55 protein-coding genes, 1 tRNA gene and 2 pseudogenes (2 of these 58 running past the window's edge) are annotated in these 56594 nt (G+C 68.5%); 21 read left to right on the top strand and 37 right to left on the bottom strand.

The genetic code is table 11. The annotated features are described in order from the left end of the window. The 4 genes in view from BMW85_RS06010 to BMW85_RS05995 are tightly spaced (at most 59 nt apart) and all read right to left on the bottom strand, a layout consistent with a single transcriptional unit that may run on beyond the window. Positions 1-1417: the 5' portion of a Tex family protein gene (locus BMW85_RS06010; protein WP_091077922.1), read on the bottom strand. 1070 nt of this gene lie to the left of the window's left edge; only the first 1417 of its 2487 coding nucleotides appear in the window; it begins with the start codon at positions 1415-1417; the stop codon falls past the left edge of the window. 27 nt (positions 1418-1444) lie between these two features. Next, complete coding sequence (locus BMW85_RS06005; RefSeq protein ID WP_091077921.1) at positions 1445-2608, bottom strand: amidohydrolase; 1164 nt, start codon at positions 2606-2608, stop codon at positions 1445-1447. 59 nt (positions 2609-2667) lie between these two features. Next, complete coding sequence (locus BMW85_RS06000; RefSeq protein ID WP_091077918.1) at positions 2668-2913, bottom strand: hypothetical protein; 246 nt, start codon at positions 2911-2913, stop codon at positions 2668-2670. After that, the gene (locus BMW85_RS05995) at positions 2910-3344 is read right to left on the bottom strand and encodes an RpiB/LacA/LacB family sugar-phosphate isomerase (protein ID WP_091077916.1); all 435 of its coding nucleotides are present in this window, start codon (positions 3342-3344) and stop codon (positions 2910-2912) included. Before BMW85_RS05995 ends, BMW85_RS06000 begins: the two co-directional genes overlap by 4 nt. Before the next feature lie 124 nt (positions 3345-3468). On the opposite strand from BMW85_RS05995, the gene BMW85_RS05990 reads away from it, so the two are divergent. From BMW85_RS05990 to BMW85_RS05955, 8 genes are all read left to right on the top strand, one after another. Then, positions 3469-4527, top strand: coding sequence for an S-methyl thiohydantoin desulfurase family protein (locus tag BMW85_RS05990; RefSeq protein ID WP_091077913.1), 1059 nt, complete (start codon positions 3469-3471; stop codon positions 4525-4527). Next, positions 4520-6058: a hydantoinase/oxoprolinase N-terminal domain-containing protein gene (locus BMW85_RS05985; protein ID WP_091077910.1), complete on the top strand. Its 1539-nt coding sequence runs from the start codon at positions 4520-4522 to the stop codon at positions 6056-6058. The genes BMW85_RS05990 and BMW85_RS05985 overlap by 8 nt, the downstream gene beginning before the upstream one ends. Positions 6059-6080: 22 nt before the next feature. Then, entirely contained in the window at positions 6081-7703 is a 1623-nt protein-coding gene (locus tag BMW85_RS05980) for an ABC transporter substrate-binding protein (protein WP_091077909.1), read from the top strand. A gap of 3 nt (positions 7704-7706) precedes the next feature. After that, the gene (locus tag BMW85_RS05975; RefSeq protein WP_091077906.1) at positions 7707-8723 is read left to right on the top strand and encodes an ABC transporter permease; all 1017 of its coding nucleotides are present in this window, start codon (positions 7707-7709) and stop codon (positions 8721-8723) included. Continuing rightward, positions 8720-9562, top strand: coding sequence for an ABC transporter permease (locus BMW85_RS05970; RefSeq protein ID WP_091077904.1), 843 nt, complete (start codon positions 8720-8722; stop codon positions 9560-9562). The genes BMW85_RS05975 and BMW85_RS05970 overlap by 4 nt, the downstream gene beginning before the upstream one ends. After that, a complete protein-coding gene (locus BMW85_RS05965) occupies positions 9559-10296 on the top strand; it encodes an ATP-binding cassette domain-containing protein (protein WP_091077902.1) in 738 nt (245 codons plus the stop codon). The genes BMW85_RS05970 and BMW85_RS05965 overlap by 4 nt, the downstream gene beginning before the upstream one ends. Then, positions 10293-11165 (top strand): ABC transporter ATP-binding protein, encoded by an 873-nt coding sequence (locus BMW85_RS05960; RefSeq protein ID WP_091077899.1) that lies wholly within the window; start codon positions 10293-10295, stop codon positions 11163-11165. Before BMW85_RS05965 ends, BMW85_RS05960 begins: the two co-directional genes overlap by 4 nt. Positions 11166-11532: 367 nt before the next feature. Continuing rightward, on the top strand, positions 11533-11880 hold the full coding sequence (locus tag BMW85_RS05955; protein ID WP_091077898.1) for a hypothetical protein: 348 nt from the start codon (positions 11533-11535) through the stop codon (positions 11878-11880). A gap of 60 nt (positions 11881-11940) precedes the next feature. Here BMW85_RS05955 and BMW85_RS05950 read toward each other — a convergent pair whose 3' ends face one another. Together BMW85_RS05950 and BMW85_RS05945 are read right to left on the bottom strand one after the other, a co-directional pair. Beyond that, entirely contained in the window at positions 11941-12297 is a 357-nt protein-coding gene (locus BMW85_RS05950) for a DUF742 domain-containing protein (RefSeq protein ID WP_091077895.1), read from the bottom strand. Further along, positions 12290-14146: a sensor histidine kinase gene (locus BMW85_RS05945; protein WP_091077893.1), complete on the bottom strand. Its 1857-nt coding sequence runs from the start codon at positions 14144-14146 to the stop codon at positions 12290-12292. The genes BMW85_RS05950 and BMW85_RS05945 overlap by 8 nt, the downstream gene beginning before the upstream one ends. A gap of 208 nt (positions 14147-14354) precedes the next feature. Here BMW85_RS05945 and BMW85_RS05940 point away from each other — a divergent pair, with 208 nt between their 5' ends. Beyond that, entirely contained in the window at positions 14355-15914 is a 1560-nt protein-coding gene (locus BMW85_RS05940; protein WP_091077890.1) for an ABC transporter substrate-binding protein, read from the top strand. Here the strand turns inward: BMW85_RS05940 and BMW85_RS05935 are convergent. Next, positions 15890-16069 carry a hypothetical protein gene (locus BMW85_RS05935; protein ID WP_091078907.1) on the bottom strand — a complete coding sequence of 60 codons (180 nt, stop codon included), beginning with the start codon at positions 16067-16069 and terminating at the stop codon, positions 15890-15892. The genes BMW85_RS05940 and BMW85_RS05935 overlap by 25 nt on opposite strands. An 18-nt stretch (positions 16070-16087) precedes the next feature. On the opposite strand from BMW85_RS05935, the gene BMW85_RS05930 reads away from it, so the two are divergent. The 4 genes from BMW85_RS05930 (at position 16088) to BMW85_RS05915 (ending at position 18857) form a co-directional block, all read left to right on the top strand. Next, on the top strand, positions 16088-16708 hold the full coding sequence (locus BMW85_RS05930) for a hypothetical protein (protein ID WP_091077888.1): 621 nt from the start codon (positions 16088-16090) through the stop codon (positions 16706-16708). Between the two features lie 8 nt (positions 16709-16716). After that, the gene (locus BMW85_RS05925; protein WP_143082114.1) at positions 16717-17691 is read left to right on the top strand and encodes an inositol-3-phosphate synthase; all 975 of its coding nucleotides are present in this window, start codon (positions 16717-16719) and stop codon (positions 17689-17691) included. Between the two features lie 45 nt (positions 17692-17736). After that, on the top strand, positions 17737-18540 hold the full coding sequence (locus BMW85_RS05920) for an exodeoxyribonuclease III (protein WP_091077884.1): 804 nt from the start codon (positions 17737-17739) through the stop codon (positions 18538-18540). A gap of 83 nt (positions 18541-18623) precedes the next feature. Further along, a complete protein-coding gene (locus tag BMW85_RS05915; protein WP_091077882.1) occupies positions 18624-18857 on the top strand; it encodes a hypothetical protein in 234 nt (77 codons plus the stop codon). 182 nt (positions 18858-19039) lie between these two features. Here the strand turns inward: BMW85_RS05915 and BMW85_RS05910 are convergent, their stop codons facing one another. Then, positions 19040-20047 (bottom strand): cobalamin biosynthesis protein, encoded by a 1008-nt coding sequence (locus BMW85_RS05910; RefSeq protein WP_245774647.1) that lies wholly within the window; start codon positions 20045-20047, stop codon positions 19040-19042. Continuing rightward, positions 20031-20819 (bottom strand): phosphotransferase, encoded by a 789-nt coding sequence (locus tag BMW85_RS05905; RefSeq protein WP_091077879.1) that lies wholly within the window; start codon positions 20817-20819, stop codon positions 20031-20033. The genes BMW85_RS05910 and BMW85_RS05905 overlap by 17 nt, the downstream gene beginning before the upstream one ends. A 162-nt stretch (positions 20820-20981) precedes the next feature. On the opposite strand from BMW85_RS05905, the gene BMW85_RS05900 reads away from it, so the two are divergent. Further along, positions 20982-21055 (top strand) — tRNA-Arg (locus tag BMW85_RS05900). Positions 21056-21276: 221 nt separating this feature from the next. Here the strand turns inward: BMW85_RS05900 and BMW85_RS05895 are convergent. From BMW85_RS05895 to BMW85_RS05885, 3 genes are read right to left on the bottom strand one after another with little or no spacing between them, the layout of a single operon-like run. Further along, positions 21277-22659 (bottom strand): tyrosine-type recombinase/integrase, encoded by a 1383-nt coding sequence (locus BMW85_RS05895; protein ID WP_177240510.1) that lies wholly within the window; start codon positions 22657-22659, stop codon positions 21277-21279. Beyond that, a complete protein-coding gene (locus tag BMW85_RS05890; RefSeq protein WP_091077878.1) occupies positions 22656-22847 on the bottom strand; it encodes a helix-turn-helix transcriptional regulator in 192 nt (63 codons plus the stop codon). Before BMW85_RS05890 ends, BMW85_RS05895 begins: the two co-directional genes overlap by 4 nt. After that, on the bottom strand, positions 22844-24457 hold the full coding sequence (locus BMW85_RS05885) for a replication initiator (protein WP_091077876.1): 1614 nt from the start codon (positions 24455-24457) through the stop codon (positions 22844-22846). The genes BMW85_RS05890 and BMW85_RS05885 overlap by 4 nt, the downstream gene beginning before the upstream one ends. Positions 24458-24648: 191 nt before the next feature. Between BMW85_RS05885 and BMW85_RS05880 the strand changes: the two genes are divergently transcribed. After that, on the top strand, positions 24649-25215 hold the full coding sequence (locus BMW85_RS05880) for an Imm21 family immunity protein (protein WP_091077874.1): 567 nt from the start codon (positions 24649-24651) through the stop codon (positions 25213-25215). Here the strand turns inward: BMW85_RS05880 and BMW85_RS05875 are convergent. The 4 genes from BMW85_RS05875 to BMW85_RS05860 form a co-directional block, all read right to left on the bottom strand. Further along, positions 25200-26627 (bottom strand): FtsK/SpoIIIE domain-containing protein, encoded by a 1428-nt coding sequence (locus tag BMW85_RS05875; protein WP_091077871.1) that lies wholly within the window; start codon positions 26625-26627, stop codon positions 25200-25202. The two genes, BMW85_RS05880 and BMW85_RS05875, sit on opposite strands and share 16 nt — an antisense overlap. Before the next feature lie 86 nt (positions 26628-26713). Further along, positions 26714-27043 carry a hypothetical protein gene (locus BMW85_RS05870; RefSeq protein ID WP_091077869.1) on the bottom strand — a complete coding sequence of 110 codons (330 nt, stop codon included), beginning with the start codon at positions 27041-27043 and terminating at the stop codon, positions 26714-26716. Next, a complete protein-coding gene (locus BMW85_RS05865) occupies positions 27040-27306 on the bottom strand; it encodes a hypothetical protein (protein WP_091077866.1) in 267 nt (88 codons plus the stop codon). The genes BMW85_RS05870 and BMW85_RS05865 overlap by 4 nt, the downstream gene beginning before the upstream one ends. Further along, positions 27307-27732 carry a plasmid replication, integration and excision activator gene (locus BMW85_RS05860; RefSeq protein WP_091077863.1) on the bottom strand — a complete coding sequence of 142 codons (426 nt, stop codon included), beginning with the start codon at positions 27730-27732 and terminating at the stop codon, positions 27307-27309. A 148-nt stretch (positions 27733-27880) separates the two neighbouring features. Here BMW85_RS05860 and BMW85_RS05855 point away from each other — a divergent pair, with 148 nt between their 5' ends. Then, positions 27881-28273 (top strand): hypothetical protein, encoded by a 393-nt coding sequence (locus tag BMW85_RS05855; protein WP_091077861.1) that lies wholly within the window; start codon positions 27881-27883, stop codon positions 28271-28273. Here the strand turns inward: BMW85_RS05855 and BMW85_RS05850 are convergent. Both BMW85_RS05850 and BMW85_RS05845 read right to left on the bottom strand, forming a co-directional pair. Next, entirely contained in the window at positions 28258-28989 is a 732-nt protein-coding gene (locus BMW85_RS05850) for a GntR family transcriptional regulator (protein WP_091077859.1), read from the bottom strand. The two genes, BMW85_RS05855 and BMW85_RS05850, sit on opposite strands and share 16 nt — an antisense overlap. 245 nt (positions 28990-29234) lie before the next feature. Continuing rightward, a complete protein-coding gene (locus tag BMW85_RS05845) occupies positions 29235-29504 on the bottom strand; it encodes a hypothetical protein (RefSeq protein ID WP_143082113.1) in 270 nt (89 codons plus the stop codon). 361 nt (positions 29505-29865) lie between these two features. Here BMW85_RS05845 and BMW85_RS05840 point away from each other — a divergent pair, with 361 nt between their 5' ends. Together BMW85_RS05840 and BMW85_RS05835 are read left to right on the top strand one after the other, a co-directional pair. Continuing rightward, complete coding sequence (locus tag BMW85_RS05840) at positions 29866-31245, top strand: helix-turn-helix domain-containing protein (protein ID WP_143082112.1); 1380 nt, start codon at positions 29866-29868, stop codon at positions 31243-31245. Then, positions 31242-31775, top strand: a complete 534-nt coding sequence (locus BMW85_RS05835) for a flavoprotein (protein WP_091077854.1) — start codon at positions 31242-31244, stop codon at positions 31773-31775. The genes BMW85_RS05840 and BMW85_RS05835 overlap by 4 nt, the downstream gene beginning before the upstream one ends. 386 nt (positions 31776-32161) lie before the next feature. Here BMW85_RS05835 and BMW85_RS48125 read toward each other — a convergent pair whose 3' ends face one another. From BMW85_RS48125 to BMW85_RS05805, 8 genes are all read right to left on the bottom strand, one after another. Continuing rightward, the gene (locus BMW85_RS48125; protein WP_143082111.1) at positions 32162-32557 is read right to left on the bottom strand and encodes a hypothetical protein; all 396 of its coding nucleotides are present in this window, start codon (positions 32555-32557) and stop codon (positions 32162-32164) included. Between the two features lie 447 nt (positions 32558-33004). Further along, a complete protein-coding gene (locus tag BMW85_RS48120) occupies positions 33005-35431 on the bottom strand; it encodes a P-loop NTPase family protein (protein ID WP_143082110.1) in 2427 nt (808 codons plus the stop codon). A gap of 1014 nt (positions 35432-36445) precedes the next feature. Beyond that, positions 36446-36958: a hypothetical protein gene (locus tag BMW85_RS05830; RefSeq protein WP_091077851.1), complete on the bottom strand. Its 513-nt coding sequence runs from the start codon at positions 36956-36958 to the stop codon at positions 36446-36448. Positions 36959-37231: 273 nt separating this feature from the next. Then, positions 37232-37915, bottom strand: a complete 684-nt coding sequence (locus BMW85_RS05825) for a hypothetical protein (protein ID WP_143082109.1) — start codon at positions 37913-37915, stop codon at positions 37232-37234. Between the two features lie 112 nt (positions 37916-38027). Continuing rightward, positions 38028-38468, bottom strand: a complete 441-nt coding sequence (locus BMW85_RS05820) for a NucA/NucB deoxyribonuclease domain-containing protein (protein WP_177240509.1) — start codon at positions 38466-38468, stop codon at positions 38028-38030. A 26-nt stretch (positions 38469-38494) separates the two neighbouring features. Then, positions 38495-39367: a hypothetical protein gene (locus BMW85_RS05815; RefSeq protein WP_143082108.1), complete on the bottom strand. Its 873-nt coding sequence runs from the start codon at positions 39365-39367 to the stop codon at positions 38495-38497. A 126-nt stretch (positions 39368-39493) separates the two neighbouring features. After that, positions 39494-41398, bottom strand: coding sequence for a DNRLRE domain-containing protein (locus BMW85_RS05810; RefSeq protein WP_091077841.1), 1905 nt, complete (start codon positions 41396-41398; stop codon positions 39494-39496). Between the two features lie 169 nt (positions 41399-41567). Next, positions 41568-42776: a plasmid pRiA4b ORF-3 family protein gene (locus BMW85_RS05805; protein WP_143082106.1), complete on the bottom strand. Its 1209-nt coding sequence runs from the start codon at positions 42774-42776 to the stop codon at positions 41568-41570. Positions 42777-42869: 93 nt separating this feature from the next. Between BMW85_RS05805 and BMW85_RS05800 the strand changes: the two genes are divergently transcribed. Beyond that, complete coding sequence (locus BMW85_RS05800; protein WP_143082105.1) at positions 42870-44168, top strand: hypothetical protein; 1299 nt, start codon at positions 42870-42872, stop codon at positions 44166-44168. Positions 44169-44603: 435 nt separating this feature from the next. On the opposite strand, the pseudogene BMW85_RS05790 reads toward BMW85_RS05800, so the two are convergent. The 8 genes and pseudogenes from BMW85_RS05790 to BMW85_RS05755 all read right to left on the bottom strand — a co-directional run. Further along, a pseudogene (locus tag BMW85_RS05790) lies at positions 44604-44948 on the bottom strand (transposase family protein); the annotation flags it as partial. A 444-nt stretch (positions 44949-45392) separates the two neighbouring features. Next, positions 45393-45983 carry a TetR/AcrR family transcriptional regulator gene (locus BMW85_RS05785; RefSeq protein WP_091077833.1) on the bottom strand — a complete coding sequence of 197 codons (591 nt, stop codon included), beginning with the start codon at positions 45981-45983 and terminating at the stop codon, positions 45393-45395. A 56-nt stretch (positions 45984-46039) separates the two neighbouring features. Continuing rightward, on the bottom strand, positions 46040-47374 hold the full coding sequence (locus tag BMW85_RS05780) for a hypothetical protein (protein WP_091077830.1): 1335 nt from the start codon (positions 47372-47374) through the stop codon (positions 46040-46042). Next, positions 47371-48207, bottom strand: a complete 837-nt coding sequence (locus BMW85_RS05775; RefSeq protein ID WP_245774646.1) for a hypothetical protein — start codon at positions 48205-48207, stop codon at positions 47371-47373. The genes BMW85_RS05780 and BMW85_RS05775 overlap by 4 nt, the downstream gene beginning before the upstream one ends. After that, positions 48204-50294: a right-handed parallel beta-helix repeat-containing protein gene (locus BMW85_RS05770; RefSeq protein ID WP_091077825.1), complete on the bottom strand. Its 2091-nt coding sequence runs from the start codon at positions 50292-50294 to the stop codon at positions 48204-48206. The genes BMW85_RS05775 and BMW85_RS05770 overlap by 4 nt, the downstream gene beginning before the upstream one ends. A 368-nt stretch (positions 50295-50662) precedes the next feature. Further along, complete coding sequence (locus BMW85_RS05765) at positions 50663-51064, bottom strand: hypothetical protein (RefSeq protein ID WP_091077823.1); 402 nt, start codon at positions 51062-51064, stop codon at positions 50663-50665. A gap of 138 nt (positions 51065-51202) precedes the next feature. Next, positions 51203-51403: a hypothetical protein gene (locus tag BMW85_RS05760; protein WP_091077820.1), complete on the bottom strand. Its 201-nt coding sequence runs from the start codon at positions 51401-51403 to the stop codon at positions 51203-51205. Positions 51404-51496: 93 nt separating this feature from the next. After that, on the bottom strand, positions 51497-52519 hold the full coding sequence (locus tag BMW85_RS05755; protein ID WP_218155682.1) for an ROK family transcriptional regulator: 1023 nt from the start codon (positions 52517-52519) through the stop codon (positions 51497-51499). Positions 52520-52591: 72 nt separating this feature from the next. On the opposite strand from BMW85_RS05755, the gene BMW85_RS05750 reads away from it, so the two are divergent. Next, the gene (locus tag BMW85_RS05750; RefSeq protein ID WP_091077817.1) at positions 52592-53764 is read left to right on the top strand and encodes an MFS transporter; all 1173 of its coding nucleotides are present in this window, start codon (positions 52592-52594) and stop codon (positions 53762-53764) included. 299 nt (positions 53765-54063) lie between these two features. On the opposite strand, the gene BMW85_RS05745 is transcribed toward BMW85_RS05750, so the two are convergent. The 3 genes from BMW85_RS05745 to BMW85_RS05735 form a co-directional block, all read right to left on the bottom strand. Next, a complete protein-coding gene (locus BMW85_RS05745) occupies positions 54064-54267 on the bottom strand; it encodes a transposase (RefSeq protein WP_091077814.1) in 204 nt (67 codons plus the stop codon). Positions 54268-54538: 271 nt separating this feature from the next. Beyond that, complete coding sequence (locus tag BMW85_RS05740) at positions 54539-55555, bottom strand: NADPH:quinone oxidoreductase family protein (RefSeq protein WP_091077811.1); 1017 nt, start codon at positions 55553-55555, stop codon at positions 54539-54541. Positions 55556-55601: 46 nt separating this feature from the next. Then, positions 55602-55967 carry a MerR family transcriptional regulator gene (locus BMW85_RS05735; protein ID WP_091077808.1) on the bottom strand — a complete coding sequence of 122 codons (366 nt, stop codon included), beginning with the start codon at positions 55965-55967 and terminating at the stop codon, positions 55602-55604. Positions 55968-56291: 324 nt separating this feature from the next. Between BMW85_RS05735 and BMW85_RS05730 the strand changes: the two are divergent. Continuing rightward, positions 56292-56594, top strand: a pseudogene (locus BMW85_RS05730) (ATP-binding protein); its annotated part runs 231 nt beyond the window's last position; the annotation flags it as partial.

Genomic DNA, 56594 nt, shown 5'->3' with positions numbered 1-56594 from the left:
CGAGCGAGCGCGACAGCTTGGTCTCGGCCAGGTCGTGCTGGTATTGGCCGACGCCGATCGACTTGGGGTCGATCTTGACCAGCTCGGCCAGCGGGTCCTGGAGGCGGCGGGCGATGGAGACCGCGCCGCGCAGCGACACGTCGAGCTCGGGCAGCTCCTGCGAGGCGTACGCCGACGCGGAGTAGACCGACGCCCCCGCCTCCGACACCACGATCTTGGTGAGCCCCGGCATGTGCTTGCACAGCTCGCCGGCCAGCTTGTCGGTCTCGCGGGAGGCGGTGCCGTTGCCGATGGCGATGAGCTCGACCCCGTGCCGCTGGGCGAGCGCGCCGAGCACGGCGAGCGACTGGTCCCACTGACGCTTGGGCTCGTGCGGGTAGATGGTGGCGGTGTCGACGACCTTGCCGGTGGCGTCGACAACGGCGACCTTGACGCCGGTGCGCAGACCGGGGTCGAGCCCCATCGTCGTACGGGTGCCGGCCGGCGCGGCGAGCAGCAGGTCGCGCAGGTTGGCGGCGAAGACCCGCACCGCCTCGTCCTCGGCCGCCTGCCAGAGCCGCATCCGCAGGTCGATGCCCAGGTGGACGAGGATGCGGGTGCGCCAGGCCCAGCGCACGGTCTCGTTGAGCCACTTGTCGGCAGGGCGGCCCTGGTCGGAGACGCCGAACCGGGAGGCGATGCGCAGCTCGTAGTCGGGGCTGTCGTCGGGCTCCAGGGCGACGCTGAGGATCTCTTCCTTCTCGCCGCGGAACATCGCGAGGATGCGGTGGGAGGGCAGTTTGGTGAACGGCTCGCCGAACTCGAAGTAGTCGGAGAACTTGGCCCCCGCCTCCTCCTTGCCCTCGCGCACCTTGGACACCAGCCGCCCGCGCGTCCACAGCTGCTCGCGCAGGCCGCCGATGAGGTCGGCGTCCTCGGCGAAGCGCTCGATGAGGATGGCCCGCGCGCCCTCCAGCGCCGCGCCCGCGTCGGCCACGCCCTCGGTGACGAAGCCCGCGGCCTCGGCGGCCGGGTCGAGGGTCGGGTCGGCGAGCAGCCGGTCGGCCAGCGGCTCCAGCCCGAGCTCGCGGGCGATCTGCGCCTTGGTGCGCCGCTTGGGCTTGTAGGGCAGGTAGATGTCCTCCAGGCGGGCCTTGGTCTCGGCCGCCATGATCTGCTCGCGCAGCGCGTCGTCGAGCTTGCCCTGGGACTCGATGGACTCCAGGATCGCGGTGCGGCGCTCCTCCAGCTCGCGCAGGTAGCGCAGCCGCTCCTCCAGCGTGCGCAGTTGCGCGTCGTCGAGCGCGCCGGTGACCTCCTTGCGGTATCGCGCGATGAACGGCACGGTCGCGCCGCCGTCGAGCAGTTCGACGGCCGCCTGCACCTGGCCGTCGCGTACGCCGAGCTCCGCGGCGATCCGCTGGTGAATAGAGAGCACTTGCCTGCCTTTCGATGGTCCCGCCGGTCAATTGTGCAGGACTGTGCCGTCCTTCATGACCAGAGTGCGCGCAGGGTGAACGACCACGGCCTCCGCCGCGCCGCCGCACGGCAGCACGACGAGGTCGGCCCGGTCGCCCGGCGCCAGCCCGTAGCCCCGCAGCCCGAGCAGGCGGGCGCCGCCCGTGGTGGCCGCCTCCAGCGCCAGCTCGATGTCCTCGTCCCTGCGGAAGGTGCTGCGGTAGGCGAGGTGCATGGCCCGCTCCAGCAGGTCGCCGCTGCCGTAGGGCCCCCAGAGGTCGCGGATGCCGTCGTGCCCGCAGGCGAGCGTGACGCCCGCCGCCCGCAGCTTCTTGACCGGCGGCACCGGGAAGTTGTAGACCGCCGCCGTGACCAGGGCCACTCCCGCCTCGGCCAGCCCTTGCGCCAGCCGGTCCTGGGCGGCCTCGTCGAGCTGGCCCAGCGCGTAGGCGTGGCTCACCGCCACCCGCCCGCCCAGCCCGAGCGCCCTGGTGCGCTCGATGATCAGCTCCAGCTCCCAGCCGCCGAGCGTGCCGCCGTCGTGCAGGTGGATGTCGACGTGGGCGCCGTAGCGCTCGGCCAGGCCGAAGATCACGTCGAGGTGGCGCACCGGGTCGCGGTCGATGCCCGCCGGGTCGAGCCCGCCGACCGCCTCCACGCCGCTCTTGAGCGCCTCCTCCAGCAGCTCGGCCGTGCCCGGGTTGGTCAGCACGCCGTGCTGCGGGAAGGCGACCTGGCGCACCTCGACCGGCACGCGGGCGGCGGCCTCGCGCACGGCCTCCACGCCGCGCAGCCCGACCTGCGGGTCGATGTCGGTGTGCGTGCGCACGTGGGTGGTGCCGGCCGCGCTCATGCGCTCCAGCAGCGCCGTGATGCGCCCGGTGTCGGGCACGCCGAGCTCGGCCCGGCGGCCGAGGTCGTTGCCGATGTGGCCGGCGAGGGTGTCGTCGGCGGAGTGGGGCACCCACGGGCCGCCGTAGAGGGTCTTGTCGAGGTGGCAGTGCGCCTCGACCAGGCCGGGCAGCACGAGCTGCCCGGTGATGTCGATCACCCGCGCGCCGGGCGCGTCGAGGCCGGGGCCGACCTCGTGGATCAGGCCGTCGCGGACGAGAAGGTCGGCGGGCGACCCCAGCCCCCAGGGGAGCCCGCCGCGCAGGAGCACGTCGCTCATGCCAGCACCCTAGACGCCGCCGGTGACGTTTTCCGGACGCCGCGGTGACGTCCGAGGTCTCAGGCGCGTTGTTCGGCGAAGAGCTCCAGGTGGTTGCAGGTGCGGCAGCGATAGGCGTCGATCTGCCACTTGGGCCGGCCGAGCAGGCGGGCGCCGCCGAAGAGGCCGCGTTCGAGCGCGCCCTCGACCCAGCGGATGAAGCCCTTGCTGTTGTCGCCCGAGTCCATGACGAAGCCGGGCTCCAGGTCGTACTCGCCGCAGTGGGTGCAGTGAGCCCCGGGCGGGACGTACGGGTCGGCGGTCAAATCTGCTCCAGGTGGGAGATGTTGGCCAGGTCGGCGGGGTCGTCGCTGGGCCGGCCGGCGAACCAGGCGTCGAGGATCTCGTCGAGCACCACGTCGGAGGTGAGGCGCAGGCTCAGGGCGAGCACGTTGGCGTCGTTCCACTTGCGGGCCCCGCCGGCGGTGTAGGCGTCCGCGCAGAGGGCGGCGCGCACGCCGGGGACCTTGTTGGCGGCGATCGAGGCGCCGGTGCCGGTCCAGCAGCACACGACGGCCTGTTCGGCGCGGCCCTCGGCGACGTCTCGGGCGGCGAGTTCGCAGGCCCACGCCCAGTCGTCGCGCTCGCCGTCGTCGAGCGCGCCGTGCGTGATCACCTCGTGGCCGCGCCTGCGCAGCTCCGTCACCACCCGCTCGGCCACGCCGTCCCTGCTGTCGGCGGCCACAGAAATCCGCATTCACGCCTCCGTCCGTCGTCCCCACACTTACCAGGGGAGTACGGCCGGACGATATCGCCGGAACCTGCCGGACTGGCGAAAGGAGCGGCGGTGTGGTTGGTTGTGTCGCCAAATGAGCATTGATGTGAGCGATATCCCGGCCCTCGCCCGGGGCTGCGCCGTTCTCGGCACCGGTGGCGGGGGAGACGTCCGCACCGGGTCGCTGGCCGCGGTCCGGGCCATCCGCGAGTACGGCCCCGTCCCCCTGGTCAACCTGGCCGATCTGCCGGACGACGCCCTGGTGGTGCCGCTGTCCGGCATCGGCGCGCCGACCGTCAGCCACGAGATGATCCACAGCGAGGACGAGCCACGGCGGGTCGCCGAGGAGGTCGAGCGGATCTTCGGCCGTCCGCCGAGCGCCGTCATGTCCTCCGAGATCGGCGGCTCCAACGGCGTCATCCCGGTCGCCTGGGCCGCCCAGCTCGGCCTGCCGCTGCTCGACGCGGACGGCATGGGCCGGGCCTTCCCCGAGGTCCAGATGGTCTCCATGTACGTCGCCGGCCTACCGGCCGACCTGGTGATCATGTCCGACGTCCAGGGCAACGTGGTCACCATCCGCCCGGTGGACGGCCTGTGGTCCGAGCGGCTGGCGCGGGCGGTGTGCGTGGCGGCCGGTTCGTCCGCGCTGATGGCCGACTACGTGCTCACCGCCGCCGGCGCGCGGGGCGCGGTGATCGAGGGGACGGTGACGTACGCGCTGGAGGTCGGCAGGGCCACCGAGGGCGTCCCGGACCCGCTGGGCGCGCTCCAGGGCCGGCTCGGCGCCGCCCGCCTGGTCACCGGCAAGCTGACCGACGTGGAGCGGCGCACGACGGGCGGGTTCGTCCGCGGCACGGCCACGGTCGAGGGCACCGGCGACGACCGGGGCCGCACGCTCACGCTGGAGCTGCAGAACGAGAACCTGGTCGCGATCGAGGACGGCCGGCCGCTCGCGATGGTGCCCGACCTGATCACGGTCGTGGACACCGAGACCGCCGCCGCGATCCAGACCGAGGGCCTGCGCTACGGCCAGCGCGTGACGGTGCTCGCCTGGCCGTGCGACCCCCTCTGGCGCACCCCCAAGGGGCTGGAGACGGCCGGGCCGCGCGCCTTCGGCTACGAGCTCGACTACGTCCCGGTGGAGGAGCTGACCGCTCATGTCTGACCTGCGTGTGGGGATCGACGTCGGCGGCACCAACACCGACGCGGTGGTGCTCGACGCCGACGGCCGGGTGATCGCCAAGGCCAAGCGCCCGACCAGCCCGGACGTGACGGAGGGCCTGCGGGCCGCGCTCGACGCGGTGCTGGCCTCCCTGGGCGAGTCGAGGGAGCGCATCGGCCGGGTCATGCTCGGCACCACGCATGCCACCAACGCCATCCTGGAGCGGCGCAACCTCGGCCGGGTCGCGGTGCTGCGGCTCGGCGCGCCCGCCACGACCGGCGTCCCTCCGCTGTCCGGCTGGCCGGACGACCTGCGCAAGGCCGTCTCGGCGGGCGAGGCGGTGCTGCCCGGCGGCCACTACGTGGACGGCCGCGAGCTGGCCCGCCCCGGCCTCGACGCCGTACGCCGCTTCCTCGACGAGGTCGAGGCGGAGGCCGTGGCGATCACCGGCGTGTTCAGCCCGGCGAGCGGCGACCACGAGCGGCTGGTGGGGGAGCTGGTCAGGGACGAGTACGGCCTGCCGGTCTCGCTCAGCCACGAGATCGGCTCGCTCGGCCTGCTCGAACGCGAGAACGCGACCGTGCTCAACGCCGCGCTGTACGGTGTCGCCGCCGACGTGACCGGCGCGCTGGTCGCCGCGCTGGCCGAGCGCGGTCTCGGCGCCCGGCCCTACCTGGCGCAGAACGACGGCACGCTCATGACGCTGGAGCACGCCGCCCGCCTGCCGGTCGCCACGATCGGCTCAGGTCCGGCGAACTCGCTGCGCGGGGCGGCGTACCTGTCGGGCGCGGCGGACGCGGTGGTCGTGGACGTCGGCGGCACCTCCACCGACCTCGGCGTGCTGGCCGGCGGCTTCCCCCGGGAGTCGGCGGCGGCGGTCGAGATCGGCGGCGTGCTCACCAACTTCCGCATGCCGGACATCCTGGCCGTCGCGCTCGGCGGCGGCACGGTCGTGCGGGAGCGGGGCCTCGGCCCCGACTCGGTGGGCTACCGCATCGCGGAGGAGGCCCTGGTCTTCGGCGGGGCCACGCCGACCATGACCGACGCCGCCGTGGCCGCCGGCCGTACCCCGCCGGACGACCCCGGCTGGCGGCTCGACGTCCCGCAGGCGGTCGCCGGCATGCTGCGCGGGGCGGTGACGGCGGCCGACGAGCTGGTCGCCGACGCCGTGGACCGCATGACGCTCGGCCGGACCGACCGGCCGCTGGTCGCGGTGGGCGGCGGGGCGTTCGTGCTGCCGGCCAGGGTGCCCGGCGCGGGCGAGCTGATCCGGCCGGAGCACGCCGAGGTGGCCAACGCCGTGGGGGCCGCGATCGCGCTGGCGAGCGGGAGAGTGGATACGATCTTGCCTGCGGGAGATAGCCGGTCAAAGGCCATCGAAAGGGCCAAGGAGGAGGCGGCGGCCCGAGCCGTGGCGGCGGGGGCGGACCCTTCCCTCGTGGAGATCGTCGATCTCCTGGAGGTGCCGCTGAGCTACCTCTCCGAGCCCGCCGTACGGGTACACGTCAAAGCAGCCGGACCCCTCGCCCGGTGACAGAACGGAAGGATCCCCCCACATGCGCTGGCACAAGCGTCTGCTCGTCGCCGGTGTGACCGGTGTCCTCGCCCTGACCGCGTCCGCGTGCGCGGGCGGTCAGGTGCGCGGCGCCGGCGGCACACCCGCGCCCCAGCAGAGCGGCACCGGCCAGAGCCGGAGTGCCCCGTCCGAGGGCGTGGCGAACGACAGCACGTTCGTCTACGTCCCCAACCTCGACGTCGTCACCGACTGGGACCCGGCGACGTCCTACTCCAACGAGATCGTCGCGCTGTCGAACATCTACGAGGGCCTGACCCGCTACGACGCGCAGACCCAGAAGGCCGAGCCGCGCCTCGCGCAGAAGTGGACCTCGGGGGAGGGCGGCAAGGAGTGGACGTTCGAGCTCCGCCCCGGCGTCACCTTCCACTCCGGCGCCCCGCTGACCGCCGAGGCCGCGAAGAAGGCCATCGAGCGGACGATCGACAAGAAGGGCGGCGCGGCCTACATCTGGGACGCCGTGGACAAGATCGACGCCCTCGACGACAAGACGCTCAAGTTCACCCTGAAGTACCCGGCCCCGCTCGACCTCATCGCCTCCTCCGGCTACGCCGCCTACATCTACGACGTCGGCGCCGTGGACCCCGACGGCAAGAAGGACGGCGGCACCGGCCCGTACACCGTCGACACCTGGCAGAAGGGCAAGGAGACCGAGCTCACGCTGAAGGCGTACGAGGGCTATTGGGGCGGCTGGAAGCCCGAGCAGTACAAGAAGGTCGCCTTCCGCGTCACCCCGGAGATCACCACCGCCTGGCAGCTCCTGCAGAAGGGCGAGGTCAACTTCGTCCAGCGGCTCAACCCGCAGCTCTTCCAGCAGGCCGGCGGGACGGACGGCGTACGCACCTCGCAGTCGCCGTCCTTCCAGAACCTGCTCGTGCTGTTCAACACCTCCTCGGGCCCGGCCAAGGACGAGCGGGTGCGCAAGGCGCTGCAGGCGGCCATCGACTACGACGGCCTGGCGGCGGCGCTCAAGGGCTCCGGCCAGAAGGCCAGCGGCCTGGTGCCGGAGGGCCTGCTCGGCCACGTCGCCGGCATGCAGCCCAAGCAGGACCTGGACAAGGCCAGGCAGCTCCTTGAGGAGGCCGGTTACGGCCCCGACAACCCCGAGCTCAAGCTGAGCCTCACCTACGCCCAGGGCGACGACGACCAGAAGCTGCTGGTCACGCTGCTCAGCGCGGCGCTGAAGAAGCTCAACGTCACGCTCCAGGCCCGGCCCATGACCTGGAACGCGCAGTGGGACCTCGGCAAGAAGCGCGGCCAGGACGTCTTCGTCATGTACTGGTATCCGGACTACCCGGACGCCTACTCCTGGTTCCTCAACGTGTTCAGGAGCGCCGACGAGCCGCAGTTCAACCTGTCGTACCTGAAGGACGCGCAGATCGACGCGGGCATCGACGCGCTGCCCGAGCTGACGGCCACCAACCAGGTGCGCGCCGACGAGACCTACCAGGACCTGCAGCGGAAGATCATCGAGGAGCGGGCGGCGGTCGCGGTGCCGTACGTGCAGACCTACCAGCGGGCGCTCTCCGCGGACGTCGAGGGATATGTGGACAATCCCGCCTATCCCAACGTGGTCTTCTTCTACGACCTGAAGCGCGCAGCCTGACCCATGGCACGCCATCTGGCCCGCCGGCTCGGCCAGGCACTCCTGGTCGTGGCCGGCGTGGTGGTGCTCACCTTCACCGTCATGAGGCTGGTGCCCGGCGACCCCGCGGTCGCGTTCGCCGGGCCGAAGGCCACGCCCGAGCAGCTCGCCGAGGTCCGCGAGCGGTTCGGGCTGGACGACCCGCTGCCGGCGCAGCTCGTCGCGTACGTGCGCGACCTGCTCACCGGCGACTGGGGCACCAGCCTGCGCACCCGCCAGCCGGTCCTCGACGACCTCTACCTGGCCTTCCCCGCCTCGCTGGAGCTGGTCGGCGCGGCACTGGTGCTGGCGATCGTCGTCGGCGTCCCGGTCGGCGTGCTCGCCGCCCGCCACAACCGGCGGCTGCCGGACCTCGGCGTGCGCTTCACCAGCATGCTCGCGGTGTCCGTACCGGTCTTCTGGCTGGCGCTCACCCTGCAACTGATCTTCGCGAGCGAGCTGGGATGGTTCCCGATCGCCGGCGAGTACGACTCCTCGCTCGACACCACGAGCCCGCTCACCCTCTGGACCAACATCACGGTCGTCGACGCCCTCATCACCGGCAACTGGCCCATCCTCACCAGCACCCTCCAGCACCTGGTGCTGCCCGCGCTCGTCGTGGCCGCCTACCCCACCGGCGTGATCGCCCAGATGACCCGGGCGGCGCTTATCGAGGAGGCCGGCCAGGACCACGCGCGGATGGAGCGGGCGCTCGGGTTCGGCGAGACGGCCGTGCTGACCAGGTTCGCGCTGCGGCCGTCGCTCGTGCCGGTGCTGTCGATCGTGGCGCTGGTGTTCGCGTACTCGATCGTCAACGGCTTCCTGGTCGAGGCGGTCTTCAACTGGCCGGGCCTTGGCCGCTACGCCGCCGAGTCGATCAAGGCGCGCGACACCCCGGCCATCGCGGGCGTGACGCTGCTCGTCGCGCTCGTCTACACGCTGGCCAACCTGGTCGTGGACCTGCTCCAGGGCGTCGTGGACCCCCGGGTGAGGGCCCGATGACCGAAGCTCCCCTGCGGCGCGGGCTGCCCAGGATCCCCGACCGCTTCGCCGCGCTCGGCGCGGCCATCGTCGTGCTCCTCGTGCTGGCCGCGATCCTCGCGCCCTGGCTGGCGCCGTACGACGTCGACCCGCGCCCCCTGGAGTCGCTGCTGCCGCCGAGCGGCGCGCACTGGTTCGGCACCGACAACGCCGGGCGCGACGTGCTCAGCCAGATCCTGTACGGCGCCCGCACCTCGCTGTTCATCGCGGTCGCGGTGCTCGCGGTCTCGGCCACGGCCGGGGTGACGCTCGGCATGATCGCCGGGTACGCGGGCGGCTGGGCGCGCGACGTGATCATGCGGATCACGGACGTGTTCCTGGCCTTCCCCGCGCTGCTGCTCTCGCTGGCCCTCGCGGTCGTGCTGCCGCCCAGCGTCAACACGGTCGTGCTGGCCATCGCGGTGACCTGGTGGCCCTGGTACGCCCGCCTGGCCGCCTCCACGGCCGCCTCGATCGCCACCCGCGGCTACGTGGACGCCGCCCGATGCCTCGGCGTGCCCGCGCCGCTGATCGTGCTGCGGCACGTGCTGCCGAACTCGCTCACCCCCGTCCTGGTCCAGATGTCGCTGGACGCGGGCGGGGTGATCCTGACCTCGGCGGCGCTGTCGTACCTGGGGCTGGGCGCGCAGGAGCCGACCGCCGAGTGGGGGCTCATGGTGCAGCAGGGGCAGACGTACTTCACCACGAGCTGGTGGATGGTGACCTTCCCCGGGCTGGCGATCCTGGTGACGGCGTTCGCGTTCAACGTGCTCGGCGAGGGGCTGCGCAACGCGCTCGACCCGCGGAGGGTGGTCAAGTGATCGAGGTGCGCGAGCTCAGGGTGAGCTACGGCGGGCGCGTCGTCGCCGACGTACCCGAACTGGACGTGGGCGCGGGCGAGTGCGTGGCGATCGTGGGGGAGAGCGGGTCGGGCAAGTCCACGACGCTGCTCGCGCTGCTCGGCCTCCTCCCCGACGCCGAGGTGAGCGGCCGCGTCACCGTCTGCGGCGTGGACGTGCTGACCGCCCCGCCGCGCCGGCTGCGCGAGCTGCGCGGCGCGCGGGCGGCGCTGGTCATCCAGTCGCCGCAGGCCGCGCTCGCCCCCTCGACCCGGCTCGGCGTCCTCATGCGCCGCGCGCTGCGCCTGCACGGCAGGGAGGCGACGGACGCGGCCATGGCCGAGGCCATGCGGGCGGTGCTGCTCGACCCCGAGCTGCTGCGCCGCTACCCGCACGAGATCTCCGGCGGGCAGGCCCAGCGCTTCGCCATCGCGCTCGCCATCGCGCTCGGCGCGGAGGTCGTCCTCGCCGACGAGCCGACCAGCGCGCTCGACGTGACCGTGCAGGCCGAGGTCGTCGCCGTGCTGCGCGGGCTGCTGACGGAACGTGGCCTCGCGCTCCTGCTCGTCTCGCACGACCTCGCCCTGGTGTCCACGATCGCCGACCGGGTGCTGGTGATGAAGGACGGCGCGGTGGTCGAGTCGGGACCGGCCGCGACGGTGCTGGCCACGCCCGCCCATCCGTACACGCGTGAACTGCTGGAGGCGCTGCCATGACCATGCTGAGGGCCGAACGCGTCACCCTCGGGTACGGCGGGCGCCCCGTGGTGCACGACGTCAGCCTCGACCTCACCGAAGGCGGCGTCGGCCTGATCGGGGAGAGCGGGTCCGGCAAGACGACGCTGGCGCGGGCCTTCCTCGGCCTGCTGAAGCCCATGTCCGGCGACATCTGGTACGGCGAGCGGCCCCTGCGCGAGGCCGACCGGCGCAGGTTCAGGAAGGACGTCCAGCCCGTCTTCCAGGCCGAGGCGCTCGACCCCCGCATGCGGATCGGCGCGTCAGTGGCCGAGGGGCTGCCGCGTCACGAGCGGGGCCGCGTGGCGGAGCTGCTGGAACAGGTCGGCCTCGACCCGGCGCTCGCCGGCCGCCGGCCCCACCAGCTCTCCGGCGGACAGCGGCAGCGGGTGGTGATCGCCCGCGCCCTGGCGGTCGGCCCCCGCCTGCTCATCCTCGACGAGCCCACCAGCGCGCTCGACGTCACGGTCCAGGCGCGCATCCTCGACCTGCTCGCCGGGCTGGACGCCGAACGGCTGCTCATCACCCACAACCTCGCGGTCGTGCGGCGGCTCTGCCGGACCTCGTACGTGCTGTTCGCCGGCCGGGTGGTGGAGTCGGGGCCGACGGCGGAGCTGCTGGCCCGGCCCGCGCACCCGTACACGCGGGCCCTGCGCGACGCGGTGCCCCGCCTCGGCGGGCCGCCACCGGAGGCGAGCGGCCGGACGGAGGCCGTTCCGGCGGCCACCGGCTGCCCGTACCGGCTGCGCTGCCCGCTCGCCGTGGCGGAGTGCGAGCGCGCCCCGGAGCTCCGCGAGGTCGCTGATGGCCGCCGAGCCGCCTGCCACCGCGCCGCGGACGTCCTCGGGTGATCCCGGGAGGCATGGGCTGACACTGAGCTGGACGAGGCCAGGTCAAGCTCTCGTAGAACGATCCTCACTCTCTGGAGGATGTCGTCCACTCTGCGAGCAAGGGACTTGCACCCGCTGTCGGCACCTTCGTCGTTCTGTCGGCCGTATTCGCTACTCTCCGTGTCGGTCTGTTCACGGGGGCGATCCTCAAAGAGGCCGAACGGAAGGGGTGGAGAGTCACCCTGGGAGGGAATGGGCATTACAAGATGTACTGCCCGTGTCCGCTGAAGTGCAAGAAGACGATGCCGAGCACACCGTCCGACCCGAACTGCCTGAAGAACCTACTAGGTCAGTTGACCCGGGTGACTTGCTGGTGAAGGAGCGGTTGATGATCCATTACCTGCGGATGGATGCGGGATTCTCCAGCGACGATCCCAACGACAGCGAGGACGCCTTCGACGCGTTCACTGACCGGGTCTTCGATGAGCTGCTCAACCTTCAGGCTCTGGACGTGGGCATCGTGGAACCCGACCTCACGGCCGGCCTCGTGGCGCGGCGGATCAGCTTCCTGATGGGGATAGAAGCGTCCACGCAAGATGACGCGATCAAGCTGTTCCTGGCCAACGTGCAGTGCGCACTGCACGCGGCCGAATGCAACACGGAAGGGTTCCCTCGCTACGAGCCGACGCTGGACGCGAAGCCCTCACTCCGGCGGATCGAGGCCGCTGACGCCTGAGCGTGACATCCGCGGCCCCGGCCCCCTCGGCGGGAGGCGGGGCCGTCCTGTCGGGTGCTCTCAGAGAGCCTTCAGACCGCTGATGACCTCCAGCAGGACCGTCGCGTCCGGCGCGGGAGGCGGGTGCTCGACCTGGACGAGCTCCTGCGCGTACAGGTCGCCCACCAGCACGCGGACCACGCCGATGGGCAGGTTGAGCTCGGCGGCCACGTCCACGAGGCGCGTTGGTTTGGTGCACTTCTGCAGGATGATCAGGTGCTCGGGGCCGAGGCCCACGGGCGCGGCGAGGCCGCCGGCGGTGATGATCACCGCGATGAGGTCGATGGCCTCGCTCGCGGGCACCGTACGGCCCCGGGTCAGCAGATAGGCGGGGACGATCGGACCGGCGTCCTCGTCCAGCCAGCGCTCGTCACTCACTGCGCACCACCCGCATGGGGCGTCTGGGCTCCTCGGCGGGAGCCTCGGGCTCTGCCACGTGCTCTTCCGGGATCAACACGATCGCGGTGGTCCCTCCATATGGTGAACCGCGCAACGTCACGCGGATGTCGTGCCTGGCGGCCAGGCGGGAGACGACGAACAGGCCGAGCCGGTCGCTGTCGGCCAGATCGAACTCGGGCGGGCTGGCCAGCCGCTCGTTGTACTCGGCCAGCTCCTCGGGGCTCATCCCGAACCCGCGGTCCTCGACCTCGAAGGCGAAGCCGCGCGCGGTCTTCTCCCCGCGCACGATGACCGGCGTCTTGTCGGGGGAGTAGACGGTCGCGTTCTCGATGAGCTCGGCGACCAGGTGGATCATGTCACCGACCACCGGCCCGGCCAGCCGGTCGGCCGGCATCGGCTCGACGGTGACCCGCTGGTAGTCCTCCACCTCGGCCGCCGCGCCGCGCGCCACGTCGAGCAGCGGCACCGGCCTGCTCCAGCCGCGGCCCGGGGTGGCGCCGGACAGGATGATCAGGCCCTCCGCGTGGCGGCGCATGCGGGTGGTGAGGTGGTCGAGCTTGAACAGGTCCTCCAGCGCGTCCGGCTCGGTCGCCCGGTGCTGCATGTCCTGGAGCTGGATGCGCTGGCGGTGCAGGAGGGCCTGGCTGCGCCTGGCCAGGTTGCGGAAGACGTGCCGGACGCCCTCCCTGAGCTGCGCCTGGCCGACCGCGGCCTCGACGGCGGTCTGCTGGACGATGGAGAACGCCTGCCCGACGTCGTCGATCTCGGTGGTGGTGCTCGGCACCGACAGCTCAGGCAGCTCGACCGTCTCGCCCTTGCGCAGCTTGGCCACCACCTGGGGCAGCCGTTCCTGGGCCACCTCCAGCGCGGCCAGCCGGAGCGCGCCCAGCTCCTTCGACAGCCGGTTGCCCATCCGTACCGAGAACACGATCGACACGACCACCAGCGCCAGGCAGAGCCCGGCCAGCATGAACGCCCGCCGCAGCACCTCGTCGGCGATCGGCTCGGCGCGGGCGTTCAGCGTCGCGCTGGCCCGCATGAGCGACTCCTGGAACGACTTCGCCAGCGCCTCGGTCGTGGCGAGCCAGCTCTTGGGCGTACGGCCCGCGATGATCTGGTCCTCCATCATCCGCATCCGCTGGTAGGCGGGGGAGGAGATGAGGGAGACGTCGGCGTCGCGCAGCGGCCGGTCGAGCTCGCTCAGCGACTGGTCGACGAGGAAGCGCCGGTTGCCGACGATCTGGGTGAACAGCCTCCGCTCGGTCTCGGTGACCGGCCCGAGCGCGATGGCCTGCTCCCTGGTCAGCAGCTCCTTGGCGAAGCCGAGGTCGATGATCACGCGCGACTGCTCGTAGATGGGGATGTCGTCGATGAGGGCGACGTGCCGGTGCAGGCTGAAGATCGTTTCGATGATCGCGCTGTACGACTCCACGGTGTGCAGACGGTCGGACAGGCCCGCGTCGATCTCTCCTCGGATCGCGTCGAGCCTGTCGAGCTGCGTGTCCACCGCGTCCACCTGTGTGCGGATCTCTTCCGATCGGTTCTTGGATGTGCTGGAGAGCTGCCGGAACGTGTCCTTCGCCGCGTCGGTGCGGTTGCGTTGCGCGGCCACGGCGGCGGGGCCGGCCGTGTCGCGCAGGAGCTTGGCCGAGACCAGACGCTCACGCTGAATCTCGCTGATCAGTTTGTACGCGGGATGGCGCAGGTTCGTCCAGACCGTTTTGTATTCGCGCAGCTCCAAACTCTCGGTCGCCGTGACGGCGGTGATGACTCCCCACAACACCACCATGGAGGCCAGTGGCACCAGCAGCAGTCCGATGATCTTCATGCGGATCGTCCGGCTACGACCCATGGCACCTCACTCCGGTCCTGGTCCCCTGGTGGCAACCCTGGACGGGACAGGCCCTGAGAATAGCAACGCGATCACTCAATTGCCCAATTTTTCGGGACTTTTGGACACGTGTCGCCGGTCATCATGATCTTGGAGTAGGTTTCCCGAGTACGTCGCTGAGAGGTCGCTGACAGAGGGAGATGCGTTGCGCCGTCGTCTCGCCGCGGCCGCCGCGCTGGCGCTCCTCGCGGCCTGCTCCTCACCTCCTGAGCCGGCCCGCGCCCCCGCGGGCGAGTCGACGTTCGTCCATGTGAAGAATCTGGACGTCATCACCGAATGGGACCCGGGAAAGTCCTACTCCAACGAACTCGTCGCCTTCCAGAACATCTACGAGACGCTCACGTTCTGGAATCCCGTGACGAAGAAGTCCACCCCGCGCCTCGCCACCTCCTGGCGCGCCTCGGCCGACGGCCGCACCTGGACGTTCAACCTCCGCACCGGCGTGACCTTCCACACCGGCCGCCCGCTCGACGCCGACGCGGTCAAGGAGTCCATCGAGCGCACGATGGCCACCAAGACCGGCGCCTCCTACATCTGGGACGCCGTCTCCTCGATCCGGGCCGAGGGGCCGTCCACGGTGACGTTCACGCTCAAGTACCCGGTGCCGCTGGACCTGGTCGCCTCCGCCGGGTACGCCGCCTACATCTACGACACCAAGGCCGCCACCGACCTCACCGCCTGGTTCCGGCAGGGCAGGGACGCCGGCACCGGGCCGTACACGGTGGCGCAGTGGCAGAAGGACAAGGAGGAGGAGCTCACGCTCAAGGCGTACGACAAGTATTGGGGCGGGTGGGACAAACCCCACTACAACCTCGTCAAGTACCGGGTCGTGCCCGACGCCGACCGCGCCTGGCAGCTCCTGCTGCGCGGCGAGGTCGACTTCGTCGAGCGGCTCAACCCCCGCCTGTTCTCCAGGGCGTCGGCCACACCAGGCGTGCGCACCTCCGAGCGGCCGTCGTTCCAGACCGCGATGCTGCTGTTCAACACCGCGGAAGGGCCGATGAAGGACGTACGGGTGCGCCGCGCCGTACAGAAGGCCATCGACTACCGCGGCCTGATCAAGGACCTCAAGGGCGCCGGCTCGCCCACCAGCGGGGTCATCCCCGAAGGGCTGATGGGCCACGTCCCCGACCGGGAGCCCACCCAGGACCTCGCCGCCGCCGAACGGCTGCTGCGCCTGGCCGGCTACGGGCCCGGCGGGCGGCCGCTGCGGCTGCGGCTGACGTACGGGGAGGGCGACACCGACTGGGGGCTGCTCGCCGCCCAGCTGGAGGCCACGCTGAAGCCGCTCAACGTCACCGTCCAGGCCCGGTCCATGCCGTGGAACGACCAGTGGGAGCTGGGCAAGCGGCGCGGCCAGGACATCTTCGTCATGTACTGGTGGCCCGACTACGCCGACGGCTACTCCTACTTCGGCAACGTCTTCCACAGCGGCGAGCCGCCGGTGTTCAACCTGACCTATCTCAAGGACGACGAGCTGGACGCGCTGCTCGACACCGTGGCCGAGCTGACCGTGACCGACCGGCCCGCGGCGCAGCGGGCGTACGAGCAGGCCACCCGCCGCGTGCTGGACCAGCGGGCGGCCGTGGCGCTGCCCTGGGTCACCAACTATCAGCGCGCCTACCTCGGCAGCATCCAGGGATATGTGGACAACCCGGCGTACTCCGACGTCGTCTTCGTCTACGACCTGAGGCCCTCGGCCTGATCCTGGCCCTCGACCCGCTCCTTGAGCCGGGCCCTGATCTCCTCGGGTGTGTACGCGCGCCGCCGCCGCTCGGCGCGGGCGACCACCACCCCGGTCGCCGCCACGCCCATGACCCCGGCCAACCCGAGCACCTTCCACCACCGCCGCTTGCGCATAGTGCCTAGGCTAGCCATGTGCTGACACTCGACGAGGCCGTCAAGGTGACGCGCACCGGCGACCTGTGGATCTTCCGCGGGCGTTCGGTGCCCGACCGCGCCATCCAGACGGTGACCAACAGCCCGGTCAACCACGTGGGCATGGCCATCGTGATCGAGGACCTCCCGCCCATGATGTGGCACGCCGAGCTCGGCCGGTCCCTGCCCGACCTGTGGGCCGGTGAGCACCACCGCGGCGTGCAGCTGCACGACCTGCGCGCGGCGGTCACCACATGGGTCGGCAGATACGGCCAGCGCCCCTGGCTGCGCCAGCTCGAACCCGAGGTCACGCCGGAGATGGAGGACGCCGCCCTGCGCACGGTCGCCCGGCTGGACGGCACGCCCTTCCCCTCCACGGCCCGGCTGGCCGGCCGCTGGTTCCGTGGCCGCGTCCCGTGGCGGGCACGCCAGGGGATGGCGCTGGAGAGCGCCTACTGCGCGGAGGTCGTGGCGGTCACGTACGAGGAGATGGGCCTGCTGCCCGCCGGCCGCCGCCCCAACTGGTACGATCCGGGCCGTTTCTGGAGCGGCGACGACCTGGAGCTGCTGACCGGCCGCCGCCTCGGCAACGAGATCACCATCGGCGTCGAGCGGACGTGAGCCCCAACGTGCCAACCGTCAATGTCGCCCTCGTCGGCGTGGGCAACTGCGCGTCCTCACTGGTGCAGGGCGTCGAGCACTACCGCGACGGCGACGCCCCCGGCCTGCCCAACCCCGTGTGCGCCGGCTACGCCGTCTCCCAGGTGCGCTTCACCGCCGCCTTCGACGTCAACCCCGCCAAGATCGGCCGCGACCTGTCCGAGGCCGTCTTCGCGCCGCCCAACAACGCCCGCAGGTTCGCCGACGTGCCGCACCTCGGGGTGCCGGTCGTGGACGGCGTACTCGCCGACGGCGTCGGCCCCGGCTCGGCCGGGCTCGTCGAGCCGCGCGGCGCCGCCACCGCCGGGCAGGTCGCCGCCCACCTCGCCGCGACCGGCAGCCACGTCGTGCTCAACTTCCTGCCCACGGGCGCGCAGCGCGCCACCGAGATCTACGCGCAGGCCGCGATCGAGGCCGGGTGCGCGTTCGTCAACTGCATGCCCGCCGTGCTCGCCCGCTCGCCCGAGTGGCGCTCCCGCTTCGCCGCGGCCGGGCTGCCGCTCATCGGCGACGACCTGAAGAGCTCGTTCGGCGCGACGCTCCTGCACCGGGCCCTGGTGGACGCGCTCACCAGCAACGGCGTACGCCTGTCCGGCGGGCACCAGCTCCTCGGCGGCGGCAACATGGACTTCGTCAACCTCACCGACGGCGACCGCCTGGCGAGCAAGCGGGCCACCAAGTCCGCCGGCGCGGGAGCGGGGTCACTGCACGTCGGAGCCTCGTACGTGCCGTTCCTCGAGGACCGCAAGGTCGCCTACATCCGGCTCGACGGCGAGGGCTTCGGCGGCTCGCCGGTGGAGGTGGAGCTGCGCATGGTCGTCGAGGACTCGCCGAGCGCGGCCGGCAACGCGCTCGACGCCGTACGGCACGCCAAGGCCGCGCTCGACCAGGGCGTCGGCGGGCTGCTCGGCGAGCCGTCCGCCGCGTTGATGAAAGCCGTGTGAGCGCGCGTTCCGGTGGCAGGCTCGGTCCGGTGGCAGGCTAGGAGGATGCGTCTCGCCACCTGGAACGTCAACTCCGTCAAGGCCCGGCTGCCCCGCCTCCTCGACTGGCTGGCCGCCACCGAGCCGGACGTCCTCTGCCTGCAGGAGATCAAATGTCCCGCCGAGGCGTTCCCGGCAGCCGAGGTGGGCGAGCTGGGCTACGCCGCCGCGGCGCACGGCGACGGCCGGTGGAACGGCGTCGCGATCCTGTCCAGGGTCGGCCTGGAGGAGGTCACGCTGAGCTTCCCCGGCGAGCCCGGCTTCGGCGAGCTCGCCGGCGTCGGCGCCGCCCGCCCCGAGGCCCGCGCGATCGGCGCGACCTGTGGCGGCCTGCGCGTCTGGTCCCTGTACGCGCCCAACGGCCGCACCCTCGACTCGCCCCACTTCGCGTACAAGCTGGAGTGGTTCGCCGCCCTGCGTGACGCCCTCGCCGCCGAGCTGCCGTCCGGGCCGCTGGTGGCCTGCGGCGACTACAACGTGGCCCCGACCGACGCCGACGTGTGGGACCCGGCCCTGTTCGTGGGCGCCACGCACGTCACCCCCGCCGAACGCGACGCGCTCGCCGCCCTGCGCGCACTCGGGCTGCACGACGTGGTGCCGACTCCGATGAAGGGGCCGCATCCGTTCACGTACTGGGACTATCGGGCGGGGATGTTCCACCAGAACAAAGGGATGCGGATCGATCTCGTGTACGCGAGCGGGGACGTGAGCGGCCGGGTCAGATCGGCCTACGTGGACCGCGAGGCGCGCAAGGGGAAAGGTCCTTCCGATCACGCGCCGATCGTCGTGGATCTCGACCCGATATCTTGATTACAAATCGCTATTGCCCGAGTATTCTGTGTTCTCACCTGGTTCGGGGGCAGCACGTTCACCGAGGTCACAGGGGGATCTTCATGGGAACACCGGACGGCCGCGTCATTCTGTTCATCCTCCTCGGGGTGGCCCTTTTCGCCCTGGGCCGCCGCTACCAGAACATGATCACCATGCGTCAGGTCTGGAAGCAGAGCGCCAAACAGGTCACCGCTCGAAAGGTCTCCGCCCACCAGGCCGCGAAGGCGATGATCGGGATCACCGTGGTCGCGGCCGTCATCGTGTGGCTGGTCTTCAACCTCAACCGCGTGATGTGAGCGAACGGGGGCCGCGCGGCCGGCCGGCTGATCCGTTCGTTTGATCCGATCCTCCGCCGGCCGCTCACCTTCCGGTCGGCCGGTCACTCCCTGTCGGCCGGTCACTCCCTGTCGGCCGGTCACTCCCTATCGGCCGCTCACTCCCTGCCGGCCGGTCACCTTCCTGCTGGCGGTCACCGCGCTCAGGGGCACCGGAGCGAGCGGCGCCGCAATCGCCGGCCCCAGACCTCAAGAACCGCCGCCCCGACGACCGCCCCGACCGCGGCCCCCATGCTCACCACCCGCGTCAACCGCACCGCCCGCCGGATGTCCGCCACGTCGGGCCGCGGCCCGTCACCCATGGTCGGCCGATGCTCGACCCTGCTCCCGTACACGTTCGTGCCTCCCAGCGTCACCCCGAGCGCCCCGGCGAACGCGGCCTCGCACCGCCCGGCGTTCGGACTGGGATGCCGGTGCCCGTCCCGCCGCACCACCGACCACGCCCCCCGCCGATCCGGCCCGGCAAGCACCGTGAGCAGCGCGGTCAGCCGCGCCGGAACGTAGTTGGCCACGTCGTCCAGCCGCGCCGCCGCCCACCCGAACCGCAGGTAACACGCCGACCTGTGCCCGACCATCGCGTCCAGCGTGTTGACCGCCCGGTACCCCAGCAGCCCCGGAACCCCCGCGACCGCCCCCCAGAACAGCGGCGCCACGACGGCGTCGGAGGTGTTCTCGGCCAGCGACTCGATGGTCGCTCGCGCCAGCTCCTCCGCCCCGAGCCCGGACGGGTCCCGTCCGCACAGATGGGGCAGCCGCTTCCTGGCCCGCTCCAGATCCCCGTCCTCCAGCGCCTCGGCCATGTGAAGGCCCTCCCGCGCCAGCGTCGTCCCCCCGAGGACCGCCCACGCCGCCCCCGCCACACTCCCCACCCGGAGGACCGACGAGATTCGCCCCCGACCGGCCTGCGCCATCACCACACCGAGAGCCACCGCACCCCCGACGCACAAGGCCACATGAAGAACGCCGGCCGCCCTGGAATCCCGATAGAGCACCCGCTCGACCTGCCCGGCCACCCGCCCGAACACCGCCACCGGATGCCCCGCACTCTGCGGATCCCCGACAACTCGGTCAAGCATCACCCCAGCCGCAAGCCCCAACACGAGCTCGCGCGTTTGAGCCTCACCATCACCACGATCACACCAAATGGGCATGAAGCTCATCTTCGTGCACATCCAGCCATGCCACCGCACGCCGGATGCGTTCCCCCGCACCCTCGTTCCACATCCGGCCCCAGCCCCCGCCCACGGCCGCCCGGCTCCGCATGACCGCGTAGGACCGCTGGAACCGTACCCGCGCCACCTCGACCAGCCGCCGCCGCTCGCGCGCCGGCACCCCGTACGCGTCGCAGAAGATCCTGACCCGCTCGCCCACGTCGACGCTGCGTAACAACGGATGCCGATCGACCGGATCCGCCAGCGGCGCCCAGTGCCGCAAAGTGGTCACCACGTCGAACAACCGCGTGGTGGGCCGCGCCAGATCAAAGTCGATCATCCCGTACGGCACGTCCGCCCGGAACACCACGTTCGCCGGCGAAAGATCGCAGTGCCCCACGACCTCCGGCGCCCGATCATCGTTCGACCCGCCTTCCCACCCCTCCATCCGGAGCGGAAACCCGAGGGTCGCATCGTGATACTCCCGCAGCAGCCCGCCCAACCGCCCGAGCGCATCGTCCTGAACGCTCGCGGCCCGCACCCCGGTGACCCCGGGCAGATAGCTGAGCATTTGCCGCCCGAACCCGTCGATCCCGCTCCCGACCACCCGGGGCGCCCCCGCGAACCCCGCCGCCTCCAGATGCCGGAGCAGCGCGTGTACGGCGGGAGTCGACGTACTGACCGGCCTCCGCACGGTGTCACCGACCCGCACCACGCCGTCAGTCACGCCCCCGCCCTGCAAGGGAATCTCGTGCAGGACCGTCGCGACCATGCCACGAGAGCTTAGACCCTCCCGCCCCGCCCCCGCCTGGAGTTTCCGCCCGTGATCGGACTTTCCGCTCACCCCCTCCCACCGGCCCCAACCCACCCACCTCCCTGACACAACCAAAACATGTGCGTGACAAGTCGCCGGATCATGCACAATAAGGCGGGAGCGCCCTTAGCTCAGCTGGATAGAGCACCGGACTTCTAATCCGACGGTCGCAGGTTCGAATCCTGCAGGGCGCGCAACCAAGACCAGGCAATCCACGGGTTGACCTGGTCTTTTGCATGATCGCCCCGGTTGCCCCGTAGGCAGCGGGAGGCCCCCGAAAGCAGCCCTGTGCCACTGCTCGCGGAACATACGCGGAATGCTCGCAGCCACGTTTCCCCAGGTCGGCGCGGGAGTTCGAGGCCCGGAACGGCGAAAGGACCCCGAGCTGTCCCGGGGCCCTGCCGTAGCTCCTGTGTCACGCCGCGAGCGCTTCCAAGATGCGCTGGTTGGCGATCTCCTGTTGGCCGTCGATGCACTTGGCGTAGACCCGGAGCATCACGTCCACGCCGTGCCCCGCTCTCTCGGCCGCTTCCGGGGCATGCACGCCCGCGTTGAGCCAGAGCGACACGGCCGCGTGCCGGAGGTCGTACGGCCGGCCCGCCAGGGGAGAGGCGACCTGGTCAGGCGTGAAGGCGTACGTCCGAGCCTCCTGCCAGACCTTCGCGTACGCCGAGCCCGAGATCACGCCGCCCGTGCGCGTACGGAAGAGCCGGCCGTCCTCTCCGACACCGAACGTGGCGATGTGATCCCGAAGAATCGCCACCAGCTCAGGTGGGACGGGCACGGTGCGCGTGTGCTTCACGTCGCGGTGCTTCAGGCCGCGCTCGTCGTGGGCCTGCCCGGAGTCGGTGAACCGCCTGTTGCTCTGCGGCCTGGTCTTCTCCAGCGTCAGCAGCCCCCAGCCCTTCTCCGGGAGCTGACAGTCCTTCTGCCGCAGTCCCGCCGCTTCTGCTGGGCGTAGGCCGCCGAAGTACATGCAGGCGAACATCGCGGCCAGCATCGGCCCTCGCGATCGCCCCACGTAGGTCACCGCGGTGAGCAGTTCACGCGCCTGCCTTGGGCTGACCACCGAGCGCCGATCTATCTCGCCGCTCACCTTGGCCTTTCTGAACTTGACCTTGTGCAGTGGATTCGCCAACAGCTCCTCCAGTTCCACCGCGTATTCGAGCGCGTGATGGAAGACGGCCCGCTTGCGGCGGTACGTCGAGGTCGCCGCAGGCTTGCCGTCCAGGCACAGTGCCAGGGCTTCCAGCGCCGCACGGGCGTGCTTGGTCTCTTCCAGAGCGCTCAGCGGGAGCGAAGCGCCTTCCAGCCAGCGGACAGCGCGGGCGATCTCCGGTGTCGGCTCCCGCCGGCGGTCCTCGGGCAGGAAGGAGTACTCGCGCAGCGCCCGCCGGATGATTTCGTCAGACGGGCGGCCGGGTACGTCGCCGACCAGAACGCGGGTGACGGTGGCGAGTGTGTCGGTCATGCCTTCACGGGACTTCGCCGCCGCGTGAGGCCACCACGCGTGGACGTACGCGACGGCGAAGGCGTACCAGGTCCGGGCATCCTTGGCCTTGACCATCGAAGCGGGAAGCCCACTGTCCACGTCGAAGGCTTCACCCTTCTTGGCCGCCTGCCGCAGGTCGGACAGGAAGCTCTCGGCCAGGCCCTTGGTCTTGAAGGTCTGCGACTTCTCGCGGTGGCCGACCGTCCACCGCACGGTGTGGGAGATGATCCGAGGCTTCTTGCCGGGCTTGTCCGCTCTGGTGTTGGTACGGATGTCCCAGAACTTGACCTTGTAGGAGGTAGTCATGCGGCGCTCCTGAGGGATTCGAGCCAGGCTTCGAGGTCGCTGCGGTAGATGCGCAGTTCGCCGTTGGGCAGGCGGATGCCCTGTGGTGCTTTGCCGATCTCGCGCCAGCGGTAGAAGGTGCGGCGGGAGACGCCGCCGAGTTCGTCGAGGACCTGGGCGACGGTGAGGAGTTCGTCCCGCCTACTCATGCCGCCCTCCCGGTAGGCTCAGTTGCCGAAAGATCTTGACCGGACGCTCTGGCTTCCAACTCTCTGAGGTGGGCTCGCCACCGTTGGCGTTCGGCGACGGTGCGCAGGAGGCGTACGGCGAGAGGGGGCACGTTGGCGTCGCCGGCCGGGACGGGCCGCCAGATGTAGCGGTGCGGGTCGGTGGGCTGGTCGGCCTGGCCGAGGGCTTCCAGGACCCAGGTACGGCGGTCCTGCCGATGCTCGGCGAGCGTCTTGTTGCTCCACTTGCGGGAGACCAGGACGCGACGGCCGGCGTAGCCGAGGTGTTCAGGCTTGTGCGCCTTGGACCGGCACCGGCCCGGAGCCATCCCCGCCTTGGCGTTCTTGGGCTGGACGCCGTAGCGCAGCCAGTTTGGGCAGGTCGGCGAGCACGGTTCGTAACGCAGGGCATCGACCATGCGGGCGGCGTGCTCGCGCTGGGCCTGGCCGCCGTCGAGGGCGTCGCCGAGGGACTTGGTCAGGTACTTGGACAGGTACCGGATGCACTGATCGGCGTCCGGCGTACCGGCGAGGACACCTTGAACGTCCACCTGTTCGCCGAAGCGCAGCACGTGGAGGGGTTCGGCGTCCTCGTCCAGGGCGTCGAGGGCTTCGTCCCAGGTGGGCAGAACCTCGCCGGTGGCCGGGTCGAGGTAGCCGGCCTGCTCGTCCCAGACGGGCAGGTGGTCACCGTCGAAACGCACCTCATCGGCCTGTGGCCACCAGACCTGATGGTAGGTGGCGGCGGCGATCTGCTTGATCTCCGCGCGCGGCAGGGTGCCCCGGATCGCCATGTGCAGGTGCGGCGCCAGCCGCTTCTGAGGCTCCACCGAGGCGAAGTACTGCACGTCATAGCCCGCGACCCGGCGCAGGTTCTGCACGAACCGATCGACCAGCTTGGAGAAGTGCAGCGCGTCCCGAGCAGCCCGCCGGTAGTCGTAGGCGTCCGGGTCGATCGGGACGCCGTTACGGACCTTGCCGTAACTGGGCAGGGTGAGCGTCACGAACAGCGACGGCCGGTAGACCTGCCCGCCCGTGCCGTGGAAGGTGCGTCCCAGGGTCGTGTGGGCCATCTTGCGCTTGGGCAGGTCGGGCGCGTCCTGCCGCCGCCGAGTGGAGCGGGAGCGCTTGGCGGTCCCACGGCCGAGGACATTACCCCGCATCCCAGCGGCGTTGATCTCCTCGTCCAGACCCGCAAGGACGGCGTCCAGATCGGTGGTGTCGTCGCCGGCCTGTGCGGCGGCATCCCGCTTAGCCTGCATGTCGGCGCGGAACTCCACCAGCCAGCGCTGTTCCTCGTTCGGCTCGTCCGGCGTGATGGCCGGTTCGGTGTCGAGGTGCCAGCCCTCCCGGCATTGGGCCATGCGGAGCTGCCGGTTGCGCTTGGCGCAGGGCGGGCACTTGCTGTCCAGGGTGGAGCCGCATGGCACGTCGATGATCTCGGCCTTGCCGGTGACGACGTCCAGCCGCCGCAGCGCGAGGGGCCTGATGCAGACGCCGTGCCGCTTGGCGACCTCCACGAGCACATCCCGGGCCATCGGCATGGCCTGGCGGACGGCCCGAGGAAGGGCGCGGTCGTGGGAAGGAGTCATGTAGCCCTCCCTTCGCCGAATTCGGTGACTATGAGCGCGGTCTGTCCGCACTCGGAGCACTCGACCAAGGCGCGGACCGGGTCGAGCCGGAGAACGTCCAACGTGTTGCAGACCGCACAGCGAAGGCCGTCGAGGAAGTGAATCAGTCCGGTCATCGGTGACCTCCCTGCGTTGGCTTGCGAGCGGCGGCGGTGCGTGATCTCATCGCCGCGGTCATGGCTGAGAGGAGAGTTGTGCAGATCTGGGCGGAGTCTTCGGGCGGGCCATTGGTGTTGGTCGCGGGGAAGGCGCTGAACGAGTGGACCGGTGCCGACGGGGACGACTACGAGCTGGCATGTGCAGCGGAGGATCTTGCATTGATTCCGTTCGGCACAGATGAGATGGCCTTGGTCTTGTGGGAGGAGCCCGCGCGCACCACGTACCTCCAGCGGCCGAGGATCTTTGTGCAGTGGGTGCATGCCGACCCTGGCTGTGACGTGGAGCGGGTGGTGTCGGAACTGGGCGATGTTGCTTGGGAACAGGGGCCGGCCATGGACGTTGGCGGGCCGATGGTGCTTCTCGATGCGGCGGTTCCTGGAGCGGAGGTCCAGGTCAACCAGGCGCGGGACACCATGGACGCGCAAGCGATCAGTGTCGAGATCGAGCCGGGCCGGTATCGGTTGGATTCTGGCGAGATAAGACTGGACGAACGCACGTGTTTTCGCTGCTATCGCCTGGTGGCGGTGGCCGAGAGCGGTTCTGGTCATGCGGCCTCCTGATGTTCCGTGAAGAGGGTGACCATGGCGCGGATGTCGGTGTCGGAGACGTAGGCGGCGCGGACCCGGACGGGTTCGGGGCTGGCTTCCAGCCGGACGTAGCCGACGCCCGCGCCCAGCTCCGGCACCGGCGAGATGTGGTCAGCGAGCGCGCCGCGATCACGTGCGCCGTCGCCGAGGACCATGTCCACCTGTTCCGACTCGTCCAGCCGCAGGGCGATCTTGTCGGGGAACAGGTTGCGGATGTTCATGACTTCTTTACGTGGGTCCTGCAACGCGGCCAGGACGCCCACGCCGACCGCCCGCCCTTGGGTGGTGAGGGTGGCCAGCGCGGCGGAGATGCGCTGCCGCAGTTGCCGGTCGGACTGGTAGGCGGTCAGGAACGCCACCTCGTCGACCACGACCAGGACGAACGGGTCATCGACAGTGGGGGTGTGGGAGCGCTGGAGCCCGGCGAAGCGAGCCGCCCGCTTCTGCATGACGCTCACGGCCTCGTCCAGCAGGCCGGCGCACTCTTCTGGAGTGGCCGCGTAGCGCGGGCCGAACAGGTCGCGTCCGTAGGACAGTTCCATCAGCTTGGGGTCCAGCGCCCACAGCTCGACCAGGCCCGCACCGGCGGCGGGGAGCAGCGAGCGGATGACGGACCAGATGATCGACCCCTTGCCGGCCCCGGTCGCGCCCGCGACGAGGACATGGGTGCCGTGCACCTTGAGCCGCCATGGCCGCCCGTCCTCTTGCTTGCCGATCTCGACCGGCCCCACGGTCGGTACTTCCGGTATGGGCAGCGCCGACAGGGGCGAGGCGAGTGGATCGCTGCGCGGAAAGGTGAGGGTGAGCCGACCAGCGTGAGACAGCGCCACTCGGCACGACGTCGCGCCGAAGCCTTGGGCCAGGTGGTCGGTTCGGTCGGACCAGTCCTTGACTGCTTGGCCCTTGAGTATGCGCACGGTGACCAGGTCGGCCCACGAGGTGCAGGTGACCTTGCCCAGCCGGGGCAGGTAGTCGCGGCCCCGCAGGTGACGGCCGAGACCGGAGACGACCATGACGGGTTGCCAGTGACGGCGGTAGATCCAGACGAGCCGCCACCAGGCCAGCAGCCGGAAGCCGACCAGGCGGGCGAAGGACGGCCGGTCGAGGAGCGCCCACGAGGCCAGAGCCAGGACGACCACGCCGAGGATGCACGCTGCCGAGGGCCAGCCGTAGACGTAGCAGACAGCGCCGAGGGCCACCGGTACGAGGGCCGCGATGGGGTGACGCCAGATCGTACGGACGAGCCCGGCGAGCATGCCCCAGGCGAGGATGACGAGGGTGAGGATGGCGGGAGTGGTGACGACGGCCGGCCGGAAGACGACGGCCGTGTCGGGCGTGGTGGAGACAAGATTGCGCGCCTCGTCGCCAGGCAGCCGCTTGAACATAAGCTGGGAACCTCTCGTGATGTGGAGTCGTGGGAGAACCGAGGGGCCGCCGGAAGTTGCCGCTTCCAGCGGCCCCGCCTCATGTGTCAGGCCACCGGACCGGTGACGTCCGGGATGGCGTCCTTGTCGTCGGCCGTCTGTTCGGCGTGCAACTGCTCGCAGTCGGCCAGATAGCGAGCGGCAGCGGTGAAGATCTCGCGGGCGACGGCCAGGTCGGCGTCGGTGATCGGCCCGGCCCCGGTGGTGGAGATGTGCACGTTCGCCTCGTGGGAGCTGAACTCCAGGTACGGGCGCGGGTCGCTGAGCAGCAGTCCGGCGCGGACCTTCAGGTGCGGCGTGTGGAAGGAGACGCCGACCTGTGGCGTGGACTCCGGCCGCATGGACAGGGTCAGGTAGGTGTAGGGGCCGAGCGTCACGCCGCGAGCCCCTTACCGTCGGGCAGCCCGTAGAAGCTGCGCTCCAGCGAGCGGGCGAAGCGCGATGCCTCGCGGGCGAGCTGGCGCGCGAACTCCAGGTCCGCCACCGTCACGGGTCCGCTGGTGGTGACCAGGACGGAGGTGGCGCCGAAGTCGAGCGCCAGAACGGGCTCACGGCGCGGGAACGGGTGGTTGAGCGTGCGGGCGGCGTGCCCGGTGGTCAGCCGGATCACGCTGTTGCGCGGGGTACGGCGTCGGGTCATTTAGGCGGCGTCCTTCCCGGCCGAAGCCTTGCTCTGGGCGGGCTGGTTGAGCTGGCGAGGGGCGTGCATCTCGCGGACCTTGATCGAGTACGCGAGACGGCCGGCGGCGTTGACGTACGGCGTGACGGACATGCCGTCGAACTCGACCGGCGTGAACGGCAGCCCCGGCATCGGCTGCGGGGGCACCGGCTGGACCGGGGCGAGGATCTTGACCGCCACCGTCTTCTGGGCGGGCTTGAGGGTCGGGTCACCGTCCATGACCGCGACCTGCCAGACCAGCTCACCGGTCTGCTTGTCGCGGGCCTGCACGAACCGGCCGTTGGCGGAGGCGTCGAAGTCCTTGACGGGCTCGACCTCGCCGACGATGTAGCAGCCGTGCGGGAAGACCATGGGGTAGGTGACGGGGATGGGTCCTTGCAGAGCCATAACGGCTCTCCTTTCTTGTCTGACTGGCACTTGACCTATCAAGTGTTGCTCTGAAGGTAAGACGCTCCGACTTGCTACGTCAAGTGACTGGGCTGGGAGGTGACGGGCCTCTTGCCGATCCGGTAGCGACAAACCACCACGATCAAGGATGATCGCCCTCGTGTACGTGAGGTTTCAGAGCCCCGTCCCAAACGCACGAGGCGTTCACCCCGGCGTGTTCGGCCTCGTCAACGGCCTTGCCAAACACGGGCGCCTGTCACCGCAGGAGGAACGCTTCAAGGACGAGAACCATGCTTGGTTCCACGCGAACCTGACCGACCCGAGCGACGTCGATCCGCTCGTCTACGACCGCGCGCTGAACCCAAAGGCCGCGGCCTGGTTCAAGACGACAGCCACACATCTTCTCGAACGACTGCCCGGCTACTTGGACATCCTCGCCGCTCATGGCGTCGCATGCGTACGTGTCGAGATGGCCGACCCCGGCAAAGTGATCTACGAAGATCCTCACCAGATCGTCGTGATCCCCTACGAAACCGGATAGGCGTCTTCCAACTCGTGCCGGTCCGCCGGGAGCAGCACCTCCACCACGACCAGAGGCCGGCCGGAGGCGTCTCGGACGGCACCGAACACCGCGAGAAGCGGCACGTTCTTCGGCATGCCGAGCTGCTTGGCCTCTTGAGCCGTGGGCATGCGCGCGGTGATCTGCTCCACGATGTGATCGAAGCGCACGCCCTTGCGCGACCTCAGATGCTCGCGGATGCCCTCACGCAACGGCTCACCGCTGGTCAGGCTGGTTCCCTCCGACAACTCCAAAGGCAACCACAGCGACACTTGCTCCGTTGGCTCGCTATCACGAATCACCACCCGCCGGCGCAGGAACGCCTTGCTCTTGGGCTGCGCGTCCAGCAATGCCGCCACCCGATTAGGCAACGCGACGGCCCCGGCCTCGATCAACTCGCCGGGCGTGCTGGTCTCCGGGTTGGTCAGGTACGCCTGTCCCGGCCGGTTCGGCTCCACTGCCGCCATCGCGGGACGTCCACGTACGAACCGGCCCTTGCCCTGCTGAGACTCGATCCACCCCTGCTCGCGCAGCACCCGCAGCGCGGCGACCACGGTAGGCCGGGACACACTGAACTCCTGGATGAGCTGGTGTTCGCTCGGGAGGAGAGAGCCAGGCGGATAGGTTCCCGACTCGATACGCCGCTGAAGGGCCTGCACAAGCTGCGCATACTTCGGCGGCACGGACTCTAGCGACATTTTGACCGTCCAACACCCGACAGGTTGTTTTACCAAGTTTGAGCGTAGCCTGGGCTCAGCCCACTCGTCCACACTTCCACAGGGGTGCAGGAGAACGCCCGACAGGCAGCCGACGGAGGGAATGGGGGCACCCTCCTATGAGCATGGGCTGGACCGCCTGCCGGGCGATGAGGCGCGGCAAGGCGAGGAAGGACCCGCCCCGATCCCCTCGAACAGGGCTGATACCACCTTGCCGCGCCCGTCTGCTACTTGGCGATGTACTCCGCCAAGACGTCCGCCGCCCCCTCAACATCATTGATCGGATGCCGCTTCTCGGCGCTCTGCCAGGAGTAGTAGGCACCGCCGTACCCGACGAATACCCACACAGGAAGACCCGGCTCCGGCTTGTGCACCATGAGCGCGCAGTTGTTGTCCCGCAGTTCGGCGTTGACGCCCCGGCTGACGAGCCGGTCGCGCAGCCGGATCAGGGCGTTCGCCTCGTCCGTCTGCCCGAAGCCCTGCAAGGCCGCTTGCATGATCGAATTCATTTCCCGTTCCCTCCGGCCCGGCCGCTTGCGAGGCAGTCGAGACACGTCCGCTCTCCCATCGGTTCCGCCTCCTCCCCGCCGGCGCCGATCAGGAGAGCGTGGCGCGAGCTCTTGAGCTTGTAACCACGCCCACGGCACGCGGGACAGGGGCTGGTCTCGCAGTTCTCGTCTGGCCGGGTCACCGTCGCCATCTCCTCGCGAGTCGTTTTCGGTGCTCCCTGCGGCGGAAGCCCGCTTCGCTTACCTTGTTGGTTGATGGCAAGTCCACCGGCAAAGCAGAATGAGGGGACCCGCCGATAGGCCCCCCTCATAACCCCTTTTCGATCTCCGCTCGGAAAGAAGGCCAGATATGCCCGATGCCGCACCGAATGAGCGACTTCGGAACTGGCGACAGCAAGCCGATTTGACCCGCGCCGAAATGGCCAAAAAGGTCAACCTCACCAAGATCGGGATCAAATATCGCCTGAGCTGCGACGAGGAACGAATCCGCAGGTGGGAAGCCGGAGAGGTCACCTGGCCCCGCGAGCCATACCGGCTCGCTCTGGCCGAGGTCACACATCTTGATCCCGAAGACCTGGGCTTCGCCCCGACCAGACGCGGACGTACTCCCGAAAAGCCCCTTACAACGGTCGATAGCATCAGCAATACGCCGCGCGCCGTAAGACTCCCCGGATTTGATAGCGACGAAAGAGACGTACGACGCCGCGAATTCGTCGGCCTCACCGGAGCTGCCCTCTTCAGCGCCGTACTTGGAAAACCAGCTCAGGGCGCGGACACGGACATCGAAAAGCTGGCCGCCGTACTGGTTGATCACACCAGCCCGGCCCATGGACCCGCCAGCCTCGATGCCCTCGCACACGCGGTCGCCGCCGCCAAACGCAACTACCAGGCATGCCGATACGCCGAGGTGACCGCCAAACTCCCCGCTCTCCTCCGCGAGCTTCGCGCCGCCTGCGCCTACACCGACGGTGACGAGCGCCTACGGGCCCAAGCCCTGTCCGCCGAGGCGTACCACGTCACCGCCTCCATCCTGCTCAAGCAGGAAGACAAGGGCCTGGCCTGGCTCGCAGCCGACCGCAGCGTCCAAGCCGCACACGCCAGCCAGAGCTCCCTCATGATCGGCTCAAGCTCCCGCATCATCACCCACGCCCTGATGGACGGCGGCCACCACCACGCCGCGACCGGCACGGCCCGCAGCGCAGCCGAACGCATGGCAGCCGACCTCACCGAACCCACCCCCGACGACCTGTCCATCTACGGATCCCTGCTTCTGCGCGGAGCCATCGCAGCCGCCGACACAGGCAACCGCCACAACACTGCCGAACTCCTGGACGAGGCAGCCGAGGCCGGCAACCGGCTCGGCCAGGACGCCAACCACATGTGGACCGCGTTCGGCCCGAACAATGTCCTGTGCCACCGGGTCAACGTCGCCCTCCGGTTCGGCGACGCGGGCACCGCTATCGACTACGCCCGCCAAGTCGATCTGGACCAGCTCCCCATCAACGAACGCAAGGCCACTCTTCTGCTCGACACCTCCCGCGCCTTCCTCATGTGGAACCGGCACGACAAGGCCCTGCACATCCTGCGCGCCGCGGGCGAGATCGCCCCAGAGGAAATCGCCGGCCGCCCCGCGGCCCTCCGGTTGGTACGTGACATCCTGGCAACCGCCCCGATCAGCGTCCGCCGAGAGGCCCGCGAATACGCGGCAAGCTTGGGAGTCATCGCGTGACCCAACCCGGCAAGGTTCTGTATGTCATCGTCTGCGCCGCAGGACCGGCCCCCCACGTCGGCCGTCTCGTCACCCTCGCCCAGGACGCCGGCTGGACCGTCCAGATCATCGCCACCCCGCCGGCACTCGACTTCATCGACGTTGCCGAACTGGAGAAGCAGACCGGCCGCCCCGTCCGAAGCCAGTACCGCAAACCCGACGAGCCCAGATCACCCCGCGCCGACGCCATCATCGTCGCCCCGGCCACCTACAACACGATCAACAAGTTCGCCCAAGGCATCGCCGACACCTACGCACTCGGCGTCCTGTCCGAAGCCCCAGGACTCGGCATCCCCATCGTCATCCTGCCCTTCGTCAACACCGCCCTGGCCACACGCGCCCCATTCCAGGGCAGCGTCAACCAGCTCCGCGCCGAAGGCGTCCGCGTCCTGCTCGGCCCCGGCCAGTTCGAGCCACATCCACCAAGCTCCGGAGCAGAACGCCTCGACAGCTACCCGTGGGCACTGACGTTGCAGAACTTGCCGAATTAATCTCTTGAGGATCAAGCGGCGGCGCGGCGCGCCGCCGTACCCCCGGCCCTCCGCCCGCCCGCCGTCCGGGCGTGCGGCCTGGGGGCCGGTCCCGGACGGCGGCGGGACACCGGGCCGGCCACCGCACGCTGGCCCCGCCGTACCAACCGAACACGCCGACCGGAGTTGCCGCACCACCGCACCGATATAGCCCTACGATCGCCACTGCATGGCTGGCCATTGTAAATGGCTGGGGGCGATCGACGATCCGTGCTTCGTTCCTCAGCACGGCTCAGCGAATGGGAAGGTACGGCCCTTTCTCGCGCTGAGCAGTTGTAGCCAGGACATGACTGTCGGCAGCTCGCGGTCCCGGTCATTGGGCTCTTCCCTAAGGAAGTGTGATCGCCCTATTTGAAAATGAGATCAATCGTGGCAACGACGGCCGAGATCATGCCGCAGAAGGCAGCTGTGGTGGCCACCCGCTTCTCGGGCGCCACCCATAGTCCTTGGTTAAGTTCACGCCACTTTGGCGGCACTACAGCGAACTTCAGCTTCTGCCACTTGTGCTGCTGAAGCGAGCATCCCATCAGGATGCCGTGAGCGTTTTTTCGACAGAATTTTTCCTCGCGTGTGAGGGCACCGCACCACACAGGAACGCGAAAGAGGAAGAACACCGTGGTCAACCCAGACAGAGCCAGTAAGCCCGCAGGGCCGACAGATTGGGTCAGCCAACCTGTGATCACAACTACAAAGAGGAGGTAGCCCCAGTACTTCCTGAGGGCTCCCGATTTCCTTTTAGCCACGTCAGGACACTACTCAAAGCATCCAAATATCAACAGAGAGCGAGTGTTCACTCCACGGCTATGCGCATGTCACGTTGGCTGGGGTCGCGTACCTCTGCCGCCCTGTGCTAGAGGCGTCGAATGGTGTCCTCACGGGGCTGGTCGCGGAGCCTTCCCCCGGAGCGTCATCAAGCGGCGATGCGGCCCGCCGCCCGCCTGCCGTCCGGGCGTGCAGTCTGGGGGCCGGTCCCGGCCTGTGCGGGACACCGGGCCGGGCACCGCACGCCGGCCCCGCCGTACCGACCAAGCGCCCCGACCGGGGTTGCCGAGCCGCCGCACAGATGCTGCCCTACGATCGCGACTGCGTGGCTGGTCGCCGTGCGTGCTTGTGGGCGATCGACGGTCCGGGACTTCGTTCCTCAGCCTCGGCCCACCGAATGACGTGATTGAGCTTCTGTCAAGATCTTGCTATGTCCAATTTCGTGTCCGTCGATGGGCTCGTTCCGCTGCTTCGTCCATATCTCTTCGGAGCGCTGCGCTAACGTCTGCCCATGAGAATGTCGTAGCACTCTGCTCGATCGACCACTGATCGTCAAGGTACTTCCGGAAGACCTCCCCCCGTTGTAGTCGATCCTGAATTGACGACACTACCGTAATTTTCTGTCGAACCGATGGATCCACGATTGGTGTGTCGATGACGATTGCATCGAGATAGGTGAAAAAAGTTAGCATGCGTTTATACATATATCCTCCGGAAGCCGTAATTCTGAGAGCGCGGAGGCTTTTATCTTGAGAGCTCGACTGTAGTAGCTTGCGAGATAGCGCCCGTTCGATCTGGGCGTCTATCTGCTCAGGCGCATAGCCGAGCTCCTGAACATGCTTGAAAAGGCTTGCCTCCTCAAGAAATCCCTGAGGCGCAGACTCGCCGCGCACCTGGCAGGCCGCTAGAAGTATTGGCAGAAGGAAGTGCTCGCGTCCGTCATTCGTGGTGATGTCGAGGAGATTTGCAACCGGCGAACTTCTGGGATCGTAAAACTCGTACTCTCCATAAAGAATGGAACGCATAAACTCGTGGATTGGAAGGATATACAGGCCGCCCTTGCGGTGGACCTCTAGAATACGTGCGGTTGATACGTACCCGCTTCCTACAAACGTTGTGACGAAGTCCAACGCCTGTCGTATATTTCCCGAGCTTAGATTGTCGACGAGTTCTTTGAGGCGACTGTTGAACTCGAAAGCCTCAATCATCATTTCCAGATAAGCCGAGAGGCTATCGGAGTCTATCGCTAGCCCCTTAGGGAAGGACTCGACGCGGCCCGTTGTGGCTAGCTGATGGAGGGCAAACCGTAGTCTCTTCAGGATGACTTGATCCGTGCGTGGTGGTTCCACCGCGAAAATACGAGGTTGGTAGGCTGTGAGTGAGCCGCTCTTCTTAGATGCGTAGAAAGTGTCGGGGCGCAAAGACATGAATACTGAGACGGGCCATGTTTCCGAGAAGGACTGGCCTATGACGAAGACGCGCTCCTGAAACGCATCTTCATGATGATCTATATTGTCCAGGATCAAAACGAATTCTATGCCCCGCGTGGCGCGGATGTGCTCTAGACTTCGCCTCACATGCTCCAGCTCGTTCGCCAGTAGAGCGATGAGCATTTCCCGTTCGAGCGCGGCGAATCGAGGAGGATCCGTCTTTTCCAGTGATCCATCGATACCTTTTTTAAATTTATTGATTTCCTTGTTGTAGACCGCTCGAACGAAGTTTGCCTCCTTAATCTCAATGCCGAGTTCGTTCTCTAGGGTGGACTCTATTGTATTGACGATGAGTTGCCGGACGTCGTCTAGCAGGGCCGACTCGCGCAGGAAGTCGATATAGAAAATCGATGCATTCTCAAGGAGGTCCGCAGCATCGACTCGCAAGAAATGCTTGAGGAAGATTGTTTTGCCTACGCCCACGTCGCCTAGAAGGATTAAGGGTCGGCGCGTGAGGGCGGATGCGAGAAGGTCACCACTAAGTCGCCTGTCCTTCTCTCCGCGTTTTTGTGGTTTTGCAGTTCTTTTGGAGGATACAGGTTCGATGTGTGCTCGCTCTGTAGCTGCCGCATACCGCGTACGCAAGATCTCCTTACTTACCATCGCATACTGCGAGAGTGCACCGCTTGTACAGTAGCATTCACGAAGGAAGTCATCCGAGACCTCTTCTTCTTGGATTAGATCCAGAAGAAACAGCTCCGCCAGAATCTTGACATCCGTCTCGAGTTCGGACCGCTGTCGGAATCCTGGGTATCCTGGAAGGCGACTAGATAGGCGCTCAGGGGGTGGCGGCAATTGTGACCGCCGCGCTAGCTTCCGTCTCACGGTGCCCGCAGCCAAGGCTGGCCTAGACACCAAGTCCCATAGCTCAGAAAAATTATCTGCCATGTCGCTAAGCGAATGGAACAGAACAGCTTTCCCTTGCATGGGGGGTATGCCATCCTGTCGGCTGCCAAGGAATATTACTACTTGATGTCCATTGCACAGAATCGCTACTGGGATGCCGCCTTGGAGGCTGTAACCTAGTACCTGGTCAATGGCTGCCTTATTTATCGGTGATTGTTCAGTGAAGGACGCTAGGGAAAGTTCCCGATCTTTTTCGGAGCCAACAGGAATCTCGAAGTGCTTGCCCTCGCGCTTAGCTTCGACGACAGCAAGGCGCTCCGGATTGCCGAGGACGTAGTCTAGATAGTCTCCCGATTGATGTTCCTCGCAAACTATTGCTTCTGGCACCCAACCAAGGCAATCGAGAAGGATCCTGTCAATTAGAGCAAGGCGCGTGGTCGCCTCGTTCATGTCACCTGCGGTGATCTCCTGGGTAGCAAGGCGCCGCATCTCCTCGCGTCCGCGATCGTAGTCCGCCATTCGGATCGCCCTCCGACCGTCTGTGATGGAGCTCTCTACATGACTCTAGAAGACGGGACCGACACCCTGCCAGTTTCGGGGTAACAGGTATGGTGCCGGCGACAACTGCCCAGTATCGACGCAATCTGAGGCCTTGCGGCCTTATCGTCCACAAGCAGATCTCATGTCCACGATATGGCTAGATGTCCGATAAAGCCCTCGGGGTGCTTAACGAACCTGACAGAGTGAACCACTCGCCCCTGCATTGGCGTCCTCTGGCGTGGCTTCTCTCGAAGCACGAAGCTTGGTGGTGGGTGGTGCGGAAGTGTTGTGACATCACTTGTCCTGGCAACACAATCAGAATCTCCGTTGAATAGGGTCGACGCGGGCGGGATACGCGCGGGGTGATCTTCGCTAGTCCGCGCCTGGAGAAAGGTCCCCGCCCTGTCATAGACACTGGCGTTGCTCCGGGTACAGTGCTCTTGTAACCGCTAGCGGAGTGGTTCCGTTCTCGCGATCGCCTGACTGCGGCTGATCGCCGTACGCGGCTGGGGGCGAATGGCGATCCATGGCTCTGTTCCTCGGCCCCGGTCCGCTCGGTATCTGGTACGGGTCGGACGAGAACCCTCTGACCGTGTATGGCGGCTGCATGATCCGGAACATGCGTGGAACGCGCCCTGTCTCCTAGGGGGAAGCGGCAACGTCAGTCGCAGGTCGGCGTGTCACCTGGCGAAGAAACAGCGATCCACTTCTAATCCGACGGTCGCAGGTTCGAATCCTGCAGGGCGCGCAACCAAGACCAGCTCAAACACCGTCTGAGCTGGTCTTTTGCTTGAGTGTGGTCCCCGTCCCGCATGCAGCCGTAGGCCACGGAGAGCCCCTGTCTGTCGGTGGTCACGGGATATACGCGGGATGAAAGAGTTCACGTTTCCGCAGGTCGAGGCCAGGTTTCTGGACGTCTGCGGATGAACCCAACGTAAGCCGAAGAGCCCCGGAGCGATCCGAGACCCATGGCTGGCGATGGACTCCCATGTTCTACGGTTCCTGATCTGCCTTCGCGTCGGGCCACCCTGGTGCGGCATCGACGATCTTGCGTGCCTGCTCTCGAAGCTCGTCGTCGGTCGGCGGAGTCCCACGTAGGGCTTCCCAGTCGTCGATGAGGAGGATCAGTTCCCAAATCTCGTTGGGGGTGGTCCATCTATCGCTGAGCTCCATGATCAGGAAGTCGGCGCCCATGCCTATGGGTAGCGTGCCCTCCGCTATCCCCTGCGCCACGTCCTGAGCGACCGCCCACGGCTCGCGCTGGAGGTCGATGGACGGGAAGCCGCTCTCCGCCAGCACCTGGCGGACCAGCGGCTCAACTTCCTTCATAGGTCCGATGGACAACGCGTAACCCGCAAGCTCCCACACCGCCGGCGTATCCAGACCGGCCTCGATGAGCTCACAGGCCAGCCATCCAGCATCCGCCACCCTCCCTGAGAGCCGACCCCAGAGGAAATCACCTCTGAGGTCGGCCAGACGATCTCTGAGCTCAGCCGGGAGATCCACCGGGCCAGTATCCCCCGATCGATCACTCACGAACCAGCGCACCCTCTATCCGCTGGTTGGCCACATTGCGTTGCCCGTCAAGGCCGGCCCATCCCATCGCAAGGACGGTCCGCACCGGTCCCGGCGACAACGGCCCCCGGACATCGCAGCGCAGCCCGCCCGCGAGGTGACCGAATCCAACGACCTGCGATCCGTCCGCCGAAGACCGGTCCTCGCAGGCGTGATCGGCGAATAACACCACGCTGCTCAACTATAGGTCAGGGCAAGAGTCCGTCAGGGGATGAGGACGCGGGTGTGGAGCCCGTTCATCCACTCCTCGTCCAGTTCTCTCCCGGTTATCCGCCCCACGACAACGAGTGCGGAGGTGACACAGGTGGCCATTGGCGGGCTGTAGCCATTGAGGGACAGTTCCAGCGGCTGCCTAAATTCTGATGGCATGCTTTCGTGCGGATCGTCGACCATGTCGTCGTCCGACATGTCGATAAGCGTTTCCGCCCAGTCGGAGTATTCAAGCCAGCTGGGCAGGAGATCGGGATCACTCCGCCAGGAGGAGTCTTCGGCATCGAACTGGAGGCCGCTGGTGTAGCGGTCGAGTGCGTGCGGGTCTGTGCCTTTCCGTACTCCTGGCCGTGTTGCGCTGAGCGCCGTGACATAGCGTCCGTCAACCGCAAGGAGGACATCGTGAACGCCGTTCACCGTCCAGGCGAACTCCAAAGCGCGGCGATTTCCTGCCGACAACGCCGACAGGGGATCGAACGGTGTGGCCCCGACGACGATGATTTGTGTCCAGCCGGTGTTGAGCCGTCCCATCCACGCGATACCGGTATTGCCGCCAGGGTTCGGGCCTTCACCGATGTCCGCCCATGTGCACTCGACGCCCGATGCGGGGTCCGCGCCGATCCTTGACGCAACGTCGGCGAGGTTTGTATCTTCCACCCATAAGCCGTGGAATGACATGCCCATACGGTACTTGTGAGCGAGGTGCCAAAGCCTCTCCGACTCCCTCATCGGTCTCCTCCTGATATCTCATGGTGTTGCGGGGCGCCGCTCAAGCGGCGCCCCGCGCAGGTCAGCGAACGGCGACCCAGAACTTGTTGCCGTTCAGGACACGGTATCTAGCGAAGAACACGCCAAGATCGCTACCCGCGATCGAGTTGTGCCGCCCCAGCACGGCCTGTACGGAGAAGTTGTTCTTTCCGTACTCAGGGCGGTCGTAAGCGCCGCCTTCCTTGGTGGATGCGAACGGATATTCATCGCACTCTTGCCACTCGTCCTCGGGGGCTCCATTGCTCGCCAAGGGGCGGTCACTGAAAAATTCCGTGCACACCTTGTCCTTGGCTTTCCTGTTCTGTGAATAGCGGGACGAGCTTGAGAGAATGCGTGTGAGCGGCTCTCTTTCCGGGGTCCTTTCGCCTGCATTTCGGTTGCCTGGGATGTGCTTGGGGCCATCAGTCTTGAACGGCACGGTGGTGCTGGGCTTGGTGAACGCCGTTTGTATGTGCCTGGCCACCTGCCCGTAGTCGTAGTTCCAGGAGTTCAGGACCAGGACTCGCTTGGCCGCAGAGAAGATGCAGCCGCCCTTGTAATACTCAACGGCCCCCCCATGGGTAGGTTGTCGCAGCGGACCCTGGGCGCAGTTTCGCGGAGACGCTCAGGATTCGCGTCCACCCATGCTGGGTGTCCCCATCCTGGAAGTGTCTGCCGGTCGCGACTGCCGGGGTCCTTCGGGTTGTCGTACGTGAGCCACGGTTCGATGGTGCAGCGACTTACGTTGCCGTCCATGGAGCGGATGGTGAATTCGTTGTCGCCATTGTCGACCCACTTCTCCACGCGCGCGGTGCGGCTTGCTCCGCTGTTATCGGCGTTTGAGGCTACGACCGAGCAGGCGGTGCTGCCGCCCGTGACCTTGAGCTGTAGAGAGAGCGTCTTGTTGAGCGCCTCATCATCGATACCGTCCCCGCCGATGAGCTCTTCAAGGAAATTTCCGTCAGACCAGAAGTTGTCGACCCTGGTCCAGACCTTGATGTTGCGGGGAAGCATGGAGCCGCCACCAACGACTCCCCCAGTGGCATTGCCCTGATAGGAGTGCATGACGACTGTGAAATCCAAGTTCAGAAAGTCATCGATCTTCTTGTCCTTGACCTTGCAGTTGCATTTGGGGTCGCGCTTCTCGGTCTCCTCGTAGATGGCGAAGAGGAGGTGGCGGCTCCAGCAACTCGTGTACGTGACGACCTTGTCCCAGCCATCGGCGTTTGCGTTGCTGTTCCCCGCCCGGGCGTCTCGCTCGTCCTCACACTTCTGCAGCGATATTCGCTCATAGTCAAACGCGGGCAGAGCCTGGGGGGTAACGGTGCGGGCTGAAGCCTCTGGGCTCTTGGCGGCTGCTTGCATGGTGAGCAGGCCGGACACTTCCCCTGCGCCCAAGGCCTTCTGGTATACACGGGCGTTGTCAACGCCCCCTCGCATCACGGCACCCAGGAGCATTCTGGTCGGGCTGTCCCAGGCTGAGAAGCTGATCGGCGCAGTCTGCACCAGTTAGCCGTTGAGATAGAGCGATGCAGTTCCAGCAGCGGCATCGTAGATGCCGGCCAGGTGAAACCACTCGTTTACGGGAGGCTCGACAGAGGACAATACACCTTCGTGTACCGCGTTTGCCGTGTCAGCGCTGCTCAACGTGAAGATCAGGCCATGGTCGCGCGTGTTGCCCAGGCGGAACGGTGCCTGATGCGCGCCCCTCTGTTCGATGACGCTGTAGTCGCCTTCCTTGTCATCCCACCGCAGCCATGCCGCCACCGAGAAGCTCTGGTCGGTGCGGATCACGGGTTCGGCGGTCTGGGCCAGGGGTTCCTCGCCCGGTTGGGTGACGTCTACGGTGACCTGCTGCCAGTCCGACCAGGCCGAGGCGGACTGGTCGGTGACGGCGCGCAGGCGCCAACGTACCTTCAAGCCGTCTGTCAGTCTGCCGGCGGGGACAGGGACGCTGGCCTGGGTGCCGGAGGCGACGTTGTCGGCACTGCCGGCCCAGATCTGGCCGGTGCCCTGCCCGGTCGCGGCCGGGTCGTGCTCGATCTCGGCCTCCGCGCGCAGCAGTTTGCCGGCCGGGTCGCTCACCTGGACCAGCAGTGCCGGGGTGCGGGTGGGGGTGACGGTGCCGCCGTCCACCTGCTTGGACGGGCTGACCTGCAGCGCCCCGACGGCCGGTTCGGAGACCGCGTCCGGCACGTCGATGGTCAGGTTCTGCCAGTCCGACCACGGCGAGCTCGCCGTGTTGACGGCCCGAACGCGCCAGCGCGCCTTCCACCCGTCGGTCAGCTTCCCGTCGGGGACGGTGGCCGACGCTTGGGCGCCGGAGGCGACGTTGTCGACGGCGCCGGCCCAGATCTGGCCGGTGCCCTGCCCGGTGGCGGCGGGGTCGTGTTCGAGTTCGAACTCGGCCCGCAACGGTTGCGCGGCCGGGTCGGTGACCGTGGCTTGCAGGGCCGGGGTCAAATTGGTGGCTACAGTGACGCCGTTTACCACCTGGGAGGGGGTGACTTGGAAGGCGCTCACCGTGGGGTTGGGGACGTCCACGGTGGCCGTCTGCCAGTCCGACCAGGTCGAGGTGGAGGAGGTGGCGGCGTTGGCCGCGCGGGCGCGCCAGCGGATCTTCCAGCCGTCGGTCAGCCTTCCGGCGGGGACGTTGACGGTGGCCTGGCCGCCGGAGCTGACCGCTGGTGAGGTGCCGGCCCAGATCTGGCCGCTGTCCTGCCCGGTGGCGGCAGGGTCGTGCTCGACCTCGAACTGGCCGGTCAGGGTGCCGCCCGCGGTGTCGGCGACGGTGGCGGCCAGTTGCGGGGTGAGTGAGGTGGCGGTCACCGTTCCGCCGGTGCTGGTGGCCGGGCTGATCTGCAGAGCGCTGATGGTGGGTGTGGATCCGAGGGTATAGGTGACGTTCAACGTGGGCTTGTTGGTGGCGTTGAACGAGTCGAAGGCCCGGTCGTACTGCGGCCGGCCGTCCAGGGTCTCGTCCACGCCGCGCAGCATGAGCCCGTGGTTGGCGCTGCCGGACGCCCACGCCTGGGCCATCGCGGCGAGGTTCCAGCTCATCGTGCCCGGCGCGCCGCAGGTGGCGGTGTCATTGGCGACCGCTTCCCCGGCGGTGGTGGTGCCGGGCTGGTTCTCCCAGGTCAGCGCGGTGTCGGTCCAGGCGGCGGTGACCCGCTGGGCCTTGATGCCGGATTGGGCGTCGCCGCAGCCGTAGGCTTCGGTGCGGCGCATGTTGAGCGTGGCCGCCGACACGTTGACGTTGGTTAGCGCGGCGGTGTCGAACTTCAGGTAGGCGCGCTCCACCAGCGGTTCGCCGTCGTCGGCCTTCTGGCGTTGGGTCGCCTCCGGCAGCGTGAACGCGTACGCCCTCAGATCATGAGGGGCGTCACATCGTACGAGGTGGGCCCAGCACACGCTGACCCTCACCCCTGGTCGTCCCGAGCTGTCACGCGGAACCCTGACCTCCGCTTCAGGGGACAAGACTGGCGATCAGGCTTGTGCCCTCCCGACGTCAGAGGACATGGCGTCGCCGGCCTTGAACGCCGCGGCGTCCCACCTGGCTGGCGGCAGAAGGGGAGACGGATCACCCGGCCGACGTCAACGCCCTTCGGGTGGCTTCAAGCGCGAATCGGGCGGGGTCGAATTCCTGCGCGCTGTTCAGACCGGCCCAATGGACGTATTCATCGTGCTCGTCGTGTCCGGGATCAGCCAGCGCCCGCCGGAAGTGTTCGTAGCCTCCGATGCCGCCGACGTCCTCTGGCGGGCAGGCGCCCGCCCCGTCCACCAGCATCGGGTAGCGGACTCCTTCCTCCGCGGTGAGGATCTCCTCCAGCACGATGTCATGTCGCCAGCTGTCGCCCAGGTCGTACTCGTACTCCATGGCTGCCCCTGCCTGTGCGAGCACTTCCTGCAACCGGGTCTTCTTCTCGTCCCGGACGTCCAGCTCCCATTCGGGTGACGCCTGGCCGTACAGGACGCCGCCCACCGTGAACAGGTGGAGGTGGCTGTTCTCCCAGCCCATCGCCGTGACCAGGATGTCGTGCAGCCTGGCGAGGGCGATCGCGGGGGAGACGCGCAGGCGCCGCCAGATCACCGGATCCGCGCTCTCCCGCAGCGTCACCCGGATCTGGTAAAGCGGCTCTCCCGGTGCGGCTTCACCCAGGGCGCGCTGTACGGCGTGTACGGCTGCCGGGGTCAGAGCCGCCGTCTCCTCAGTGAGCTCCACCACGCCCAGCCGCGCCAGGACGGTCAGCAGCAGATCGATGTCCTGATCGGCCATTCGCCGTTGCGCTTCCGGGTCGCGCATCTCGTAGTACGGCGATGCGATCTGCCAGGCCAGCTCCCGCAGATTCGAGACCGGCACCGGTCCGCCGTACAAACTGCGCTGCAGCGCCGGCCAGATGAGCGCGAACTCCTCGCCGACCAGGGACGAGTACCAGTAGTTCTTGGGGAAGAGCGTTTGGCTCATCTTTCCCAACGCCGCGAACGACGCCTCCCACAACCGCTTCGGGTCGTTCAGCAGTGGTGCCGCTTTCTTCACGGGCAGCAGCCGTCCCTTGACCACTTTGACTAGCCCGGTCGCCTTGGCCCATTCCACGATCAGGTTCAGTCCGGGCAGTTCGGTGCTGCTCTTCGTCCGGAACACCCGGTCGCCGATCTTCGGGTCGATCTCGTCGCCGGTCTTCAGCAGCGCCACCAGCGTCCGCGCGTCCGACAGCGTCAGCTTCCCCGTCTGGGTCAGCTTTCGGCCTTCTCCCACCCACTCGGTGAACGCTCGCAACTCATCATGCACAGTGTTCAGAGTAGGGCGCGGCGTTCGGCCTCAGCCGCCCGTGCCGCGCGAATGAGCCCTCATGGCCCATGAACATCCGTAGGATCGGGTGCCGTGGCGAAGAAGCGCAAAGCGAAGGCAAGCCCCACGCGAGGGGTCAGCGGTCATCCTGCTCGGCGCGCGCTGCAACTCGCCGCCCGTCAGCCCGCACCCGATCCTCGTTCCGGGCTGCTTGAGTTGCTGCTGGGGACCGCCGGAGATCAATGGTGGCCGGACTCTCAGAACGCGATCATCGAGCGCCTCGCCGACCTGCCCGCCCACTCGCCTCTGCGGCTGGAGAACGCCGTCGTCGACCTGGTCGGCGAGGAGCTGTGGACACGTACTCAGACCGAGACCATGGGTTTCCACTGGGACCAGTACTTGGCCGCTCTGGCCGATCTCGTCCGCGACAAGATCCAGATCGGCTCGCGTACCGGCGGGCAGGTGGATGACCTGTGGCAGTTGCTGCACGGGCTGGCCGCGATGACCCCACCGTCCAGCGGGCAGATGCTGCGCCGCGACCCCGACCTCGCCGTTCAAGAAGCCATCAAGGACACCACGGCGGCCTTGGCCAAGGCCGGCATCGCTCCGGGGTGGCCGAGTGACATTCTCCGCGCAGCTTCGGCCGGGGAGCCACTGCTGCTGGCTGACGCGTACGGCTCGCGGTACGCGCTCCTGGCCCCCTTCACCTGGGGCGAGCAAGACCCGCACTGGTACTGCTGGGACATCGACCGCTGCACCGGAGACCGGGTCGTGCATGCCGGCGTCTTCGCCTCACCGCAGGAAGCGCTGACTGAGTGGCGAGCCGCAGTCGGGACGCACGCGGCACCCGCCTTCGCCCAACCGGCTCCGTGTGACCAGGCCACAGCCCGCGACCTGTTGGATCCGCTGTGCCGTTCTGACCTCGTGGGTGCCCTGCTACTCGGCAGTGAGTCGCGACAACTCATCGCCGAGCATTTTCGCCTGCGCCAGCGCGCCCGCGCGCTCTGCGAGTCGTTCACCGTCGCTCCCGAGCCCAAGCCTCAGCAGGACCTGAACCCGATCATCGACGACTTCACTTCCTGGCTACGCGATCGAGACGGCCGCAGCCCCGAACGGGAAGATGTCGCCACGCTCGCCGACAATTGGTCCCACCTGTCCGGGCCCGGCTATTATTCCTGCTCCCCGCATCGCATCGAGCACACCGTGATCCTCGTCGCGGACGGATACATCGAGAAGTACGCCGAAGCCATCCTCGACCTGCTGCCCCAGTGGGTCGAATGGTGCATCGAACGCACCGGCCTGACCGGCGAACTGGCAGAGCGATCCCGCCGGGCAGCCACGAACAACCGATGGGACGGATCCGACAGCATGGACCTGCGCCGCATCGAATAGGGCGGGCCCTTGCGCTTTCCGCGTGATGTGGTTCAAGGACTGAGCGAACAATCGCCAGGGTATCCATTATGGTCGTTCGGCGTCCCTGGGGTGCGGAATGCCGCCGTGCTCGGTGCGTGCTCGTACGCTTCGTCACGCGTTGTCAGGACCCGGCACTGCCTGACACGCAAATCGCGCTGAGGCGGCACGAAACCCGCGCCCGCCCTGCCGATCTCGGACTGATCAGCCTGTATGGAATCGTCGTCGCACCCAGGGCGGGCAAGCCCTGGCGGGAAAGACCGAATGCCGGCGGTGAACGACGCCGGTGAGCCGTGTGCGGGAGAACCGCATGCACGGTTCGACGGGCGGGAGCTGGAAACGGAGCCACAAACCTGGCCATGGTCATCGGGGAGAGCACAGCCGACCGGGAAACCGGCGGAAGACAGGCCCCGAGCCCTACCGCCAGGAGACGCCACCGCGCCAGCTCCCGACCCTACATCCTGAGTAGCGGCCTTCCTCGATGAGCTGCATGACGAGGATGGCCTGCACGATCGTGGTGGCGCGGTGCGGGCAGCATCGCAGCCGGGTCAGGATCTTCCAGGTCTTCAAGGTGGCCACGGCGCGTTCCCCGCAGGCTCGGATGCGGGCGTGTGCGCGGTTGACCGCGCGCTGGTGGCGCGACAGCGGCGGCCGCAGCCGATGGCCTTTGAACGGTGTGCGGATGCTGCCGCGCGCGCCCTGATATCCCTTGTCGGCGAAGGTCTTCACGCCTGCCGCGGTCAGCGCGTCGATCAGGCCGCCGGCCTTCCGGCTCAGCCGGTCAGGCGACGTCAGAGGCAAGATCGTCCTCTCCCTCACCGACGCCGCGTAGTCCCGCAGCCCGTCATCAGGCCAAACCGAACCAGGAGGACGGCGTGCAGCCACGTCGCCGACCGCCCCTCGCCATAGGGCACTGTTCGCCCTCCACCAAGTCCAGGGCGACGCCAATGTGGGAGCCGATCGCAGCTGCTCGACGCCGACGACGCGGCCAACAGGCCCCGCACGGAGACTGTCCTCCTGCACGTCACCGACGCCAGGCGGTTCCTGCGTCAGCAGCGCACGCCCTGGGTACGCCTGCCGACCCCGTCCTGAGTCCGCGTGCCACCACCTGATCGCCGGCAGCCGAGCCGCACCCCGGCAGGACCGTTCGGCTGCCGGCTGGTCGGAGCATGCTCCCGTGATGAAGGTTTGCGATACGCCCGGTGCTCACTCGAGCGAGAACCTGGCCAGATAGGCTTGCGTCAGTTCTTTGGCCTCGGCGATGACCCGGGCATCGCCTGCGGGATCGTCGCGGAAGGCGTAACGCAGAATGGCGTCGCACGTCTCGACGGCGATTCGCAGGGCCAGGCGGAAGTCCTCGCCCACGGGCGCCCCGAGGTGCTCGGCGAGCAGCGCGGCCAGGCGGCCGCTGAGCGCCTCGCTGCTGCCGAAGTCCACCGTGGCGAACCCGGCGACGCCGCGCCGCATCGCCACGTACTCGTTCACGACCAGGTCGACGATGGCCACCCAGTCGCGCCGCGCACCGGCCAGCCGCCCGGCAAGGCGGGCGCTGTACTCCTCCATGTTGCGTTCGCCGAGGGCTGCGACCAGGTCGCGTTTGTCGTGGAAGAAACGGTAGACCGAGCCGATCGGCACACCGGCCCGTCGCGCCACCGCGCGCGTGGTCAGCCCTTCGTAGCCGACCTCGTCCAGCAGCGCGGCGCAGGCGTCGACAATTCGGTCGAGCCGTTCCACGCTGCGCTGCTGCACCGGTGCGCGGCGCAGCAGCGCGTCGGACTCGCGGACCTGCGCACTCATGCGTCCCCCTGCCACCTTGGCTGACCCGTCTCTACGGGGCCGCCTGCCCGACGAGCCTATGCCGCCAGCAGCAAGGTCAGCCCGCCGAGGGTGTAGCAGACCATGAGGACGAATAGCGGGATCTGTCCCGCGACGGCCCGCGCCGGGGCGAACAGCCGCACCGAGCGGTCGTGCGCGGCGACCACGCCGAGCACGTGCCCCGCCACGATGGACACCACCTGCACGCTGGCGATCGCGCCGGGACCGACCAAGCCCTCGTCCACCGTGCGTGCGGCGGTGCCGAGCAGGTCCAGGCCGGTGTCCAACGGGTCGGAGGCCAGGATGAACGCCCGCTGTCCTTCGATGACCAGCAGCGAGAAGTAGTGGGCGATCAAGTAGCCGACCGCGATCGGCACCAGCGAGTGGGCGAAGGCGCCCAGATTTCCGCCGCGCGGCCGGTGGTCGGCCATGCGGGGCGCGACGCCGATGAGGCTCGCGACGGCGATGCACGCGCCGTACAGCAGGGCGACCCCGGCGACGGCCGCGAGCAGGCCGAGCGTGCCGGTGACGGTCGGCCCGGCGCCGGCGCTCTGCAGCGTATTCACCCAGGCGGGAGCGTCGGAGAAGCCGTCGTAGGCGGTGGAGGCGAGCATCACGCACACGGTGGCGACCAGCCCGGGTGCGGGGGTGATCGCGTCCAGGCCGTGGAACGGGTTGCGCAGGACGAGCCGTCCGTCGGCGCGTCGGCCGAGCGGGGCCAGCCGTCCGATCAGCGCCGAGTACACCTCGAACGCGTCACAGCGGTCGAACCAGCGCGGCCCGTACGCCAGCGCCCCCGCCAGGTGGACGGCGGCGTAACAACCGAAGAACACCAGCAGGGACGCGTTGGCGGCGGGCTCTGGCGCGACCAGCTCCAGCCAGGTGAACGCCAGCAGGCCAGCCGCCGCCGGCCAGTGGCCGAGCCGGTGCGGCGGCTCGCGGTCACGGCCGAGCCCCGGCAGTCTGGACAAGGCCAGGTGGATTGCGCGCAGCGGATTGACCAGCCGCCACACGGGCCCGAGCAGGAGCGATGCGGGCACCAGGCCCACCCAGAAGATGACGTAGACGAGGGTGGGCGCCGGATTGCGTTCCGGGTCGTCCGGCCCGAACAGCGCGGTGACCAGTGTGAAAGCGGCGACCAGCAGGCCGAGCGCGCGCAGCGTGACGCGCGTGGCGCGGGCGTCGGCCAGGCGTCGCACCGCCCGCGGCAGTGCCCGGCCGGCCTCCTGCCCGCGGAACCTGGAGTCCGCCCACAACACGGCGAGTCCGAGGAACGACACGAGCAGCGCGGCCAGTGCCCCCGCGAACGCGTAGAACGCGGGGATGGGCAGGTCGTGCCGCGATCCGATGCCGTGCGCCAGGATACCGCTCATCGCACCACGAGCTGGGTCAGGACGAGGCCGGACTCGTGCGTCTCCACCTCGAACAGCCCGCTGCGGTCCGCGGTGAACTCGATGATCGCCGGGATGCCCGGGGTGAGAGGGCGTTCCAGATCGAAGCCGTGCACGTGGACGGTGTCGGTCCGGTCGGCGGTGACCTCCAGGCGTACCTTGGCGCCCTCCTCGATCTCGACGCGGCCGGGTGGCGGGGTCACGGTGCGGCCACTGATCCGCACGTTGATGCGCGTCGGTTGGCCGGCGGCTGTACCCTGCGTGGTCGGCGTGTCCGGGATGGCTGGGGTGGCGGCGGTCGCGGTCCCCTTGGCGGCCCGTTGGGGGCCTTCGATCGTGGCCGAGCTCTCCACCGGCTTGCCCGCGGACGACCAGAGCGTGTGGTCGTCCGCGCTGAGCCGCACGGTCAGCGTGTGCGTGCCCGCAGGGACGGCTTCGGCCGCCAGGTGGTGCCACGGCGCGTACAGACGGGCGATCTTCTTGCCGTCCAGGTACAGGTGGGCGTGTCCAGTTCCGGGCAGCGCGGCGCCGCCGACGCTGTCGGGGGTGAAGGTGAACCGGTCGGTGACCAGGTGCAGGTTCCAGCCCGATTCGCTGTCGGGGCGCACCTCCAGCCGTACCGAGGGGGCTTCGGTGGCGGGCACGTCTCTGGTCTGATGGTCGCCGTGGACGTGCGGGGTGCCGGCCGCCGCGGTCGCGGGCGCGTGGTCGGTGCCGGGCCGGTGGTGGGTGGTCACCGGCTGGCCGCACGCGCCGAGCAGCAGCACCGCGGCGGCCGTGCCGATCATCAGCCTGTACGGGTGGGGACGTCTCATGCGGGGGCCTCGGCGGGGGACGTGGACTCGGGGACGGGCGTCGTACGGGGGCGCGGCGCCAGGCGTACGACGGCCCAGAGCACCCAGACGATCGCGAACAGCCCGCGCAGCCAGGCCGGGCTGAGCGGCAGCCACGGGATCAGCAGCAGCGACTTGTCCACGGCGTCCAGCAGCGTCAGCGCGCCGAGCACGATGGTCGCGCCGCCGAAGAAGCGGTACTCGCGGCGCAGCGCCAGCCCCATGCCGGTCAGGCCCCCGCCCAGCAACAGCAGGGCCGCGGCGGGCAGCAGCGTGTAGTCGTAGGCCGCGCCGGCTACGTCGAGCGCCAGGCCCGCCAGCGCGAGCACCGCCGACACCGCCCCGAGTCTGCCCGCGCGGGGTGCGGCCGCAGCGTCGGCACCGGCCCCGGAGGCGGCCGCGGCGGGTGCGGTACGTAGGCGGCGCCACCACAGCAGGGCCACGATCAGCCCGATGAACACCGACGTGCCCAGCGTGACCTGCACCTCTACCCGCGCGAGCCCGGACGAGCCGAACCAGTCGCAGCCGGCGGGCAACCGCCGCTCGGTGACGTTGTACTCCGCGCAGACCAGCGAGTGCGCCAGCTTGGCAGGCTCACCGACGAGCCGGTGCGACCCGGCTCCGGCGAGCTCGCCCGGCTTGCCGCCGCAGCCCGGCACCACGTATGGGCTGGTCGGCGCCTGGGTGTCCCAGCAGTTGCGACTGCCCTGGCCGTCCCAGATGACGTCGGTGGCGTTGGGCCGGACCGAGCCGTCGGGAGCGACGCCGAGCCGGTTGCCGCCGTAGAAGTTGTCGTGCGAGGTATCGGCCTGCTTGTCCAGGGCCTCCTCACCGCGCAGGAACGCCGGAGCCCACAGCAGCATGAACGCCGTCCTGTCGTGCCCGTAGATCCAGTTGTCGCGGTACACGTTGAAGTTGCCGCCCGCGGTCAGGATGCCGGTGCCCGGGGCGACTCCGATCTGCGGGCAGACCACGCCGCTCTCGTAGCCGCGCTGACCGGCGGGCTTGGCGCAGGTGCCGTCGCGTACGTGGTTGTAGTAGTTCTTGTTGTTGTTGTAAATCTTGTTCTTCTCGAACTTGGCGTGGTTCTGCGGCAGTCCGGGGTGGTCGGGGAAGAGGCTGTCCATGGAGGCACCGGCCATGTTGTCGAAGAACTCGTTGTCGTGCGCCCAGACCGAGTTGCCCGCGGTGCCCGAGTAGCCGACCATGTTCTGGTAGCTCTTGCAGCCGCGGATCTCGATCGAATATCGGGGCACGTCATGGCTGCGGCCGGCGTTGATATCCGAGGCGCTGCCGGGATAGATGCCACTGTCGCCGTTGCCGTGCGACTCGCAGTCGGTGTAGAGGCCGTGGTCGGAGGCGAAGGTCAGGAAGCCGTACTCGTCGTTCCAGCGGGTGAGCATGCGGTCGATGACGAAGCCGTCGCTGGCCAGGATGTACAGCGAGTTGAACGTTGTGCGCTGTGCGGTGAAGTTACGGAAGTAGATGCCGTTGGTCATGTCGGCGCGGATCGCGTTCAGCTTCTTGTACTGGGCGTCCACGATCACGTCGCGCGGGGCGGCGCCGGTGCCTTCGATCTGCAGGTCCTTGATGCCGAGGATGGCGACCAGGTTCTGGTTGTGCGGGCACTTCTGCTGCTGTTCGAAGGAGAGGATCTGGTAGCCGAACGACGAGAGGCGGGCGGGGAGGTTCGCGCACGCCCCGGTGGGCTCGGGCAGGCTGGGCTCCTCCTGGTACAGCCCGGGCAGGATCTTGATGTTGTAGCCGGGACCCTTGACCTGGTCCACCGCTTCCTGCAGGTGGCGGAAGCCGTCCTTCTGGCAGCGTTCGAACAGCCGCAGGTTCTGTTCCTTGAGCGCGGCGGGGAAGGTGGCCACGCGCTTGTCGAAGTCCGCCCGGTCGGTCTTGCACACCAGCAGTTCGGGACCTGTGATCCGGTAGACCGGCACGCTTCCCGTGCCGTCGGGGAACGAGACGGGCCGCTCCTCATGTGCGAGGGCAGGGGCGGCGGGTAACAGGCACGCCAGGGCGAGCAGGACGGTGACCGACAACTTTCGCAGCAGCGACATACGCGGAAAGTAGAGCATTGTTCATGTTTTAGTCCATGCGAGGGGGTGAACGTTTTGATCACGGATACCCCCGGAGCCGTCGTTTCGGCACTGTCGCAGGCTGCCGGGACCCAGCCGGGGGAAGAGAACATAGACCAGCGCAGGGCTGCAGGCCGGTCCGCTGCGGGCGCTACCCGATCCGGTCGACGCCGACATCAAGGACTCCCGACGAGACCGGCTCAGCGGCCTCCTCGTCGGCTGCGGGATCATCGCGGCGCTCCACGTCCTTGTCCCGGTCACTCATGGGCAGCAACCGCAGTGCGGCTTAAGATCCTGGCGGCCAGCACGGTGACGCCGGGTCCGGAACCTGGCTTCTGGTGTGAGCTGGCTCAGGGGCCGGTGTTTCCCTCGAAGTCGCCTAGATTGATCAGGATGATCCGACGGTCCCAGTCGTCCCATTGCACTTGCTTGCGTGCGCCCCAGTAGTAGGCGGTGTAGCCCATGAACTTGCCGCCTTCCGTGTCCTTTCGGGTCTGGTCCGGGCTGCCGAAGGCCGTCAGGAACTTCTCGTATGAGGTCAGGTGCCTGAAGTGAGCGAGGCGCCAGCCGTAGATGGCGAAGCCGACCACCGTGCCGCCGCGGAGCTTGTAGCGGATCTCGTCGAGGCGGTACAGGAATCCATCTGACCGGGCCGTAAGGCCCGCCACACCCTCGCCGAACACCAGGCCAAGCTGGCCGAGCACGAGCGCGAGCTCGACGAGCTGCGCACCGCCCTGACCCGCGCCACCCACGACGCCGACCGGCTGCGCCAGGACCTGGACGGCGAACGCGCGCGTATAGAAGCGGGCGAGCAGCGCGCCGAGCAGGAACGCCAGGCCGCCACCGACGCCCGAGCCGAGACCACCGCGGTGCGCGAGGAGGCCGACCGGCTACGGGAGCAGCTCCGCGAAGAAGGTGGCCGGGCCGCCGCCGCGGCGCTCGAGGCGGCCGTGGCCGCCGCCCGCCTGGAGGCCGCCCAAGCCGCCGCCGGGCTGGTGCTGCCCGAGCCGGTCGACCTCAGCGGCGATCTCGGCGACGGGATGTGGGGCGTGACGCTGCCCGAGGCCGGCATCGAGGCCGTCGCCCGGCACGCGGCCGCGCCGACGGTCGCCCCGCCCGAGGTCCAGGAGTTGCGCGCGGAGACCAGCCGGCGGTCGACCACCAGGCAGGACGTGCCGGAGACGTCAGCCGAAGACGCGGTCGCGGGCCAGATCCAGGGCGGTCGCCACGGCGCCCTGCAGCACCGCGTTGCCCGTGACCGTGCTGGCCCGGACCTCCGTGGGCGCCGGGGCCAGGGCGCGCAGGTGGTCGGCCACGAGCTCGGCCAGTTCGTCCCCACCCTCATGCCCCGTCGTCCCGCCGAGGACGACGAGCCCGGGGTCAAGGAGGGTGGCGTAGGCGAAGGCACCCTGGGCGATCCGCCGAGCCAGCTCGTCCCGGTCGAACCTCTGTATGAACTCGGCGTTCAACAGCTCGCAGAACGCCACACCCCCGACCTCCAGGAACCCGATCTCCCCCGCCCCGCCCGACGCCCCCCGGCGCAGCCGGCCCTCGAGCACGACCGCCGCTCCCACCCCGTCGTCCAGCCAGAGGAGCACGAAGTCCTCGCTCCCGGCGGCGGCTCCCGTGCGGAGCTCGGCGATGGCGGCCAAGTTGACCTCGTTCTCCAGGATCACGGGCACGCCCAGGCGCTCGCGTACGGATCCCATCGTGCCGCGCCGCCACCCGGGCACGTCGTTGGGCGACACCAGCTCCCCGTCACGCGGATCAACCAGCCCCGGCGCCCCGACCACGACCGTGTCCAGCGCGCGCCGCCCCACCGCGCCCCCTACCACCTTCGCGATGAGGGTCGCCAGGTCGGCTCTCGCGCCGATCGTCGTACTCGCCTCGCTGACCACCCGTCCGGTGATGTCGGCGACCGTGACGTTGACGGCGTCGCGCCGTACGTCCACCCCGGCCACGTGGGCCCGGTCCGCCACCAGCCCGTACAGGCGCGCGTTCGGGCCTCGCCGGTCCTCGCCGCTCTCGCCCGTGACCTCGACGAGGCCGCCCGCCATGAGCCGTTCGATCAGGTCGGACACGGTGGGCCTGGACAACCCCGTCAGCGTGCGGAGCTGGGGCGCGGTCAGCGGCCCGTGTTCCAGCAGCAGGTCGAGGGCCAGCCGGTCGTTGATCGCTCGGGCCAGGGCAGGGGTGGCGGTCTTCACGGTCCTCATAATAATCAGGGACCTTGCCTGAAAGCTATTTCCATCAGGAAGCCTGCCTGATAATTTCCAGTCATGAGTCATCATCGCGCCATCGCGGCCGTCTTCGTCACGCACGGCGCCGTTGCCGGCAGCCTGTCCACGCGGCTCCCCTGGATCCAGGAGCACCTGCACCTCAGCCCGGGCGCCCTCGGCCTCGCGCTGCTGTGCCCGTCGATCGGCGCCTTCGTGGGCATGCCGATGGCCGGCCGCCTCGCCTACCGCTTCGGCAACCGCGCCGCCACACGCGTCCTCCTCGCGCTGTGGTGCGCGGGCTTGGCCCTCCCCGCGCTCTCGCCGTCACCCGTGTGGCTGTTCGGGGCGTTCCTGCTGTTCGGGGCGTCGGCGGGCATGTGCGACGTCGCGATGAACGCGCACGCCGTCCTCCTCGAACGGCATCTCGGCCGCTCGATCATGTCGGGACTGCACGGCATGTGGTCCGTCGGCAGCCTGGCCTCCGGCGGACTCGGCGCCCTGGCCGCCCACGCGGGCATCGACGCCCGGATCCACCTCGGAGCCATGTCGCTCGCGTTACTCGGCCTCGGGACGGCTGCCGGGCGCGGTCTCCTCCCCGACAGCGGGATGACGGGTTCGGTACGCGACGCGCCCGCGCCGCGGCGCTTCGCGCTCCCCACGCGAGGGATCCTGGCGATCGGGCTGGTGGGGTTCTGCGCGACGTTCGCGGAGGGCGCCAGCTCCAACTGGTCCGCCGTCTACCTCACCGCCGTCACCGACGCCGGCCCCGGCTTGGCCGCCGCCGGATACACCGTCTTCATGCTCTGCATGGCGAGCACGCGACTGCTGGGCGACCACATCATCCGCCGGATCGGTCCGGCGGCGACCGTCAGGGCGGGCAGTGCTGTGGCGGCGGTCGGCGGCGTCCTCGTGGTCGCGGCCCGCACACCCGCGCTCGGCATCGCCGGGTTCGCCCTGATCGGACTGGGGATCGCGGTGATCGTGCCGCTCGTGATCGCGGCGGCGGGCAACGCGGGCACGACTCCGGGCGAGGGCGTGGCGGGCGTGGCGACGATCACGTACCTGTCGGGCCTGATCGCACCGGCCGTGACGGGCTGGGTGGCGGGCGCGCTCAGCTACCCCGCCGCGTTCGCGCTGATCACGTGCGTGGTCGTGCTGCTGACGCTGCTCGCCCCGGTCCTGCGCCCCTCCCGAACCTCACCCTCACGAGGGGCCGTTCGTGCCGACGCCTGACCCCGACGACCCGCTGATCGACGAGGCCCTCGTGCGCCGCCTGCTGGCGGCGCAGTCCCCTTGACGCGATCACCATCACGTTGACGGGTGGATTCGTTGCTTGGTGCTGTCGGCCATGGTGGTCCGCATGATCACCGCGCGGCGAGGGCGAACGGGGCGGCCCGGGAGCCGCCGCTGCGCGTCGAACAACTTTCCGATCACGGCCAGGAACGGTAGATCGCGCCGCTCGTACGGCGGAATGAGGCGCCCGACCGTCTGGACCTGTGGTTCTCGACATCCCAGGCCCATAGAGATCACCGTCACACGAGCGGGTGAAGATCGCATGGACGGTGCGCCAGGAAGTCGACGGGCAGGTTGCGCCACTTGCAGCCGTTGTCGGCCACATGCCGGATGGCGTCCATGATCAGGCCATGGCAGTGCTTCCCGGGCCGGCCGCCGTTGCCGTCCAGCCAGGCCGGCCAGGGCATCAACGGCTTGATGATCTGCCATTCCTCCTCACTCATGTCGGTGGTGTAGCGGGGTGCCCGGATCGGATGATCGGCTCCGCGGCCATACCGGCAGGCCACAGATGAGCAGGCAGTTTCTTCGTTACGAGAGACAGCGATGGGAGCAGTGGCGAACAACGGCGGCAGACCTTCCGGCTGGTGACGTAGCTGGGATACCCACCGCTGCTACCGGAAGGTCGCTCTATGTCTCAGCCGATTCGCTCTACGTCACAGTTTCACCTGATATCGGCCCACCAGCAAGCGCGTAAATCAGCATGCACATGGGCACTTAGCGCCAGGGATCGAGGGCATGCTTGCCGCGTGTCTGGCCTGCTTCGAGTTGCTGCAGCACGGCTGGCCCCTCCGCCAGGGGATGAACCTGGGGGGTGCCGGGCGGGTACACGCCGTGGGCGATGAGTGCCTCAATCTCGACCAGCAACGACTGGTAGAGGGACGGCTGCTGCAGCGCCAGCGCACCGATGTGCAGACCCTTGATTTGGACCTGGTGGGTGAAGACCAGGTCATGCGTGGTTAGAGTGGCGTCACCGGAAGCAGCACCGAATACGACAATGCGTCCTACGAACGGTTTGGTGACCGACAGGCTGGCCTCGAACGTGGCCTGTCTCACCGATTCCAGGGTTAGGTCGACACCGCCGGTCAGGCGGGTGATCTCCTTAGCCAGATCGGGGCGCGTGCTGTCCAGAGCTTCGTCGGCGCCCAGTGCCTTGACGGTGCTGTGCTTTGCTGGTGACGCCGTGGCGATCACCCGCGCACCGTAGTGGCGAGCGAGGCGAACGGCAGCCTGCCCCACGCCGCCGGCCGCGGCATGAACGAGCACCACCTCGCCAGTCTTGATCTCGCCCAATGGCTTCAGTGCCGCCAAGGCGGTGGCCCAGTTCAGCACCAGGCCGAGGGCTTCGGCATCGCTCCAACCGGAAGGCACGGGAAGCACGCCCGCGGCCGGCATCGTCATGTACTGCGCGAAGGCGCCCGGGCCGATTCCGACGACATGGGTACCGAGTTGCAGCGGGCTCTCGACGTCCGGGCCGACACCCACGATCTCGCCGGCGGCTTCGAAGCCCGCCACATAGGGTGCCTGGGGGCCTCCTCCGTAAGTTCCATGGGTCTGCATGACGTCAGCGAAGTTGATCCCGGCGGCGCCCACGCGGATCAGGTACTCGCCGGCCCCAGGGGCGGGGCGGCGCCGATCAGCCGTGAGGGTCAGATCCTTCGGACCGCGGTGCGATCGCTGGACCAGCGCTCGTACCGTCTGTTCAGTAGCGTGCTGCTGCTCGTCGATCTCCATGCATCGAACGTAGGAGTTTGACACTTGCGTCAAGGTCAAGTGGCGGTCATGGATCAGGCCGGCGGGCCTCCCGAAGGTAGGTGTCGAGTGCCGCGTGCTGATCGCTGAGAACGGCGATACGTGCAGCGAGCCGATCGCGATAACTCTGCACCTCGTACAAGAACTCCGCGCGTACCACATCAGTGCCGACGTCAGGTTCATCAGTGAGGCGGGGCAGAACCTCCCTGATCAACCGCAGGGGTAGCCCAGACTCCAGCAGCGAGCGGATGATGAGCACCCGGTCGATAGTGGACCGGCAGTAGTCGCGGAACCCATTGCTGCAACGACCAGGGACGATCAAGCCCTCATCCTCGTAGTGCCGCAACGATCGCGCACTCGCGCCGCTGACTCTGGAAGCTTCGCTGATTTTCATACCTGTGGGCAACGTCCTGATGCACCGCGATCTTCCAGTACTCATCGCCATGAATCGCACCGGTTTCGGTGGAGACACTGGTGTGCACCGGCTTTAGTGGAGGCGGATTTCTGGATTTCTGTGCCACTTGATGAGAGGAAAGTGGCATGGGACGACGACTCGCACAATCCACATCTCCCGAATCGACCTGACGATCAGTTCAGTCAGGGTCCTAGACAGGTGGTTCGATGCCTCCCGCCCGCTCCCCACGGCCGCCTTCCCCGTCTCCGCCGCCGGACTGGCGCCGGCCGCCGTCGCTAGGTCGTCGGCCGGGACAACGCCACCAGGCGCAGCCGCCGCAAGAGCGCCAACTTGCCCAACGGCAAGACCTTCGGCTCCTGGAAGAGTGAACTGTCCTCCATCCCGCAGGCCACCCAGAACGCCCTGGGCACCCTGGAATGGGTCAGCCGCCGCGAGAACTGCGTGATCTCCGGCCCGTCCGGCACCGGCAAGCGCCACTTCATTGAAGCGCTCTGCCACCAGGCCATCGACGCCGACCTGCGCGTGTCCTGGTTCACCCTGGAAACCCTGGCCGCCACCTTCGGCCGGGCTCACGTCGACGGCAGCGTCGCCTGGACCATCGCCAAG

It is taken from the genome of Nonomuraea wenchangensis, from assembly GCF_900111685.1.
Taxonomy (GTDB): domain Bacteria; phylum Actinomycetota; class Actinomycetes; order Streptosporangiales; family Streptosporangiaceae; genus Nonomuraea; species Nonomuraea wenchangensis.
This window is presented reverse-complemented; position numbering and strand designations above follow the sequence as displayed.

Coding starts and splice junctions, on each gene's coding strand:
- BMW85_RS06005 (WP_091077921.1), bottom strand. CDS start 2,608: ATGAGCGACGTGCTCCTGCGCGGCGGGCTCCCCTGGGGGCTGGGGTCG.
- BMW85_RS05995 (WP_091077916.1), bottom strand. CDS start 3,344: ATGCGGATTTCTGTGGCCGCCGACAGCAGGGACGGCGTGGCCGAGCGG.
- BMW85_RS05985 (WP_091077910.1), top strand. CDS start 4,520: ATGTCTGACCTGCGTGTGGGGATCGACGTCGGCGGCACCAACACCGAC.
- BMW85_RS05980 (WP_091077909.1), top strand. CDS start 6,081: ATGCGCTGGCACAAGCGTCTGCTCGTCGCCGGTGTGACCGGTGTCCTC.
- BMW85_RS05975 (WP_091077906.1), top strand. CDS start 7,707: ATGGCACGCCATCTGGCCCGCCGGCTCGGCCAGGCACTCCTGGTCGTG.
- BMW85_RS05970 (WP_091077904.1), top strand. CDS start 8,720: ATGACCGAAGCTCCCCTGCGGCGCGGGCTGCCCAGGATCCCCGACCGC.
- BMW85_RS05960 (WP_091077899.1), top strand. CDS start 10,293: ATGACCATGCTGAGGGCCGAACGCGTCACCCTCGGGTACGGCGGGCGC.
- BMW85_RS05955 (WP_091077898.1), top strand. CDS start 11,533: ATGATCCATTACCTGCGGATGGATGCGGGATTCTCCAGCGACGATCCC.
- BMW85_RS05945 (WP_091077893.1), bottom strand. CDS start 14,146: ATGAAGATCATCGGACTGCTGCTGGTGCCACTGGCCTCCATGGTGGTG.
- BMW85_RS05935 (WP_091078907.1), bottom strand. CDS start 16,069: ATGCGCAAGCGGCGGTGGTGGAAGGTGCTCGGGTTGGCCGGGGTCATG.
- BMW85_RS05920 (WP_091077884.1), top strand. CDS start 17,737: ATGCGTCTCGCCACCTGGAACGTCAACTCCGTCAAGGCCCGGCTGCCC.
- BMW85_RS05915 (WP_091077882.1), top strand. CDS start 18,624: ATGGGAACACCGGACGGCCGCGTCATTCTGTTCATCCTCCTCGGGGTG.
- BMW85_RS05910 (WP_245774647.1), bottom strand. CDS start 20,047: ATGCCCATTTGGTGTGATCGTGGTGATGGTGAGGCTCAAACGCGCGAG.
- BMW85_RS05905 (WP_091077879.1), bottom strand. CDS start 20,819: ATGGTCGCGACGGTCCTGCACGAGATTCCCTTGCAGGGCGGGGGCGTG.
- BMW85_RS05895 (WP_177240510.1), bottom strand. CDS start 22,659: ATGACTACCTCCTACAAGGTCAAGTTCTGGGACATCCGTACCAACACC.
- BMW85_RS05890 (WP_091077878.1), bottom strand. CDS start 22,847: ATGAGTAGGCGGGACGAACTCCTCACCGTCGCCCAGGTCCTCGACGAA.
- BMW85_RS05885 (WP_091077876.1), bottom strand. CDS start 24,457: ATGACTCCTTCCCACGACCGCGCCCTTCCTCGGGCCGTCCGCCAGGCC.
- BMW85_RS05875 (WP_091077871.1), bottom strand. CDS start 26,627: ATGTTCAAGCGGCTGCCTGGCGACGAGGCGCGCAATCTTGTCTCCACC.
- BMW85_RS05865 (WP_091077866.1), bottom strand. CDS start 27,306: ATGACCCGACGCCGTACCCCGCGCAACAGCGTGATCCGGCTGACCACC.
- BMW85_RS05860 (WP_091077863.1), bottom strand. CDS start 27,732: ATGGCTCTGCAAGGACCCATCCCCGTCACCTACCCCATGGTCTTCCCG.
- BMW85_RS05855 (WP_091077861.1), top strand. CDS start 27,881: ATGATCGCCCTCGTGTACGTGAGGTTTCAGAGCCCCGTCCCAAACGCA.
- BMW85_RS05850 (WP_091077859.1), bottom strand. CDS start 28,989: ATGTCGCTAGAGTCCGTGCCGCCGAAGTATGCGCAGCTTGTGCAGGCC.
- BMW85_RS05845 (WP_143082113.1), bottom strand. CDS start 29,504: ATGCAAGCGGCCTTGCAGGGCTTCGGGCAGACGGACGAGGCGAACGCC.
- BMW85_RS05840 (WP_143082112.1), top strand. CDS start 29,866: ATGCCCGATGCCGCACCGAATGAGCGACTTCGGAACTGGCGACAGCAA.
- BMW85_RS48120 (WP_143082110.1), bottom strand. CDS start 35,431: ATGGCGGACTACGATCGCGGACGCGAGGAGATGCGGCGCCTTGCTACC.
- BMW85_RS05825 (WP_143082109.1), bottom strand. CDS start 37,915: ATGTCATTCCACGGCTTATGGGTGGAAGATACAAACCTCGCCGACGTT.
- BMW85_RS05785 (WP_091077833.1), bottom strand. CDS start 45,983: ATGAGTGCGCAGGTCCGCGAGTCCGACGCGCTGCTGCGCCGCGCACCG.
- BMW85_RS05780 (WP_091077830.1), bottom strand. CDS start 47,374: ATGAGCGGTATCCTGGCGCACGGCATCGGATCGCGGCACGACCTGCCC.
- BMW85_RS05775 (WP_245774646.1), bottom strand. CDS start 48,207: ATGAGACGTCCCCACCCGTACAGGCTGATGATCGGCACGGCCGCCGCG.
- BMW85_RS05770 (WP_091077825.1), bottom strand. CDS start 50,294: ATGTCGCTGCTGCGAAAGTTGTCGGTCACCGTCCTGCTCGCCCTGGCG.
- BMW85_RS05750 (WP_091077817.1), top strand. CDS start 52,592: ATGAGTCATCATCGCGCCATCGCGGCCGTCTTCGTCACGCACGGCGCC.
- BMW85_RS05745 (WP_091077814.1), bottom strand. CDS start 54,267: ATGAGTGAGGAGGAATGGCAGATCATCAAGCCGTTGATGCCCTGGCCG.
- BMW85_RS05740 (WP_091077811.1), bottom strand. CDS start 55,555: ATGGAGATCGACGAGCAGCAGCACGCTACTGAACAGACGGTACGAGCG.
- BMW85_RS05735 (WP_091077808.1), bottom strand. CDS start 55,967: ATGAAAATCAGCGAAGCTTCCAGAGTCAGCGGCGCGAGTGCGCGATCG.